This window comes from Catellatospora tritici (assembly GCF_019083965.1).
In the GTDB taxonomy this organism is placed as follows: Bacteria; Actinomycetota; Actinomycetes; order Mycobacteriales; family Micromonosporaceae; genus Catellatospora; species Catellatospora tritici.
Genome location: NZ_JAHRCY010000005.1, coordinates 338,594 through 395,032, shown reverse-complemented (window position 1 = coordinate 395,032; position 56,439 = coordinate 338,594). Strand labels below are relative to the sequence as shown.

The window sequence follows — 56,439 nt, the reverse complement described above, 5'->3', positions numbered from 1 at the left end:
CGCACTGGAACGCGTCGTGGCTGAGGAACGCCTTCTGCATCGGGTGCAGGTGCCCGTTCTCGGCCAGGCCCTCGATGGTGGTGATCTCGCGGCCCTCGCAGGCGATGGCGAGGGTGAGGCAGGAGACGACCCGGCGCTTGTCGACCCATACCGTGCAGGCGCCGCAGGCTCCCTGGTTGCAGCCCTTCTTGGTGCCGGTGAGGTCGACGACGTCGCGTAGACAGTCCAGCAGGCTCACCCTGGGCTCGATGCGTACGACGTGGGTGCGTCCGTTGATGTTGAGCACCACGTCGACCGGGCCGGGGCCCGCTTCGGCGTCGGGCAGGTTGGAAGCCGACATCGCTCCTCCTAGTGGCAGGCCTTCCCGTCACGCTATAGCGCCGGGTCGGCGTACTCGGGCAAATTCGCATTGTTCGGGCGTTACCGGAAAGGCGCTGCCCACGGCCTGGATCTCAGACCGACGAAGCGGACATTTTCCCTGCGAGCCGCGGTCTAAACCGGCGAAGATCGGTTATATGACCCTGCACTCGCACGGCACCGACACCACCGCGGGCGTGGTCCACCTCAGCCACGAGGACCTGACCCGCATCGACACCTGGTGGCGGGCGGCCAACTACCTCACGGTCGGTCAGATCTACCTGATGGACAACCCGCTGCTGCGCGAGCCGCTGCGCCCGGAGCACATCAAGCCGCGCCTGCTGGGACACTGGGGGACCAGCCCTGGGCTCAGCCTGATCTGGGCACACCTGAACCGGGCGATCATCGCCCGTGACCTCGACGCCATCTACATCACCGGCCCCGGCCACGGCGGCCCCGCGATCGTGGCCAACACCTGGCTGGAGGGCACCTACAGCGAGCTCTACCCCAGCGTCGACCGGTCCGAGGCGGGCATGGCCCGGCTGTTCCGGCAGTTCTCCTTCCCCGGCGGCATCCCCAGCCACGTCGCGCCCGAGGTGCCCGGTTCGATCCACGAGGGCGGCGAGCTCGGCTACTCGTTGATGCACGCCTATGGCGCGGTGCTGGACAACCCGGACCTGCTGGCCGTGTGCGTGGTCGGCGATGGCGAGGCCGAGACCGGGCCGCTGGCGGCCAGCTGGCTGTGCAACACCTTCTGCAACCCGGTCGGCGACGGCGCCGTGCTGCCGATCCTGCACCTCAACGGCTACAAGATCGCCAACCCCACGATCCTGGCCCGGATCCCGGAGGAGGACCTGCTCTCGCTCCTGCGCGGATACGGCTACCAGCCGATCCTCGTCTCCGGCGACGAGCCCGAACGCGTGCACCACGAGTTCGCCTACGCGCTCGACCGGGCCCTGGACGAGATCAAGGCGATCCAGAGCCGGGCTCGACGCGGTGACGTCGTCGCCCGTCCCCGCTGGCCGATGATCATCCTGCGTACGCCGAAGGGCTGGACCGGGCCGAAGGAGGTCGACGGCGTCCGACTGGAGGGCACGTTCCGGGCGCACCAGGTGCCGCTGGCACAGGTGCGCGACAACCCGGCGCACCTGGTCGAGCTGGAGCGCTGGCTGCGGTCGTACCGGCCGGAGGAGCTGTTCGACGCCACCGGGCGCCCGGTGGCGCTGCTCGAACCGCTCGCCCCCGGCGAGCACCGGCGCATGTCGGCCAACGCCCACGCCAACGGCGGCCTGCTGCTGCGCGACCTGGTCCTGCCCGACATCGCCGACTACGCCGTGCCGGTCGAGCACCCCGGTGGGAGCACCGCCGAGGCCACCCGGGTGCTCGGCACCTGGCTGCGCGACATCATGCGCGCCAACCCGGACCGGTTCCGGCTGTTCGCCCCGGACGAGGCGAACTCCAACCGGCTCGGCGCGGTGTTCGACGTGACCGACCGGGTGTTCGAGGCCGACATCATCGGCGGCGACGACCACCTGGCCCGCTCCGGCCGGGTCATCGAGGTGCTGTCGGAGCACCTGTGCCAGGGCATGCTGGAGGGCTACCTGCTCACCGGCCGCCACGGCCTGCTGACCAGCTACGAGGCGTTCACCCACGTGGTCGACTCGATGGTCAACCAGCACGCCAAGTGGCTCAAGACGACCCGGGCCATCCCGTGGCGGCGCCCGGTGGCGTCGCTGACGTACCTGCTGTCCAGCCATGTGTGGCGCCAGGACCACAACGGCTTCTCCCACCAGGACCCCGGCTTCATCGACCACGTGGTCAACAAGAAGGCCGAGGTCATCCGGGTGTACCTGCCACCCGACGCGAACACGCTGCTGTCCACCATGGACCACTGCCTGCGCAGCCGCCACTACATCAACGTCGTGGTGGCGGGCAAGCAGCCGCAGCCGTCGTGGCTGTCCATGGCCGACGCGGCGCTGCACTGCCGCCGAGGGCTGGGCATCTGGGACTGGGCGGGCAACGATTCGGGCACGGTGCCCGACGTGGTCATGGCGTGCGCCGGGGACGTGCCGACGCTGGAGACCATGGCCGCGGTCGACCTGCTGCAGCGCTACCTGCCCAAGCTGAAGGTGCGCGTGGTGAACATCGTGGACCTGATGCGGCTGCAGCCGGAGTCCGAGCATCCACACGGCCTGCCCGACTCCCAGTTCGACGCCATCTTCACCACCGACCAGCCGGTCGTCTTCGCCTACCACGGGTACCCGTCGCTGATCCACCGGCTCACCTACCGGCGCCGCAACCACGACAACATCCACGTGCGCGGATACCGGGAGGAGGGCACCACCACCACGCCGTTCGACATGGTGATGCTCAACGACCTGGACCGCTACCGGCTCGTCATCGACGTCGTGGACCGGGTGCCGGGCCTGGCGGTCAGCGCCGCCGGGCTGCGCCAGCAGATGACCGACGCCCGCCAGCGTGCCCGCGACTACACCAGGGCGTACGGCACCGACGCACCTGAGATCACCGACTGGATGTGGCAGGGCCGACGATGAACACCGTTGACGACCCGCGTGGCCCGGTCGTCGTCGGCGTCGACGGCTCGGACTCGTCGCTGCTGGCCGTACGGCTCGGCGCGCAGGAGGCCGCGTTGCGGCACCGGCCGCTGCACCTTGTGCACGCGTTCATCTGGCCGTTGCTGAACGTCAACACCGGCCCGTCGGAGTCCGGTCCGGCCACCGGCGGCCTGCGGCACGACGCCGAGCGTGTGCTCGCCGACGCCGCGGCCGCGGCCACCTCGGTCGCCCCGTCGGTGCCGGTCACCGCCGAACTACTCACCGGAGCGCCCGCGCCCGTGCTCATGCACGCCGCCAAGGACGCCAGCCTGCTGGTCATCGGCGACCGGGGCCTGGGCGGGTTCACCGGCCTGCTCGTGGGGTCGGTCGCGGTGCACTGCACCCAGCACGGCCATACGCCGGTGCTTGTGGCCAGGGGCACCGAGCACCCCGGCGGCCCGGTCGTGGTGGGCGTCGACGCCGCACTGCACAGCGCCAACGCCATCGACGCCGCGTTCGCCGAGGCCGAACTGCGCCGGGCCGAGCTGCTGGCCGTGCACACCTGGACTCGCCACTCCGGCCACGGACACGAACCGGTGCCCGGCGCGGTGCACCGGGGCGAGGCGCACCACGGGGCCGTCCAGGGCGGTGAACCACACCACGGCGCCGTCGTGCACGACGAGCCCCCGCACATGGGCGCCGTGCAGGTGGGATCGATCCGGCCGGGAGCGCCACCGGCGGAGCCGGTCGGTGCCGCGCTGCTGCGCCAGGACCACGCGACCGCGGCCGTCGCCGAGCAGGAGGGGCGCAGCCTCGCCGACGCGCTGGTGAGCGTACGTGAGCGGCACCCGGACGTCACCGTACGCGAGCATCTGGTCCGGGGTCGTCCGGCCCGGGTCCTGGTGGACCTGTCGGAGCAGGCCCAACTCGTCGTCGTGGGCGGGCGCGGCTGTGGGGGGTTCACCGGCCTGGTCATGGGCTCGGTCAGCCACCAGGTGCTGCACCACGCCCGTTGCCCGGTCCTGATCGTGCCGCGACCGGCGGCCTGATCACGAGGTTCGGGGCCCGGCTGCGGATCTCCGCGCGTCGCGGTGGTCGCGGCCGCGGCGGGCATGGCGATGGCGCCGGTGCGCGGGCGGCGTGCCCGCGCACCGGCGTTTCCTCAGCGGTGAGAGCGTGTCTGTGCCGGGGTCAGCGACGCACGAGCTGCCACTGCTGGTTGTTGCCGCCCCAGTCGTCGTACTGGACGATGTTGGCCCCGTCGGCGGTGGAGGCGCCCTGGACTTCGAGGGCCTTGCCGCTGTTGCGGTTGATCAGCCGCAGGTAGCCGCCGGACCAGACGACGCGCCACTGCTGGTTGGTACCGTTGAGGTCGGTCCACTGCACGACGGAGCCGCCGTTGGCGGTGGAGAAGTTGTAGACGTCCAGGACCTTGCCGGAGTGGCGGGACTTGAGGCGGTAGTAGCCGCCGCCGGAGTCGACGAACTGCCACTGCTGGTTGTTGGCGGTGCCGGTCGTCCACTGGGTGATGCGCCCGCCGTCGGCGGTGGAGAAGTTGTACACGTCCAGCGCCTTGCCGCTGTTGCGATTGACCAGCGTGTACCACGCACTGGTGTCGATCGACGTCGGCGAGGACGGCGCCGGGCTGGACGGGGCCGGGCTGGCCGGGGGCGTGCTGTTGAGGGCGTTGAGCACCGAGGTGTACGCGGCCTTCTTGTTGCCGGAGCTGTCGAACAGCAGCGGGTTCTGGCCGGTGCGCCAGGAGTCGCTGTCGCGGATGCCCCAGACGGTGATGCCGGTGCAGCGGCTGACCGCCAGGCAGGCCCGGGTGACCGTGTCGTACGCGGCGGCCTGGGTGGACCCCGCGATGTCCAGCTCGGTGATCTGCACATCCACGCCGAGGTTGGCGAAGCGCTGCAGGTTGGCCTGGTAGTCCGAGGGCGCGGAGTTGGTCAGGTGCGACTGGAAGCCGACGCAGTCGATCGGCACGCCTCGGGCCTTGAAGTCCTGCACCATGTTGTAGATGCCGGTGGACTTCGCGTTGATGCCGTCGGTGTTGTAGTCGTTGTAGCAGAGCTTGGCGTTCGGGTCGGCCGCGCGCGCCGTCCGGAACGCGACCTCGATCCAGTCGTTTCCGGTGCGCTGCAGGTTGGAGTCCCGCCGGCCGCCGGAGCCGCCGTCGGCGTACGCCTCGTTCACCACGTCCCAGGCGTAGATCTTGCCCCGGTAGTGGGACGCCACCTGCGTCACGTGGTTGACCATCGCCGAGCGCAGCGCGCTGCCGGACATGTTCTGCGCCCAGCCCGGCTGCTGGGAGTGCCAGAGCAGGGCATGACCGCGGATGCGCGCACCCATGGACTGGGCCTGGCTCACGATGCGGTCGGCGCCGCTCCAGCTGAAGCTGCCCTGGGACGGCTCGGTGGCGTCCCACTTCATCTCGTTCTCGGGGGTCACCGCGTTGAACTCGCGGTTGAGGATTCCGACATAGGTGGAATCGCCCAGCTTGGACGCCGCGATCGCGGCGCCGAAGTAGCGGCCGCGTTCGGCTGCCGAGGCGCCCAGCGTCGTGCCCGCGTCGGCGGACGGGGCCATGACGGCGCTGGTCAGTGCGGTGACCGCCACGAGCAGGGCGCCGGCGAACACCGCCCGGAACGTGCGGCTGGTGGGTGTCGGTTTCATACGCTGTCTCCTGGGAGCGGTGGACGGAAGACGGGTCGGACCTGGTTCACGGCGTCAGCGCTGCAGGGTCAGCAGGCCTGGCCGGTAGGGCAGTAGGCCGTAGTCGCCGCCGGAGTTGGTGGCGCGTCCCTGGTAGAGCAGTTGGAGGTTGCAGGGGTCGATGGTCATGGTCTGGTCGGCGTTGGCGCGGATCAGTTCGCCGTGGCTGATGTCGTTGGTCCAGGTGGCGCCGCTGTTGGCCTTGCCCGCGAAGGGGTTGGCTTCGGTGGCGGCCTGTGGGGTCCAGGTGCCGCTGAGGCTGGTGGTGGTGAAGGAGCGGAAGTAGCGGCCGTTGGCGCCGATGGCTTCGACGATCATGAGGTATTGGTTCTGTCCGGCGACCTTGTAGACCTGGGGTGCTTCGAACAGGTTGTTGGTGGAGTCGCTCATGATGGTGGTGTAGCTGGTGCCGAAGTTGCCGGGGAAGTTGGCGATGGGCATGCTGGCGCGGTAGATCTTGCCGTTGTCGCCGGCGAAGAACAGGTACATGGTGCTGCTGTCGCCGATGAGGGTCTGGTCGATGGGTCCGGTGCCGGAGCCGCTGATGGTGCCGGAGAACAGGGGTTGTGCGGCGGACCAGCCGTTGGCGTTGGTCGGGTCGCTGGAGGTGCGGTAGGAGAACGCGGTGGCGCCCCACTGGTAGGTGAGGACCCAGATGTTCTTGGGGGCGAAGTAGAACAGGGTGGGTGCGACGGTGCCGGAAGACATGCCGTTCTGGCTTGCCGAGGCCATGTCGGACCAGTTGGTGAACAGGCCGAAGTTCATCGAGCCCCAGGTGGAGCCGTTGTCGTGCGTCGTCGCGTAGACCAGGTGCTTGCCGTTGTACGGGACATAGGTGAAGTCCTTGAGTGACACCCACCCCGACTTCGGCGTCGCCAGCGAGCCGGTCGAGGTCCAGCGGTAGCTCGACGGAAGGGTGCACGAGCCGGTCGGCGGCGGGCTGGACGGGGGCGCGCTGGACGGCGGCGTGCTGCCGACGGGGACGAGTTGCCACTGCTGGTTGGTGCCGCCCCAGTCGTCGTACTGGACGATGTTGGCGCCGTCGGCGGTCGAGGCGCCCTGGACCTCCAGGGCCTTGCTGCTGTGCCGGTTGATCAGGCGCACGTAGCCGCCCGCAGAGTCGGCCAGGCGCCACTGCTGGTTCGTGCCGTTGAGGTCGGCCCACTGCACGATGGAGCCGCCGTTGGCGGTGGAGAAGTTGTAGTCGTCGAGGACTTTGCCGGAGTGGCGGCTCTTGAGGCGGTAGTAGCCGCCGCCGGAGTCGACGAACTGCCATTGCTGGTTGTTGGCGTTGCTGGTGGTCCACTGGGTGATGCGGCCGCCGTCGGCGGTGGAGAAGTTGTACACGTCCAGGGCTTTGCCGCTGTTGCGGTTGACCAGGACGTACCAGGCGCCGGTGTCGACGGTGGCGGCCTGCGCGCCGCTGGTGCTCACGGCGACCATGCCGACGGTGGCCAGGGCGGTGACCACCGCCGTGGCCACCGCGGCGCGCCACTTTCGGCGGCCGGTGGCGGAAGGTGTGCGGGTGCTGATGCCGGTCACGGCATCCTCCTTCGGGACGAGTCAGGGCAAGACGGGCGGGTCCAGGGCGCGACGTATCGCCGTGCTCGGCCGTGCGGTACGTCAGGACGGCCGTCCACGGTGGTGCTGGCTACCCGGTGATGACGAGCAGGGTTGACGGTCACAGGTGCACCGTGGAGCGCGTCATGGAAGACGCCGCCCGCTCCAGACGGTGACTATGGCGCTGCGTGGTGCCCGCGCCCGGACTGTCCCGTCCGTCGAATGTGACCGATAACATGACCCGCGTCAAGCGTGGCGAAAATGTTTCAGGAGTGTGCCCGCCTCATGTCGGCGGGGCCGACGGGGCCTATCCGGCCAGCGGTGGCCGGATCCGAAACGAGCCTGCGGCCCGGAACGCGGTTGAGCCGTCGCTGTTGTCCACCCACATCTGGGCGCCGCGCCGGTGCATGAACCAGCCGGGGTAGTTCGACGCCTCGAGCAGCACGGTGCCGGTGAAAGCTCCCGGGCGTACGCAGAACGTGGCATCGCCGCGGAACAGCGCGGTGTCGATGCTGGGGTCCAGCCGCAACCGCCATGACAAATGGCGCAGGTAACGGCCGTCAGTGGCGCGCAACGAGAAGCACTTGGGGTCGGCCAGACCCGCCACCACCTCGAACGTGGCCTGAAGACGAGCCGACGAGTCGCTGGCGGCCGACAGCGGAGCCAGCACGCCGAGCCCGTCGACTGTCGTGACGTACAGGCCGGACTCGCCGCCGGCCTCCAGCGAGACCGGCCCGGCCGCCAGCAGACCCGCCGGGCTCGGCGGCTGCCGACTCGGCGGGGCGCTCGGACTGAGCCGCCCGGAGGAACGGCTCGGCGTGGCGGGCGTCGGCAGCGTCGCCGCCGCCGTCGGCTGGGGTGCGGCGCCCGCCGGGGGTGGCGCGGGCACGGGGGCGGGCCATGCGATCACCGCGACGGCGGCCGCCACCACCACGGACCCGGTCACCGCCGCGGCGACCGGCGCGACCGCGAAGGCCTTCGCCACCTGGGCGACCAGTCCGGTCTTGGCGGCGGCAAACGTCACGGACGAGGCCGCGGCGGCCGTGGTGCCCTTGCCGATCACCGCGGCGGTGAGCGCGATCGGGACCGGCAGCAGCGCGAACCCCACGAGCAGCTGCTCGGACGCGACCAGCTCGTCGGCGGCGTGACCGCAGGACTCGCAGCCGCGCACGTGCCGGGTCAGGCGCTTGCGCCAGGACGAGCTCGGCGTGCCGTCCCAGTCGGCCACCAGACCGTCCAGCGTGCCGCACCGGGGCCGACTGTCGAGGGCCGCGAGCAGGGCGCGGCACTGCTCCAGCTGCTGGCGCAGGCGCTGCACGCGAACCCCAGCGTGGGCGATGCTGACCCCGGCGGCCGCGGCCAGCTCGGTGCGGTTCAACCGGCCCGCGACCTCCAGCCACCACAGCGACAGCAGCAGCCGGTCGTCGCCGTCCAGCCAACGTGCCGCCCGTGCCGCCTGGCGCCGCTGCGCGCCGAGGTCCAGGCGCAACATCGTCAGCTCCTCGAAGGGCGCGTCGGCGTCGGGAGCGTCGACCAGGTCGTCGAGAGTCCCGACGACTGGCTCAGACCTGCGCCGCCGCTGCAGATGTGTGCCGACCTGCCGGGCGGCGATGGTGCCCAGCCAGGCCCGGAAGGTGCGCGGGTCGCGCAGTCCCCGCAGCTCACGTACGGCACGGATCATGGTGTCCTGCACCACGTCGTCGACGTCGGCGTCGGAGTCGAGCGCTCGTCGCGCGATCGTGTAGACGAACGGCAGGTACACCCGGAGCAGGGTCTCGAGCGCGCGTCGGTCGCCGGCCTGGGCCGCGCTGACGAGGGCGGCGTCGTCTGGGCTGGTGGGTGGCATGGTCCATATCGCTGTCGGCAGTGGATCGCGGGGGTTGACTGTCGCCCAGGATCGTCTCGGCGTCAAGACGGTCGTACGGGCACGTCGTGACCAGTGCGTCGGCGGGTCCGTGCGACTCGGCGACCTGCCCACACATAACGGTTTCCGGGGACAAGAATTTCGCCCCCACGCGTCGTGATCCGTGTTGGCAATAGTGTTATGGCGGTCTCGCGAAGATGGTCGCCGCATTGCTTTCGCGTTCCGGGATCAGCCCTGTCGGGAGTGCACTGTCGTGGCTGCTGCCTGCGGAGATGGGTGAAAGTCGGCGGCGCGGGAGCGGCCCGGAGAAAAGCCATCGGACAGTCGATCGCCGAATCACCTCTTGAACGTCGAGTGAGACTCTGGCAATCTCCTCGAATACCGAATGGGTGCGCCCGGTGCCCGCTTCGGTGTACATGCCGCCTCACGGCCCCTGACCATGCCCGTGGCAGGCCCAGAAATGTGAGCGCTAACATAGACATACAAGAACATCTGACGGGTTGAGGCGCGTCGCCCCGCGCCCCGGCACGTCACATCCGGTACCACCACTGCTCCTGGTGTGTCGGCGGCATCGTCAGGCGTCGAACGCACCGGGCACGTCCCGCGGGAGGCTCCACGCACAAGCACGGTCCTGCCACTGCCGGGCCTCGGTCTGGCCGCGCTGCCCCGTCGTCGCCCGGCCACCGCGCCCGGCCCTGCGGTCGGCCGACCGCCGTCACCCGCTGGCCCGCAAGCCACGAACTCCAGGTCCTGCGCCGTCAGGTGGACCTACACCCAGGTGGTATGGCGGATCGGGCGCCCGGTCGCCCGCTCAACCGCCGGACCGCAGCCGGTCGAACCACCGGCCCAGGCCCGCTCGCTGCCCTGCGGCCGGGCCGAACGCCAACTCCCAGTCCAGGTCCCACATCGACAAGCTCTCCCGGGTGATCGCCACCGCGAGCCACCCTTCGTCGTCGAGGCCCACCCCGGCCACGGGGCCGTCGTGCCCGTCGAGCACCCGGACACACGCGCCGTCGCCCAACCGCCACACCCGCACCGCGTGATCCCGCCCCGCGCCGACCGCGAACGCGCCGTCGCCGGTGAACCCGACCGCGTCGACCGGCTGGGTGTGGCCCGACAGCACCCGCACGCAGCGGCCGCGCTCCAGATCCCAGTACCGGACCGTCCGGTCCCAGGCGCCCGACAGCGCGAAGCGCCCGTCCGGGCTGATCGCGACGCACTCGGCGCGCTGATCGTGGCCCCGCAGCCGACCCAACGGCTGTCCGGTGACCGCATTCCAGCGCAGGACGTCGCCGTCCTGCGCCGCCGCCAGCGCCAGCTGCCCGTCGCCACTGAGGCAGACGCCGTGCAGCGTCTCCGGCTCCATCCGCGACGACCCACCGGAGCTGCTGGTGATCAGCCGCTCGCGGCCGTGGAACGCGGCCAGCTCGCGGCCGGTCGCCAGGTCCCAGCGGCGCAGCACGGTCAGGGCACCCGTCGCGGTCAGCGCGTACCTGCCCGAGCGGTCCAGGCATACCCGCGAGCCGGTTGACGGCAGCTTGCCCAGCAGCCGTGGCTCGTCGTCGCCGTGCAGGTCCCATACCAACAGGCGGCGGTAGCCGTCGACCGCGACCGCCAGCCGCGCGTCCGCGCTCAGCGCGAGGGTCTCGACCGAGATCCGGTGCTCCGGCGTGTCGAAGCGGCGCTCCACCCGCCCGGTCGCCAGGTCCCACAGCACCATCGCGTCGTCGGGGGAACTCGTCAGCGCCCTGCGCCCGTCGGCGCTGACGCTCACCCGCGGCGTCCAGTACCGCTGGGAACCAGGCTCGACCAGGGTGATCCGGTGGACCAGCCGCGCTCCGCGCAGCCCGGTGCGCACACACGACCGCGCCAGCCGCTGCCAGGCCGCCACCACCCGCGGCGCGTTCTCATGACCCGGCACCGCCCGCGCCTGCCGCATCACCTCCAGCGCGGCAGGCACCCGTCCCTCGCCGAGGGCCTGCTCGGCGTCGCCCAGCAGCCGCTGGAAGCGGGCGTCGAACTCGTGCAGCCGCGACACCGGCCGGGGGCGGCACACCTGCAGCGCGGCGGTGTATCCGGTCGGCAGTCCCCACGACCGCAGCAGCGCGTCGTTGCCCGTCGAGTGCGCGAGCCGTCCGTCGACGCTGACGCAGACCGCGACGTGTACCGTGCGGCTGCTGGTCAGTGCCCGGAACATCGCCTCACGATGCGCTTCGATGGTGCGCAGACAGCGTCCGCCGGCCGCGTCCCACAGGCGCAGGATCCCGTCCTCGCCGCCGGTCAGGAATCGCCCGGCACCGGCCGCCGCCGCGGCGACGACCCGGTTTCGGTGGCCCTGCGACTCGTGGCGGCACACTCCGCCGCCGTCCGGATCCAGCTCCCAGATCCGCACCACGCCGCGGTAGTCACCGGTGACGGCCAGGCGCCCGTCTGGGCTCAGCTCCAACGCCGACACCCGATCCGGATGCGGCAGCACAGCCGTGCACCGACCGGTCCGCGGGTCCCACAGCCGAAGCGTCCGGTCGCTGCTGACCGAGGCCAGCCGGGAGCCGTCGGCCGACCAGGCCAGTCCGTGCACCTCCCGCTCGTGGCCGGTCAGCGTCAGCAGACGCTGGCCGCCGACCGGATCCCACAGCCGGATGGAGCCGCCGCTCGACCCGGACGCCAGCACCCGGCCGTCGGCGTTGAACCGCAGCGCCGTCAGGAACAGGCCGTGACCGGGCAACCGGTGCAGCACCACGCCGCGATCCAGATCCCAGAGCACCGCGTCGTCTCCGCTGCCTCCGATCGCGGCCAGGCGATCATCGGGGTGCACCGCGAAATGGTGGGCGAACGCACCCTGCGGCAACGTCAGTGGGGCCCGACCGCCATCGGTGAAGTGCACCCCGACACTGCTCGCGGTCGGGCGCCGAGGCTCGCCGCCGAACAGGGCGACCCGCAAGCCCCGCTGCCGCGGGGGCACGTCCACGAGCGCGGTCAGCACCACGCGACCGTCCTGGCCGATATGCGCGCCGGTCATCCCGCCGCGCTCGTCGGGCGCACCGCCCGTGATGGGCCGCTCGGTGCTGCCCGCCGCCAACTCGCCCGTGTGGGCCAGGCTCAGCAGCTCCGCGAACTGCGGATCGTCGGGCGACTGCCGCGCCGCCTCGGCCAGCAACGGCAGCGCCGCGTCCAGGTCGCCGCGCTCCAGATGCACCTGGGCCAGCAGGTAGGCGCCGAGCCAGTGCTCGGGCCGGGTGGCGCGGGCCGCCGCGACCGCGGCCACGACCTCGTCGTCGGTGAGCTCGCCGCGCCGCCAGCCGAGCATCGAGGCGTTGAAGACGGCCTCGAGGTGGTGCGGGTCGGCTTCCAGCGCTGACCGCAGCGCGTCGTCGGCCGCGGCGGCGTCGTCGAGGTCGAGCAGCGACAGCCCCCGGTTGTTGAGCTCGTCGCCGCGCAGGTCCGCCTCGGCCGGGACGGTCCGCGGGTACGCCCGGCCCAGCTCCGTGGCGTACACGGCCGCGAGCGTGTCGGCGACCTCGGCCAGGTCGCCGGGCCGGGCGGCAGGATCGTCGAGCAGACACGAGCGCAGCAACTCGGCCAGCGCCGCGGGCATCCGTGGCGCGGCCGGATCGTCGGGTCCGTAGTGGAGGTACTCGGCCAGCGCCACGTCGGCCGACGGGCCGCTGGACCAGGCGACGCCGCCGGTGAACAGCTCGAACACCGACACCGCGTAGCTCCACACGTCGGTGCGGCGGCTCAGCGGCAAACCGGCCGCCTGCTCGGGTGAGGCGTAGTCCGGGGTGAGGCCGCCCGCGCTGACCCGCGTGCCCACGCCGGGATCGGCCCGGACACCCGGCCGGGCCGGGTCGGTCCGCCCGGCGGACGCGCCCACCCGCGACAGTCCGAAGTCGGTGACCTTCGCCGTGCCCGACTCGTCGAGCAGCACGTTGGCCGGTTTGACGTCCTGGTGCACCAGGCCCCGGCGGTGCGCGTGGGCCAGCCCCCAGGCGATCTGCACGGCGAGGTCCAGCAGCCGCGCGAGCACCTCGTCCGGGCCGCCCTCGTACAGCCGCCCGTCGTCGATGGCCTCGCGCAGGCTGCCGCCGGGGACGTACTCGGCGAACACGCGCGGGACCCCGTCGATCGCGCGGACGTAGTGGGCCGCGCACACGTGCGGGTGCAACCCCAGCGAGATCCACGCCTGGGCCTCGTCGACGAACCGCTGCTGGTCCTCGGCGGTGCGCAACCATTGCGGACGCGGGCTCTTCAGCGCCAGGTCGACGTTCCAACCCAGGTGGTGTACCCGGTAGACCAGCCCCATGCCGCCGTGCTCATGCACCTTCGTCACCCGGTACAGCTCGGCGATCACGTCGCCGACCTGCCAGGTCCCGGCGGCTGCCGGGTGCGTGTCGGGGCTCATCGGCCTAGAAGTCCACCATCTCGACGTACAGCGGGCTGCCCAGCAGGTAGGCCGGGCGCGGTGAGCCGTCGGGCAGCGGCCCGCGGCTGATGCACCGGGCGAGGAACTGCACCGGTTGCGGGGTCTGGAACACCGCCCGAGCGGTGCTCGCGATCCCGTCGGCCAGCGACCGCACCGTGTCCGTCTCGGACTGCTCGTCCAGGCCGCTCGCCTCGGACGTCACCGGCTGCAGGGACCGGCGGATCGCGTACGGCTGCGACCCGGGCGTGGCTGTCGGCTCCACCGGGGTCCCGAGCAGGTGCGCCGTCGACCCGCCCAGCACCACCAGCAGATCCTCGGTGTACCCGCAGAAGAACGTGATCTTCTCGGCGTCGGGTCGCCCGTGCTGGATGTCCGACAGCGGCGCCCAGTCCATGTTTAGCCGCGCCTTGACATATCCCTGCGACGCGCTCAGGTCACCGATCTGCTGGTGGCGGCTGAGGTAGTCCTCGACCAGCGCCACCTTCTCCATCCGGCTCTGCTGGCGCAGCGGGTTGTCGGCGCTGAGCGTGAGGCCGATCAGCTTCAGGTCGAGCTTCAGCTCCGTGGCGATGCTGCGCCGCAGCGGCTCGTGGATCTGGCTGATCAGCATGTCGATCTTCGTGTCGGACACGTACGCCATGTACCGCAGCGCGCGCGCCTGCTCGGTCCTGCGCCGGAAGAACATCGTCAACCTCTGGTGGCCCCGTAAGACTGGCCGACAGGATACCTCGCGTATGGACACACCTCGCATCCACACCGGTTCCCTCGGCCCGCCCGCGACGACACCACGTGCCCAGCCAGGTGATCCGCGAATCACGAGGTTGAACCAGTCGGCGAAGACGTCCTGCACCACGTCCTCGGCGGCGGCGAGAGCGGGCGGATCGGTTCCGCGCGGTCTCGAGAAACGACGCGGCCAGTCCGGTACGCCGGCGGCACCGGGTGCGGTGGCGGTTCCAATGTGCTGCGATGAGGTATGGACGAAGCCACCCCCACGACGACCGCATCGCCCCCGCCGCGCAGCACCGTCCTCGACGGCCAGGCGCACCTGGCCGTCGCCGCGGGCGCGGGTCTGGCCCTGGCCGGTTACCTGCTCCCGTGGTTCAAGAAGCAGGACGGTTATCTGTGGTGGTACTCCGGCTGGGAGTACGCCGACCTCTCCAACGGGGGCGGTTGGACCCTGGTCGCCATCGGGCTGCTCTGCGTGTCGCTGCTGACCGGCTTCTGGACCGGGCGCTCCCGGGCAGCCACCGTGGGCTGCCTGGTGAGCGGCATCGCCGGGGCGTTCTGGTCGGCGGCGGTGATCGCCGCGAGTTTCAGCACCATGGGGGAGCGGTCCTCGCTCAACGGCCTGACCGAGCTGCCCTTCGGCATTGGGATGCCCCTGCTGGCAGCGGGCCTCGGACTGTCGATCACCATGGCCGGATACCAGCTCATCAGGCACCTGATCAGCGAACACGTCGACTTCTGAAGCCGTCTGAGGCGACGTCGGGTGATCCGGCCGACCGCTATCATCGCGGCGATGGAGCCCGTCGTCCGCCGCCTGTACCGGCTCGTCGAGCCGATCCACCTGGTCCCCTACTTCGCCCACGAGCCGACCGAGGCGCTCAAGGCGCTCGGCCTTCGCAACTTGCCGCAGTCGTCGACGGGATGCGTGCCTGTGGCCTCATCGACTCCTCCGGTTGGCTCAGCGACGTCGGCAGCGAGAAGAAGAGGAGGATCGAGTCGCTCACCGACGACCTCGCGGCACCGACCTACGACAGCCTCGGTCCGGGTGAACTCGACCAGCTCATCGCCGACCCGGAGCCCATCACCGCAGCGCTCGACGCGGCCGGCTTGCGGTAGTCGGCGCACCTTGCGGAGCCCGGCCTGCGCCGCCCCGGCCCCGCCAGAAGCCGCGCAGCACCCGCAGCACCGTCCCCGGGGCGAGCAGCGCCGTCGGCGGGTCGACCAGGTTCAGCACACGCAGGAACGCCGCGCCCAGCACCGCGTCGCCCGCCGCCGCGACGTGCAGCCGGTGCACGTAGGCGTTGACGAACCGCACCCGCGCCGAGCGAGGCCCCTCCACCTCGGGAAACCGCAGGTCGGTGCCGACGGCGATCGTCCAGGGCGCGTCGATGAGTCGGGCGCAGCCCCGGAAGAACCGTCGGCTCAGTTGCCCGTCCCCGGCCGTGAGCAGCCGCCGCAGCAGCAGGGCCTCCAATGCGGCGACCGTCATCCCCTGCCCGTAGATCGGGTTGAAGCTGCACAGCGCGTCCGCGACGACCAGGTAGCCCGCCGGGAAGTGGCGCAGCCGCTCGTACCGCCTGCGCTGGCTGGCCGGGAACCGCATGCTGGCCGGCTCGGTCAGCGGCTGCGCCGACCTGACGATCTCGGCGATCTGCGGCGCCGTCAGCGACTCGGCGAACGACAGCAGGCCGTCGTCGTCGACCGGTGGCTGCTCGCCGAGCATGCCGTTGAACGCGACAGCGATCCGGCCGTCCTGCTGCAGCGCGACGATGCCGGACCGGGGCGCGCCCGGCACCGCGTTGGTCAGGCAGCCCAGCAGCCCGTCGAGATGGTGTGGCTCGTGCCGGTAGACCCGGGTGACGTAGGTGACGTCGACGCGCACCCGCTCCTCGACGGGCGTCTCGTAGCCCAGCTCGGCCAGCCACGTCGGCGTACGCGAGGCCCGGCCGCAGGCGTCCACGACCAGGTCCGCGGTGACCGTGCGCTCGGCGCCATCGCGGTGGCGCAGCCGCACTCCGGTCACGCGCCGCCGGTCGGCGGTCGTGGTCAGCCCGAGCGCCTCGGCGGCCGGGACGAACTCGACCCCGGGCAGCGCCGCGACCCGGCCGCGGACGACCTGCTCCAGCAGGGGGCGGCTCATCCCGGCCGCGACGAGCGGGGACTCGGCGCGGGCCATCAGGTGGCCGTCGTTGTACCAGTGGACCTGGCCGTGCAGGTCGACCATCGGGACGGTGAGCGCCTGCAGCTCCCGGGACAGGCCCGGGAACAGCTCCTCCATCGCCTCGCGTCCGCGCGACAGCAGCACGTGCAGCTGCCTGCCCTGCGGCACGCCGCGGCGGTCGGTAGCCCGGTCGGGCAGGTCATCGCGGTCCACCACCACGACCCTGGTGTGCGAGTCGCTGAGGGCGCGGGCGGCGAGCAGACCGCCCATGCTGGCGCCGATCACCACGGCCGTACGGTCGGAGGCCATGCCACACCCTAGGCACGCCATGGCACCTACCGCTTCTTTCCCGTTGCGCAAGGATTGGCAACCACTCGCCGGTCAACTTCGTCGTCGTTCTGCGGGGCGGTCCACCTCACCCCGTGCAAGGGATGCGCAGCGAGTCGCCCGAGCTCAATAGGCGTGGTAGCCCGCAGCAGCAAGCCGTCTGCCAACGAACTTGACGGTGGCCGCACGGCACGCGACGATCACTGCCACCCGACGACTGGATATGCCCGATGACCTCACCGAATCCGTCCGAGCTGAGCCCCGAGGACGTGCGCCGTGCCGCGGCGTACCCACGCATGCTGACCGCCGCGCGGGTCTACGGCGCCGCGATGGCCGGTCTTCTGATGACCGCCTGCCTGATCGCCGCTACCAGCGTGCAGGTGTGGACCTACGTCCTGATCGTGGCGATCACGCTGACGTGGATCGCCGGAGCCCTGCTGGCCCGCAGCGCGTTCCGTGCGCTGGAGTCCGAGCTCGGCACCAATCCGCGCTCGGCCGCTGTCATCGCCTCAGCGCAGGATCTCTTCCGTCACCGCCGGTCCGAAGGCTGACGCCGCACCCGTTCCGGCGCGGCCGGGCTCGCCTGCCCGTCGGCATCGCCGCGCCACTTCAATGGTTCTAGTCATTGAAGACACGACCTGGCTAGGCCGGGTCTGGTGGAGCAAGAAGGGGCGATTCGGTCCAGGAGGGCCGCTTCTCGGGCGGGATCGAGGCCGCCGGCGGTCGGGACGTCCGGCGTTGAGCGCAGCCAGGCCCAGGTGTCGGTGACGGTCTGCGCGACCGGGCGGCAGCGTAGCCCCGCCGCGTGCGCCCGGTCGGCGTTCGTCTCATGCAGTCCCCGAACCGGTGACCCGTCCGGAATCCAGATCGGCAGCTCCGACCACGGCTGCACGCCCGCGGCCAGCATCGTCTCCGGCTCGGCCCGGCACAGCCGCGCGCCCGAACCGGTGGCCTCGCGGCATGCCTCCAGTAGCTCCGCCATGGTGGTGTGCCCCGGTCGGCTCACCGCGTTGAACGTGCCGCTGACCTCGTCACGGGCGGCGTCCAGCAGCCACCCGGAGAGGTCGCGTACGTCGATGTATTGCTGTGGCAGGTACGGCGGCCCTGGGGCGATCGCTCGGCCTACGAACCGCGTACCCCCGAGCACCAGCACCCGCACTGGCTCACCCCCGTCCGCGCCGAGCCCAGGGCGCGCCTCGTGGATCTGCGAGCCGTGCGCGGGTATCACGTTGTCGTGTTTGGATGTTTCGGGCTCACCGATGCCGAGTGAGAGTCATTGAAACCGTTGCCGCCTGCGAATCCGATACGCGGCGGTGCCGGTTTCGTGATCACCGCATGAGGATCTCGTGGATCATGAACGCGCTAGTATTGCCGACATGGCAACGCGGCTTGTGCAGATCAACATGAAGGCTCATGACGACTCCGCGCTGGGCGGATTCTGGGCGGAGGTGCTCGGCTGGCACGTCTCCAGCGAGGAACCCGGCGTGACCAACCTTGAACCCGAGGGCTTCGTCTATCCCGACCCCGTCGCCGTCTGCATCGACCTCGTCACCTCCGCGGAACCCAAAACGGTGAAGAACCGCGTGCATGTCGACCTCGCCACGACCTCGGCGGCCCATCAGGCGGAGCTGGTCGCGCGCCTGAAGGATCTGGGCGCGACACTCGCCGACATAGGCCAGGGCGACGTCCCCTGGACCGTCATGGCCGACCCGGAGGGCAACGAGTTCTGCGTGCTGGACTCGCTGTACGGAGAGACCGGACCAATCGCCTCAGTGGTCGTCGACTGCACGGACCCCCAAGCCATGGCCCGTTTCTGGGGTCAGGCCATGGACTGGACCGTGCACAAGGTGACCGAGCACAGCGCGGTGCTGCGCTCCGCCAAGGGCGTCGGCCCATATCTGCAGTTCCTCCGTACACCTGACGTGAAGACCGGGTGGAACCGCGTCCATCTCGATATCCGCCCATACCCAGGTGACGACCGCGTGGCCGAGGCGGCCAGATTGCGGGCTCTTGGCGCCACCGCCGTCGACCTTGGCGACAGCGAGGTCTCGTGGACGGTCCTCGCCGATCCGGAAGGCAACGAGTTCTGCCTCCTCGCCCCAAGCTGATCCGGCGAGGGCCGACGGCGCCGCGGATCGGGCGCCTCGTGGCGGACCCGGTCAAGCCGCGCCGGTCGATCGTGGTGCTGATGTCGGTCCAGGGCCCGCCGTCCGCCGACCGGGCGCACCTGACGTGGGGACGTCCTCGAAATGCTGGATCACGCCCTGGCTGACTTCGTGTGGCGCCACGCGCAACTGCGACGCCACTGACTGGAGCAGCAGGTCGACGTCGCCGTGGCGCACCGCGTCGAGCAGATACGGGGCGACGGTCCGGTAGGCCCGCACCCGGGCCTCCGGCCAGTCGGCGTGGAAACCGTCGGGAAATGCTTTGGCCAGCGCCCGCTCCACAGCCAGTAGCGCCAGCGGCCGTTCAGCGGCGAGCAGGTCGAGCAGGGTTGAGTCGGGGCCGCGGGCTGCCAGCAGCTCGGCGATGTCCTTGAACCCTTTCGGTCCGGTGCCCAGGACCCTGCCGTGCGGCCAGCTCATCGCCAGTGGGTAGGCCCGTTCCAGCGCCTTGACGCCCGCCTGGTCGACGTCGAATGACATGACCAGCGACGTGTCCCGGTCGGCCGCGGCGGCCAGCAGCGCGAACTGCGCCGATGTGAACGCGGTGCCGCCCGGAGCCACCACGACGGTGCGCACGCCCGCGGCGGCAGAGGCGCTGTAGGCGAGGTGCGCGGCGATGGTGTCGGTAGGCCCTTCGACCACGAGGAACCGCGTCGGGGTGCCCTTCTCACGCAGCTGTGGAGCGAGCCCGTAGAGCAGCTCGCCTTTGTGGAAGATCGTCGTCTCGGGCGTGTTGTAGAACTTGGCTCTGCTGCGTTCCGACAGGTCCCGGCCGGTGAAGCCCGCGATCTGGCCGTCGGGGGCGTGGATGGGGAACACCAGGCGGTCTCGGAACACATCGTAAATGCCGCGCCCGTGCATGTGACCGGCGGTGACAAGACCGGCGGCGAGCATGACCTGGTCGACGAAGCCGAGTGAACGAAGGTGCTGAAGAAGGACGTCGCCTCCGGCTGGGGCGACCCCGAGCTGCCAGCTGGAGTCGGGATCGGCGGCGGCGGAGATGCCCCGCGACCGCAGATAGGCCGCTGCGGTACGGCTGGTCGGCAGCTTGGTGGCGTAGAACGCCGCCGCGGCGGCGTTGACCGCGTACAGCGCGGCCCGGTTGCCCTGGTCGAGCGCGGGCCCCGAGTCGGTTGTCGGGGCAGGCTGCCGTCGCGTCGGGGTGTGCGCCGCGCTGCGCCGCTGTGCCGGAATCACGCCGGGGGCTGCCGATCGCGCAAGCGCCCGCTCCAGCCTGGCCGTCACGGCGTCGGCGGTGCGAATGACCACCGCGGTGGTGTCGACCAACAGGTCCGACGCTGTCCGATCCGGCGGCGCCGCCCAATGCCGCGGCTGCGGAACCGGGGCGTCGACCGGCTGCAGACCGAATCGCCTGGCGACGACGCGGGCGACACCCGAGGCCTGCACACTGCGGGCCGGGCCGGTGGGCAACATCGGCAGGGCCATCTGGCCGACGAGAAGTCCTGCGGCTGCCGAGAGCGGCAGATCGGCGGCCAGGTCGAGACGGTCGCCATCGGCGCGCACCGCGGTGTTGAGCCCTTGCCTCAGTCGGACGGTCAACCCGGCCTCACCCGCCAGCCCGGCAAGCGCCGCCACGACCCGTACCAGGTCATACGAGGGCCGTTGAGGTGAGGGCACCGCGTCGGTCTGGGCGATGTCGAAGACCCGGACGACGTCGAAAGCGTCGCCGGTGTCGTCCAGCGGCCGAAGCAGCAGCAGGCCCCGCTCGCCGCGGCGCACATGTGCGCCGCGGGCCCGCCACTGGTCATGGGTGGCCAGCTCGGTGGCGTCGGATCGCTGGCGTGCGATCAGCAGAACATCGTTGGCACCGCGGCCCCGGTGGCGGGCAGCGACGTCGAGTAGGCGATGCCAGGCCTGAGCACTGGTGAGGTCAGCTACCGCCAGCTGCAGCGTGAGCATGGCGGTGTGCAGCAACGCGTGGCTGGGCGGGTGCATCCGCGCGGTCGCTCTTTCATCGCCGTTCGCCACTCTCCCAACTTTATCGAGCTGACCGACAAGACGCTCGGTTCGCTGGCATCGCGCACTGGACGCTGCTGCGAAGCTCCGGCGACGCCCACGGCGAAGACGGCGAAGGCTGAGCGGCTTACCAGGTGATGTCCGAGGCAGTGGGGGAGACCAGGTTGAACAGGGCGAAGCGTCGTTGCGGGCTACCGTTCACCGCCGTGTACGCGCCGGCGGCGACCAACTGGCCCAGCTCCTTGCTGGATCGCAGTGCCCGCACTCCGACCGAGCCATTGCCGTCGGCGATCCAACCGAGCAGCGCTCCGCTGCCCGGGTCGACGGCGGCGAGTTTGACCCGCCGGGTCGCTCCGTCCAGGCATACGCCCAGGTGTCCGGTGTTGGCGCTGCCGCACACGTTGTCGAAGTGCCCACCGAGATAGAGCACACCATCCAGCACCGTGACCGCCTGCACGGCCCCGTCGGTGGCCACGGTCCACCGCACCTGTCCGGTCAGGTCCATCGAGCTGACTCGCCCGCCGCCGCCGTCGATGCCGACGTAGATGCTGCCGTCGACGATGGCGATGTCGTTGACCATCGCGCTGACGTGGGACCAGAAGCCGGGATCGACCGCACCTGTCACCGGGTCGAGGGCGGCGATCTTCTTCGTGCCCCGCGCGCCGTCGACCGAGTCGAACCTGCCCCCCAGATACACTCGGCCGGCTGTGTACCGCACCACGTTCACCACGTCGTTGAGGTACGGGTGCCACTGCGGGTCCAGCTCGCCGGTGACCAGATCGAAGGCGGCCACTCCGGTGCGAGCTTGGCCGTCGACGGCGGTGATCGAGCCGCCGAGGTAGAGGCGCCCACCGCCGACGGACATGGAGTCCGGATGTCCGTCGATGCGGTGCTTGAGGGTGGGTTGCAGAACACCGGCGTGGTCGACCTTTGCGAGGTTGTCGCGGCCCGCACCGTTGACCAGGTGGAAGTTCCCGGCCAGGTAGACCCCGTCGCTGTCGGCGTCGATGGTTCTCACCGTGGCGTCGACCTGCGGGCTCCAGGGCAGTAGTGCTCCGGTCCGCGCGTTTACAGCCGCGGTGTGGAGCCGGGCGACGTTGTGGCCGCCCCAGGTCGCGGTGGTGAAATCGCCACCGACGTAGATGGTGTCGCCCCAGTACGCGGCGGTGTGCACGGGCCCGTTGAAGGTGACCGACCCCGCCGGCCTCGGATCAACCGGCGCACTCCGCGACACGCCGTCGGCCAACACTACGACCAGTACGGTGACCAGGGCTGCCGCGGCATTCAGCACACTCAGACGTTCGCGCACGTCATGCCCAACGATGCATCAACGGGGAGGACGCAGTCGCCGCGGGGAACGTGACATGGTGGGTACAGCGCGATGAACCAGTTGGCGACTCACGCTCCGCCGGCCGCGCCGTGTGCGCCATCACTGGTCACCGTTGACCACGCCCACCTCGGTCATCTTCTGCGGTCACGCACCGTGTTGACCGCTGCCCTGAGCTGCAACCACGTCGGATCGGTTTTGTCGGCGGCGGTCACCGACTCCAGGTCGTCGCGCTCCCAAACCCGGTCGCCATCGGTGAGGACGAAGCCCTCGTCCTCGTCATCAGGGTCTCCGCTGTCGGGCAGCTCGACCGTGGCCGCCGTGAAAGCCGCGACAGCGGCGCGCGCGGCGTCGGTGTCGGTCACCACGGCCTCATCGCGCACGGCCAGAAGCATCAGCTCGCCGTCGCCGGTCGCGGCCACGAAGGCGCCGGTCGCTGTCGCGGCCAGCGCCGTGATCGCGATGCCAGGCGACACCTCGTGCACGGCCACGGCGTCGGCCGCCACGTCGACCTCGACGAGCGTCCCGGCGGGAGTGCCGACCCACAGCGCACCGGGCCTGGCCCCGAACGCGACGTTGTGCCGCGACCAGGTGCCACCCTCGGACTCCTCGTCGCCCCCCGGCCTCGCGAGAAGCTCCGACATCACGCAGGTCAGCGACGGGAACTCAAACATCTGCAGCGTATGGCCGTAGGAGTTGCCCCGGATCGCGAAATGGCGCCCGTCCGCACTGAAGACCGGCGCCTCGTAGCCGTCGACGTCGAGGATCAGCGCCCGACGCAGCGCACGCATCGCACCCGGCCTGACCTGCTCGTCGACCAGCGCGAACACGCCCAGCGTGGCGCCCTGGTCGCTGCGGTACGTCAGCACGAGCCCGCCGCCGGGATGTTCGACGACGCCGGTGTCCCAGCGCGGACCGACCTGGACGGTCCCGGCACTGAGATCGAGGCTGTCGGAAAACTCCCACGCGTCCTCGCCGCCGCTCGAGGACGGCGACGCCCACAAGGTGCGGCCGTCCGGGCTGAACGCCAGATTCCGGTACACCGCTTCGGCCGGGACACCTGCCAGTGGGTTGACGTCGTCCGGGGTCCACGAGATCACGCCCCGCTGATCGGTGACCAGCAGCCACGGCTCATACGGATGCCATGCCACGTGCGGGACCAGGTCGAACCGCTCCCACGGGTGTTTGGGGTAGGCGGCCGCGTCGGCGTGGACGCTCCGAAGTTCGCGTAGGCCGTCCTCGGCGCATTCCCAGACGTGGACCGCGGGGCGCGCGGAGTCCAGGCCCGCCACCAGCGGTAACCGGGGATGGCACACCAGCCGCTCGATCGGAACTCCGGCACCGGCGCGAAGCCGCGCCAACATCTCGATGACAGCCACCGCGACACCGTACGGGAGGGGGCCGACAGCCCCGTTCGGTCGCCGGATGGCACGCGTGCTGCTGACCGGTCGTCCAAAGAACCCAGAGGTCGACATCGGCCTCAGGTTGCGAACTCCGTTCGAGATCACGATGCTGATCTGGACCATGATCGTAACCTTCGGGTCTCTCCACGGAAGGACATCTGTGAAGCGCCAACTCCTCCACGTCGGCACGGCCGTGATGGTCGTCCTCGCCGGCGCGACGGCGGCTGCCGCACCCGCCGCGGCCAGTGACGCTCCCGGCTTCGTGTGCAACCTCAACCAGAACACGTGGCTGCGTACCGATCCCCATGGCTTCGTGCTGCGGACGCTGTCCGCGGGACGCGGATTCCGCTGGCACGGTCAGGCCGTCGACGACGGCTACGGCGTATGGATCTACGGGCACGGCGCCGAGGCACCCCAGCAGGACGGCTGGATCCCGGCTGTCAACGCCAACTGCTGACGCGTCCGGGGTGGCCGCAGTCGTCTGCTGCCACCCCTCCGGCTGACGCAGGCCACGGCGGCCCTGCCGTCAGCGCAGGTGGGCCGAGACCTGGAAGTCCGGCACGCCCAGGTCCTCACGCGCGGCGATATAGAACCTGTCACGTGCCAGGTCCACCTCCCGCTCTGCCGCCTGCCATCGAGTGGCGTCGGCCGGCTCCCCACGCACGTACGACACCGGCCCCCGCAGCACCCGATGCCACTGCCGTGCCGCCTCCAGCGCACCGCTGCCGCCCAGTAGCAGCAGCGCCTCCCAGCTCACCGCGCGGTCGGCGACCGCCGCCGACAGCAGTGGCAGCCCCTCCTCCGGCGGCAGCGGATCGCCGCGGTCGTGCAATCCCTGGTGGGCCGCGACCCGGGAGGCGACACTGAAGATGCGCTTGCTCGCCTCACCGAAGGCGATGTACGCCGTCAGCCTCCGGTCGTCCCATCGCACGTCCTGCGAACGCCGCCACCGGCTGCGTTCTGCGGCGGTGGTGACGAGGTAGGTGGCCACGGCGCCGATCACGACACCGACCAGAGGCAAGACCGCCTTCAATGTCTCCACGCGGCGCAGCGTAGCGGCGCCGGTCAACAACCGACGGTCGCCGCATGTCTTGTCGCTACCTGGACCGTTTCACCGCAGGCCGGCTGCCGCGGCGTCGCTCACCGGAAGGCCGCCCCGTGGAACAGGCACAGCGCCACCCCCGCCACCGCGAACACGGCCGCCAGGACCAGCTGCCACCGCCGGCGCGAGCGCATCCACAGGTACAGTGACGTGCCGCTGCTGAGCAACAGCGTCGCCGACAGCGCCAGCGAGCCCAACAGCGCCGCGGAGAACGCGGCTGTGCCCTCGATCGCGTCCGGTCCTGAGGTGGCGACGTACGCCACGGCGAAGCACAGCGAGCCCAGCCAGCCGAACGCGGTCACCACCATCAGCAGCCCGCCCAACACGCCGACGTCCGCGCCGGCGATGTCGACGGCGTCGTCGCCGTCGGTGTGGTCGTCGGCCGGTTCGGCCGCTGCGGCGTCGCCGTCCGCAGGGTCGCCGGCGGCGAACGCCACCAGCGCCGGTACTCCCACTGCGGCGTCGTCGGCCGCGTCGGCGGGATCGTCGGACGTGTTCGCCACCAGTGCGGGCTCACCGTCGTAGGACGCGGCGGTGTGATCGCCGTCAGACTCCGTCATCGGCACAGGGTAGGGGTGGCGGTCAATGTCCCCGAGCGACTCGGCTGCCACGTGACCTGGGCGTCGGCGCGGCTCAGCCGGTGACCGGCCGGCCAAGGCGGGAACGTTCCCACCCGCCTTGGCCAACCCCGGCGAACGTCGCCGGGTACCCCGCTGACCCTGGTTTGACTGGTGGTCAGACCGCCGCTCGCGCGGCGTTGGCCACTCCCTCGGCAGCCCGCTTCAGCTCGTGCGGGTCGCCACCGGCCGCGGCGAGGGCCGCCGCGGCGCGGTAGCAGCCCGCGGCGCGGCCGCGCAGGTGCAGGCGCTGGTAGACCGACCCGAGCGCGTTGAGGATCCGAGTCTCGAACCCGCCCATGCTGTGCTCCCGAGCCAGCGCCAAGGCCTGCCGCAGCTGCCTGACCGCGCCGAACAGGCGCCCCGACCCGCCGAGCAGGACGCCGATGCGGTATCGCGCGACCACTACGCCGACATCGTCCTTCTGCTCCCGCTGCCGGTCCAGTGCGCCACGCAGCATCGCCATCCCCTCCCGGCGATTCCCGCGGCGGGCCAGCGTGTACCCGAGGGCACTGAGCGCCACCGCCTCACTGGTCGGGTCGTCGACCTGCCCGAACATCGCGACCGACGCACGCAACAGCCGTTCGGCTTCGACGAGGTCGCCGAAGTGCAGGCAGGTCTCGCCGAAGTTCGTCAGCGCGATTGCCGTCCACGCGTGGTCGGCCTGCGCGGCCAGAACCGCCAGCGCCTGCCGGGCGTAGGAGGTGGCGGCGGCTTGGTCGCCCAGCCAGCGGTACGCCACGCCGAGGTTGTCGAGCACCATGCCGTAATCGACCTGGTCGCCCTTGGGATCGGCTGACTCGTGCGCCGCCGTGAAGCACTCCAGCGCCTCCCGGTAGCGGCCCATGCCCTCCAGCACGGCGCCCAGGTTGCTGCGCGCGCGGGACTGCAGGGCGAAGTGCTGGCTGTCGCCGTACGCGGCGACAGCCTCCGTGAGCGTCTCGACCGCCTCCGGGTGCCTGCCCTGCTGCAACAGCGCCAGACCGAGGTCCATGAGCGCGTTGGCTTGGCCGAGCCGGTCGTCGTCCTGACGGGCGATGGCCAGCATCTGCCGGTTGAGCTGCTCGCCTTCGGAGAAGCCCGCGCTGGTCGGGGAGCCCGCTGCCGCGGCGGGAAAGACGAAGTACCGCCACAGCGTGGACGCGAAGGCGCCGGCCTGCGGGTGCTTGCCCTTGGCGGCCATGACGACGATCGCGAACCGGTTGGCGCGCTGGTCTTCGAGCCAGCGCCTGGCGGCGTCGGCGTTGGCGATCGGCGGCAGCGCACGCTGCCCGGCCGTCGCCCCGGCGGCGTGCGGCTCGGCCGGGTAGAGCCAGTCCATGCAGGCGGCGGTGGTCGCCAGGTAGAGATCGATGAGGCGTGATTCGGCGGCGCGCCGCTGCTGCGGGGTCTCGGCGGCGGCCTGCAGTCCGTCGGCGTAGTCACGCAACAGGCTGTAGAGCCGAAACGAATCACCGCGGGCGTACTCGACCAGGTGCGCCCCGGACAGGACGGACAACGCCTTGCGTGCCTGGGTGACGTCCGTGTCGAGCAGCGCGGCGGCCGTGTACTCGTCGAAGTCGGCGCCGGGATGCAGCGACAGGCGCCGGAACAGGGTCGCCGCCGTCTCCGGCAGTTCGGCGTACGACCAGTGGAACGCGGCCGCGACGCTGCGCTCGGTGGCCACGGTCCCCGCCGTGTCCGGGCGCAGCAGCTCATCGCGGAGCCTGCCCGCCAGTTCGGCCAGTGACGCGTGCGGGCGCGCGGCCGCGACCTCGGCCGCGATCCGCAGCGCCATCGGCAGCCAGTCGCATTCGGCGGCCAGCGCTCGCGCCTGGTCGGGGTGCCGGACCGCGCGCTCACCGATGATCCTCCGCAGCAGCTTCCCGGCGGATTCCTCGTTGAGCCCCTTCAGCGGCACAGCCTCGGCATCGCTGTTGAAGACAAGCCCCTGCAGTGCGTTGCGGCTGGTCAGAATGATCGCGCTCGCGGCATTGGTGGGCAGCAGCGGGCGGACCTGCGCCTCGTCACGGACGTTGTCGAGCAGCAGGAACAGGCGGCGGTCGGCGATGGCGGTCCGGTACTCGTTGAGCAACTCGGTCTCGTCATCGGGGGCGGGCACCCTCAGACTGTGCAGCAACAGCACCGCCGCCTGTGCCGTGGCCAGTGGCGGCTTGTCTCCGAAGCCCTGCATGTCCAGGTAGAGCTGGCCGTCAGGAAACCTGTTGGCCAGCCGGTGCCCGCAGCGTACGGCCAGTGCCGTCTTGCCCACCCCCGCGGCGCCGGTGACGACCGCGACGGCGGGACCGCCGGACTGCCCACGCCGCCGCCGCAGCAGGATTCGGGTCAGCTGCTTCAGCTCGCCGTCGCGGCCCACCAGCATCTTGATATCGGCCAGCAACTGGCGCGGCACCGGACGCCCGGCCTGGGCCAACTTGACGTTCACCGTGGATGTCACGAATCCGGCCAGGCCCAGGAACAGGCCGACCCAGTCGAGCAGGGTATCGGCGGGCCCGTAGTCGTGCAGGAACACGAAGAGGCCGACGGTGGCCAGCGCCATGGCCAGCAGCCACAGCAGCATGCTCCGGTTGTGCTTCATCCACGTCACGCTTGGGATCATGTCTAAAAAGGACCAAGGTCGCCATGGCCTGATGCGCCGGTCGATCCGCAGCCGGGCTCCGAACAGATGACGGCGGCCGTCGCTGGCGGCTCTGTCACGGTCGCGGTGGGTAGGGGCCCGCCTGCCCTGGGTTTCGACGCGATGGACGAAGCTTAGTGCCCCTCATGCCTTGTCGGGGCCGCTGAGCAGTTCGAGCACACCATCGAGATCGGGAACATCCGCGACCAGGGCGACGACCGCGCCGACGATCTCCGCCCGGCGCGGATACGGCACCCACAACTCGGGCGACTTCCGCAGCAGTGTGGTCGCCGGTCTGGCCCAGTTCGTGACGCTGAACCACCCTTCCGCAGCCCGGTACGCCGCCTCCCCGCCCAGCAGCGGCACCAGTCGCGCGACCGCGCCCTGCAGGTGGTCGTCCGCGGCTTCCGGATCCGGAAGCTTCTGCCCGGCGCCGGCCCCGCTCCAGGCGTCGCGGAACCGTCGAGCCTGCTCAAGCGAGCGAAGCAGGCCATCGGCGACCGGACCGACCAGCGCATCGGGCTGTGCCCCGAGCTCGACCAAAGCCCCGCACAGGATCGAGAATCGGCCGCCCGAGCCCACGCTCAACCCGCTCAACAGCCACGCGCACCGTTCGAGCGCGGCGGTGAGGTCGCGCGGCGCGGCCTTCTGCGCGGCAGTCCACAGGCCCAGGGCGGCCTGCTCGAAGGCCGCCGGGTCCTCGGCCGCCTCGAGCTGATCGCAGTACTTGTCGACCTTGTTCCTGGCGCCGAAAAACACTCGCGGAGACTACCTCGTGGCCGCACGTCACGCACCTGGCCATCCACCTACTCTCGCCCTGGATCCCGCCGCCAGCGCGGCGAGCCACGGCCGAATGCGCGTAGCAGCGTGCCGATGCTCGCAAGCCCGTCTCGGTCGCCGCATCACACTGCGTCATGGTCAGCACCCCGACCTGGTCACCCAACGCGTCATCGACGCCGATCGAGGCACCCGCCGACCTGCCGTCGCGGGCTCCGGTGGGGCCGGTCAATCCGGCCGGCCCCACCTGTGTGGTCACAGTCCGATGATGTCGATGTAGCTGATCTTGTTGTTGGTGGCGCCCGCACCGTTGCCGATGGTCAGCTTGCCGTCGGTGACGGTGACGGTCACCGAGTTCTCGGCAGGGATGCCGCCATGATGGCGGCCACGATGGTGGGACGGATCAGCCGAAGCACGGTGTCCTCTTTCGGGGAGGGTCTTCCCGCCGCTGCGCGCGGGCGGGAGCGGGTTGTGCTGAGAGCGCTCTCTGAAGGACGAGCCTAGCCAGGCCGCGAGTGATGTCAATGCGCGTATCGGCGCTCGTCGCCGCTGTTCAACCCCGGATCCTGTCCAGCTGCGCCAGAGCCTGCAGGCGCACCACCTCCGGTAGCGGCGCGAAGCCCACATCGTCGGCGCTGCCCTGGCCCTCGTTGAGGAGGTAGGTGAGGAACCCCTTGACGAGCCGGGCTTTGGCGAAGTCGCCGTATCCCGTGCGGACCAGCAGGTACGTCGGCGCGGTGAGCGGATACGCGCCCGCACCGGGGGCGTCGAGGGTGTCGTAGGTCAGGTCGGCGTGAACCTGCGCGGCGGCCAGCGCCGCCGTCGCGGCCTCGAGCGTCGGTCCGACGAACCGGCCGTCTCGGTTGCGCAACGCTGCCGTGGCCAGGCCCGCTTCGGCCGCGTCGCGTAGATCGACGTAGCCGATCGCTCCGGGATGTTGGCGGATGAGTTGTGCGACGCCGGTGTTGCGTTCGCCTGCCAGTGTGTCGGTGGGCCAGTCGATGGTTTGGCCGCTGCCCAGCCGCCACGAGGGTGCGGCAGCGACGAGGTATCGGGTGACGTCGTCGGTGGTTCCGGAGCCGTCGGCGCGGTGGACGACTGTGATGGCCTGGCCCGGTAGGGCTGCTGCGGGATTGTCGGCGGCGATCGCCGGGTCGTTCCAGTTCGTGATGTCACGCTGGAAGATCGCGGCCAGGGTGCCCGGACGCAGTCGCAGGTCGGGCACGCCGGTGAGGTTGTACGCGATCGTGATCGGCGCGGCAACCGTGGGGACGTACACGAAACTGCCTGGCGTGATGGAGTCAGCGGGCGTCACGGCGCTGTCGGTTCCCGCGAAGTCGGTCAGGTACCGGGCGAATTCGGTCTTGCCGGTGGCCGAACCGACCGCCTGGTAACTGATGGTGGCGCCAGGCGCGATGCGCTCGAAATCGCCGATCATGCGGTGGTAGTACGCGTCCGGGAGGCTCGCTCCGGAGCCTTTGAGCTGACCGGACAGGTCTTCGGCGCCGGATACCGACGGGCTTGGTACGGCACCGTCGCCACAGCCTGTCAGCAGTACCGGCGCCAGTGCGCTCGCGGCCAGCAGGCGTAGCAGTTGCCGTCGCCTCATGGCGGCCCCTCGCCGCTGAACCGGAAGAAAGCGACTTGCCCCACCTTCCCGATCATAGGCCGGTCGGACCGGGCACCAACCCGGTGCTGTGTTCGCGTCGCGGCGACAGGTCTCTCGACATCAGGTTCGAGTTGGGACCGCGCAGGTTCGCGGGGAGGCGGTCAGTGCTGGTCGGGGTGGCGGCCAAGGTCGCCGAGCAGGCGAGGCAGGTCCATCTCGGCGTCCCGCGTCTGGAATGCGCGTTCGAACGCGGCCTTGGTGCGGGCCGAACCCTCAGGACTGCTCAGCCCATGGGCGAACAGGTCGGAGTCGCGGCGGAACTCGTCGGCAAGGGCGAGTGTGTTCGCGTTGACGCGCTCCTTGAGCATGGTGTGGGCGGCGGACGGGAACCCGGCGATCCGATGTGCGAGCGACCTGACGAATTGGCCCAGTTCGGCGGCGGGCAGTGCCCGGTTGATCCAGCCGTGTCGTTCCGCCTGCTCGGCGTCGTAGTCGTCGGCGCTGAGGATGACCTCCAACGTCCGAGCGCGACCGATCAGACGCGTCAGATGCTGGATGCCGCCTGCGCCGGGCACCGTGGCGAATGCCTGCTCAAGCTGGCAGAACAGGGCCGACTCCCGCGCCGCGAAGCGCATGTCGCAGGCCAGCACGAACCCGTTGCCCGCGCCGCGGACGCGGCCTTCGATCTGCGCACAAGGCTACGTGACTTACGTCGGACCCGTCCGTGAATCAGCGCGAGAGCGCAGGGGGCCGTCCGTGCCGTCGGTCGCCCCATATGCGCCTGATTTGGGCCAAATCTCGGCACCTCCCAGCGCATGGGGATTACCGTCAGTAACGTTCGTGGTATGGGTGTGCTGTCGCTCAAGGAGATCGTCGACCGGGCGATGCGTGAGCGATACGGCGTCGCCGCGATCAACATCGTCAATGACCTGACCCTGGAGAGCGTGCTTGCCGCCGCGGTGCAGCGGCGCTCGCCGATCATCGTCCAGACCTCGGTGAAGACCGTGCGATCGATCGGTTCGGACGTCCTCATCGCGATGTGGCGCGCGATGACGGCCGGCATCGAGGTGCCGGTCAGCCTCCACCTCGACCACTGCCCCGACCGCGCGGTGATCACCGAATGCCTGGCCAAGGGCTGGAACTCGGTGCTGTTCGACGCCTCGACTCTGCCGGTCGAGGAGAACCTGCGCCAGACCATCGAGGTGGTCGCCGAGGCCCGCGCGTACGGCGCCCACGTGGAGGGCGAGATCGAAGCGATCAAAGGCGTCGAGGACGATGTCGGCAGCGACGAGGAGTCCCGGCGGCAGTCGCTGGAGACCTCGGTGCGGTTCGTCGAGACGTCCGGCGTCGATGTGTTCGCCCCGTCGATCGGCAACGCTCACGGCGTCTACTCGGCCACGCCGCACCTGGACGGGCAGCGGGTCAGCGACATCGTGGCGGCGACCGGCGTGCCGATCGCCCTGCATGGCGGCACCGGTCTGACCGATGCCCAGTTCAGCGAACTGATCGCCCGGGGCTGCGCCAAGGTCAACGTGTCCACCGCGCTGAAGGTCACCTACATGACCTCGAACCTGGAGTTCCTGCGCCAGGCTGAGCAGCAGAACAAATGGGATCCGCCATCGCTGTTCAAACACGTCGGGGCGGAGGTGACCGCGATGGCCGCCGGGTACATCGACCGCTTCGACAGCGCTGGGCGCGCATGGTGACCGCGCTGATCTTCGACTGCGACGGCGTCCTGGCCGACACCGAACGCCACGGGCACCTGCCCGCGTTCAACCAGACGTTCGCCGAGTTCGGCCTCCCCGTGCGCTGGGACGAGCAGGAGTACGGCCGCAAGCTCGCCATCGGCGGCGGCAAGGAGCGCATGAGCAGCCTGCTGACCCCGGAGTTCGTGGCCGCCGCCGGCCTGCCGCAGGATCCGGCCGGTCAGGCCGAGGCCGTCGCCGCGTGGCACCGCCGCAAGACCGAGATCTACACCGCCATGGTCGGCGCCGGCGACCTGCCGGCCCGCCCCGGTATCGCCCGGATCGTCGAGGAGGCACACGCGGCGGGGTGGCTGCTGGCAGTCGCCTCCACGTCGGCTGAGGCCTCCGTGCGGGCGGTGCTGGAGCACGCCGTCGGCCCGGACCGGGCCCGCGACTTCACGGTCCTTGCCGGTGACGTCGTGTCCCGCAAGAAACCCGCCCCCGACATCTACCAGCTCACCCTGGACCGGCTCGGGCTCGCGCCGAACGAGGCCGTCGTCATCGAGGACTCCCACAACGGCCTGGCCGCGGCCCTGGCGGCGGGCATCGCCTGTGTCGTCACGGTCAACGGCTACACCGCCGACGAGGACTTCACCGGCGCCGCGTTCGTGGTCGACTCCCTCGGCGAACCCGACACCGACCCCGTCACGGTCTTGGCCAACAACGGCCCGGCATTGCCCGGGGCGTACGTGACGCTGTCCGACCTCGCGGCAGTCCTGGGCGAAAGGGACCCGAGATGACCGACAACCCGCTGCCGCCGGTCGAATTCACGGTGCGCACCATCGCCCAGACCGCCGTCGCCAACGAGAAGTACTTCGGTGATCTCGACGCCGTCGTCGGTGATGGCGACTTCGGCTACTCCCTGGCCCGAGGCTTCGAAACCGTCATCGCCGACTGGGACACCTTCGACCGTACCGATGCCGCCACCTTCCTGCGCAAGGTCGCCGTTGTCATCACCAGCCGCATCGGCGGGACCTCCGGCCCGCTGTGGGGCACCGCGTTCCTGCGTGCCGCCACTGCCGCGACCGGCAAGACCGAACTCACCGGCGAAGACGCCGTCGCCATGCTGCGTGCCGCGATCGAAGGCATCCAGACCCGCGGCAACGCCGCCCTCGGCGACAAGACACTGCTCGACGCGCTCGTACCCGCCACCGACGAGCTGGCCCGCCGGCTCGGCCAAGGCGGCGACGCCGCGACCACACTGCGAGCCGCGGCGACCGTGGCTCGGGCCTGCGCCGACCAGACGGCCGAACTTCAGGCCCGTCGCGGCCGGGCGAGCTATACCGGCGAGCGCAGCATCGGCAGCGTCGACCCGGGTGCCGTCGCGGTCGCCGTCATCTTCGAAGCGCTCGCCGACACCTGGCCCGCCACATTCTGAAGGGGAGTCCTGCCATGAAGAAGTTCGTCAACGACCCCCGCCAGTTCGTGCCCGAGATGCTCAAAGGCGTTGCCCTGGCCAACCCGGACACCCTGCGCTACGTGCCCGAGTACAACCTCATCATGCGGGTCGACGCCCCACGTCCGGACAAGGTCTCGGTCATGCAGGGCTCCGGCTCGGGGCACGAACCCGCGCACGTGATGATCGTCGGCAAGGGCATGCTCGACGCCGCGTGCCCCGGCGACGTGTTCGCCGCCCCGCCCATGGATTACGTACTGGAGACCAGCAAACTGCTCGCCTCGCCGAAGGGCGTGCTGCACATCGTCAACAACTACACCGGCGACCGGTTGGCCTTCGACATGGGCAAAGAGCTGGCCGAAGCCGAAGGCCTGCGGATCCAGACCCTGATGGTCGACGACGACGTCGCGGTCGCCGACTCCACCTACACGATCGGCCGGCGCGGCGTCGCCGGGAACTTCTTCGTCATCAAGGTCGTCGGCGCGGCCGCGGAGGCCGGTGCCGACATCGACGAGCTGATGCGTCTCGGCAACAAGGTCAACTCCGTCACCCGGACCATGGGCATGGCGCTGACGTCCTGCACGCCACCGGCCAAAGGCACGCCCCTGTTCGAACTCGGTGCCGACGAGATGGAGATCGGCGTCGGGATCCACGGCGAGCCCGGACGGCGCCGCGAGAAGCTCGCCGACGCCAACACCATCATCGACGAGCTGCTGGAAGCCGTCGTGTCGGACCTGCCGTACGAGCGCGGCGACGACGTCGCCCTGATGATCAACGGCCTGGGCGGGACACCGATCGGTGAGCTGTACCTGATCTATGGGCGCGCGCACGAGCAGCTGGAGGCCCGGGGCATACACGTACGGCGCAACTACGTCGGGGAGTACTGCACCTCCCTGGACATGGCCGGTGCCTCGCTCACCCTCGTCAAACTCGACGATGAGATCGTGCGCGGCCTCACCGCACCGGCCGAGATCGCCATCCGCACGTTCTAGTTCGGCCGCACGGGTGTTCGCGCCGCCGCCCGACCGGGAAACCCGGCCGGGCGGCGGTACTGGTCAGGTGCTACTGACGGGGGTTGCCATCGAGTGTCGGCGGAATCGCGCCGACGTAAACCTGCGCGGCCTTCTCGCCGAGCACCGCGACGTCCAGGGTGCAGTTGTTGAGCAACGCCTGGTGGATCTCGGCCCGGACACAGACGGCCTGGGCCTGTTCGCGGAGGTCCGGCGGCAGGTCGTTCACGAAGAACGGCTTGCTCGGGTTGCCGGTCTGGATCTGGCCACTGCAGGGGGCGAGCAGAGTGGCGGTCGGCGGCACCCGCCAGCTCTGACCGTAGACGTTGTACAGGTCGTTGAACGAGAGCGGAACGTTGAACACGGTGCCGTCGGCCGCCTCGAGCTTCGTGACGTCGTTGTTGGGGTTGCCGAGCAGGCCGCGTACCGTCGTCGGCCAGGTGCCAAGGCCCACCGACAGGTCGATGTAATTGGGGTTCACCGCGGCCTTCATACTGTCGCCGGCCCCGTTGACAACGGTGTAGGTATTGCCGCTGCGGTTGATGACGACCCCGGTCGGCAGCGCGAGCTGGCCTGAGGTGAGGGTGGTAAGACGCCCGTCCACGTAGAGCTTCGGGCCCAGTGCCACCACTACGCTGGTGCTGCCCGTCCGCGTGGCGACGCACGAGTTGACCGATGCGTTCGGCCAGTTCGGCGCGCCGGACACCTTCCGCGCCTCCACCTCGAAGCCCGTGCCTGTACGCGCCTCGACGAAGTCCCCGCTGGCCTGGAAGTCGTAGGCCAGCCCGGAGAAGGTGTGCTCATGGGTGTCGCCCACGGCGGTGGCGAACGCGCAGTTCGCCGTCGACGAGTTGGTCGTGTTCTCCGTTACCAGGATGGCGGGGCCCGGCGGTGAGGCGGGCGGCGGGGGAGACCCGAAGCTGAGGTTGTTGGTCTCACCGGTGAAGCCCTGGGCCACGCAGATGGGTGCGGCCGTGCCGCCGTAGTTGATTCTGGTCCGGACGGTCAGCGAGGCGCCCGGGTTGAAGTTGGCCGAGTACCCGCCGCCATCGCCGAACACGTTGAACTCGGCGATCTTCCAGCCGGCGGCCGCGTTGACGTAGTTGCCGCCGGGCGTCGTGTAGGCGCTGAGACCGACGAACGTGGTGACGCTGTCGCTACCCGGGTTCGCCGTACCGGACACCCGGAGGTTGGCCAGGTTCGTGATCGGCTGGTTGGGTACCACCGCGCCGGTGGGGCTGTTGCGGTAGCAGTGGATCCCGTAGGTGAACCACCCGCCGGGGCACGGGGCGCTGTAGAAGATCAGCCAGTACTGGATGAACGACAGTCCGGATGTGCCGTCGTTGGCGAAGATGAACTGCTCCCAACCCCGGCAGTTCGGGTCGGGCGAGAGGTTACAGGCGGTGCTGACGAAGAAGTCGGTGTTCAGTTGCAGCGAGTACGCGTTCGCCACCGGCGCACCCATCCCGTTGGGGGGACTACTAACGCTGGTAACACCCGACACGTTGTCGAACGAGCCGATCGCGTTGAAGATGAATCCGCTGGGGGCCTTGGCCGAGATGTCATCGCCGTTGCCCACCACCATGGGCCGAGGCCCGGTGCGGGGGTTCATCGGAACTGCCGGGCGGGGGGTCATCGGCGCCATCGACGGCGTCGCACACGCCGACTCGTGCCATTCGACGTCCGGATAGGTGGCCTTGAAGCAGCCTCGTGCCGGCTTGGCGAGCTGTGAGATCTTCGTCTGCCAAACCTGCTGGGCCGCCGAGGTGGGGTGCGCATCGCTCGCCGCGCTGGCCCGCGTGGCCGCCGTGGATACCAGGAGCACGGCCGTCAATGTGACCGCACTCAGCACCCGGTGCCTCGTAGCTCCGGTGGGGCTGGGTAGCCTCATGTTCTCCTCCCGAGTCTCGTCTGTGGGGCGTCAGACAGGACATCAGGAAGCGGCTGTGACTCGACTGTGAAACGGTTGCGGCCCTGCGTGAGGCGTATCGATGTGTGTCGTCCCCGTCCGGCGTGACCAAGTGTTGATCCGGTCACCGTTGCGGGTCGCCGGCCAGCCGGGTCCAGTGGTGCGAGCCTCAGCAGGTCAACGACTTGCCATCAGGTATCCGACCAGTGCCACCATGGCGACGCAGAGCCCGACGACTCCCACGATCCTCGGCAGGACCATCGCAAAGTCCTCACTGGCGTAGCCGCTCGATGTGGCCATGCGCTCGGGGGAATTCCGATCGTAGAACACGACGACTTCATCGCCCTTCGCGACTTCTGGCGCACCGAACGCGAGTGCCATGGCCTTCACTTCGATCGTGTGGTCACCCACCGGGTATCGAATGGTCAGCCGGGACTCTCGCGTCGACCTGCTCGCACGGAAGTCGTTGCGGTCCACCACGGTGCCCGTGACCCGTACTCCGTTGTCAATGCGATCCGAGATCACACCGTGCAGGTATAGGTATGAGCCCAGCGCAAACAGGAGAAGCAGTCCACCGATGATCGACAGCTTCCGCCAGGTCGCGGTACCGGAAGGCCGGTTCACGGGGCGATCCTTTCGCCAATTGCTGGTCTACCGGCGGCCCGAGGCTTCGGGGCGGAACGGGCGGGTCATCGCGGCGAGCAGCGTGTGCTCGTCGTCGTCGCCGGCCAGATGCCAGGTGAACGCGCCCCGCAGGCCGTGACGTGCCGCGTAGGCGGCCCGCTCCTGGATGGAGTCGGCGTCTTCGTAGCTCACGAAAGTCCGGGTCCCGGGGTGGTAGAGCCACGGCGAGTGGGCCACCGGATGACGGTGGGTCTGCCAGGCTGCATCGGGCAGCAGGTCACGCCGGATATCACGCCAGTCGCCGACGTGAACGGTGCCGACCTGGGGTTGGTACAGCCCGGCCTGCTCACCGGGGGAGGCGACGCGGAAACCGCGGCCATAGAAGGGCACGCCGAGCACCAGCTTCTCTCGCGCAACACCGTGGTTCTCGTAATACCCCACGGCACCGGTGACGTTGTTCCACCGCCGCAGTTCGGGTGCGAGCGGGTCCTGCGCCACTTCGGTCAGCGGTGCGTTGAACGTGGCGACCGGCGAGAAGCCGGTGCCGAAGTCGTAGGTCATGAGGTTGACGAAGTCCAGCACCTCGACGAGCGCGGCAAGATCATAACTGTCCGCCGGGTCGTACGGGCCCGCTGTCTGCATCCGGCCTGCCGGGAGGGCGGCGGTCAGCAGCCGGTCAGGTCCGAGCCCGTGGCGCAGTTCCCGTGCCAGCAGGGTGGCGTTGGCCCGGTCCTCAGGCCGATGGACCAGCTCGCTCGGGCCACCCGAGACAGGGAACTCCCAGTCCAGGTCCAAGCCATCGAAGCCAACAGCCAGGTCCAGGCATCGCTCGACGAACGCGGCCCGCGATCCGGGCGTGAGCGCCGCGTCGGAGAACCCGTCGGCGCCCCAGCCGCCGATCGAGAGCACGGTGCGCAGACGGGGGTTGGCCCGCTTGAGCGCGGCCAGGGTCGCCAGGTGCTCGGGCGCCTGCGGCGGTAGTGTCGGATGCCCGTGCTCGATCGTGGCGAACGCGTAGAAGACGTGGGTCAGCAGACGGGCGGCCGTCGCGTCGACCGGGTAGGTCTTATCCGTGCCGTGGAAGTAGGCGCCCAGCACCACGTCGTTGACCTCGACCGCGCCAAGGTCGGTGATCGAGTCGTCGACACCGTGCGACAGCCCCGGCACGTCGCCTTGGCGTGCCCCGACTTGATCGGCCTGCGAGAAGTGCCGGATGGTCGATTCCATGACCGCCAGACTGCCAGAGCGTGCGACGACACTCCCAGGGCCATGCCGATCACCCATGCCTGCCCGCAGGGAGGTCACCAGCCTGCGAACTTCGTCTGTGCGATGCGCGTCCGAGGCCCCGGGCCAGACCGGCACGGGCGGCAGCGCGTACACAGCGCAGGATCAGGGCTAGGCTGGTGCGCCTGACCTGCCAGGTCGTTCACGAGCTGCGGTAGTCCGGCAGGACGAATCTGTCGGCGGGTGGTGACAGCACTCGCCGGGCGAGGCGCTGCACGGCAGGCTTCGCGGCTGTGGCCAGCAGGGCGTTGAGGACCCCGAAGCGGCTGCGCGGGTGGGCGATTCGCGGCGTGAATGGCGGCAGGTGCTGGGCTCGGGCCACATAAGGGCGCATGACCCGCTCGTATGCCCGCAGCGCGTCGCGGTGCGCGGTGTGCGCGGCCAGCTCGCCGGCCAGCACGTACGCTCCGACCAGAGCCAGGCTGGTGCCCATGCCGCTGATGGGCGAGGCGCAGTAGCCGGCGTCGCCGAGCAGGGCGACCCGGCCCCTGCCCCACGCGGCGCGCGTACCTGCCCGACGAGTTCACAATAGAACTCGTCGGCGCCGTCGAGTTCGTGCAGCACCCGCGGTGCTTCCCAGCCGACGTCGGCGAAGACGCGGCGGAGCAGCTCCTTCTGCTCGCCGGCCGGGAGCCGCTCGTAGCCGCGCGGCGGGCACAGGAACGACATCAGGGCCTGGGTGGTGCCGAGGTTGTCCGGGCGCAGCGCGACGACCCGGCCGCCGCGCGCGTTGTGCCAGCGCGCCCACGAGCCGTCGGAGGCGGCACGGGGGATGGTCAGGTAGGACGTGTAGAGGCCGAGCGGCACCACCCGCGCTTCGGTGCCGAATACCAGTCCGCGTGTCGTGGAGCCAATGCCGTCGGCCGCGACGACGAGGTCGAAAGACTGGTCGGCGCCGTGCGCGAACGACACCCTGACCTCGTCCTCGCCGTCGACGACGGCGAGGATGCGGTCGCCGAAGACGTACTCGGTGTGCTCGCGGGTGCGGTCGTACAGCAGCCCGGCCAGCTCGCCGCGCAGGATCTCCAGCTCGGCGACGAAACCCTCCCCGCCGAACGCCTCCGCGGCGATGGCCGCCTTGACGCGGTCTCGTGCGTCGACGAAAGCCACCCCGGCCTCGCCGGTGGAGGCGGCCCGGACGGCGTCCTCGATGCCCATCCGGCGGGCAACGATGCGTCCTGCTCCGCGCAGGTCGACGGTTTGACCGCCGGGGCGGATGCCGTCGTGGCGTTCGACGACGACTGCCGTCATCCGATACTCGTGCAGCCAGTGGGCCAGCGCGGGACCGGCGATGCTTGCGCCGGAGATCAGGACCCGGCGGCCGCTCATCGGTGTCCTCCTCCGTTGCTCGTGTCCCTGCAGTTTTTCGAACCAGGTGCCGATGATCCAGTGACGTGGCCGTCTCACTCGGTAGTCGACGCTGGCGGAAAGCGATGACGAACGGTGCCGCGCGGAAGCGTGCATGTGAACGCGGGCGGCACGGACCCGGGGACTACCGTTACCGGGTGAACCCAGATCAGCGCGCTCTGAAGGACGGCGACCTCGACACGCGCGAGGAGCACCTGTACCGGCTCCTCGACCGCGCGAGGGCGGGCGGCGACGAATCCGCGCTGGCGGCACTGCGGCTGCTCACCCGCGACTACCCGAACTACCACCGCTCGCTCTATAGCCGGGCGATGAACCAGGCCGACGTCTTCGTCGACGCGTCGTTGGCCGAGCCGCTGCTCGCCGCGCTGGCCGACACCCGCTACAACTGCCAGGCCTGGGCGGCGATGGGCTGCGCCGCACTACGGCTGCCCGCCGCGGTGCCCGGCCTGCTGGCGCTGCTGGAGCGCGGTGACTGGATGGGCCAGGAGCAAGCCGTACGGGCGCTGGGCCGGATCGGCGACAAGTCGGCGGTGCCCGCCCTGGTGCCGTTGCTCTGGTCCGAGCCCGAGTGGTTGCGCGAGCACGCGGCCGACGCGCTGGCCTCGATCGGCGGCGAGGAAGCGCTCGCGGCCCTGTGGGATGCGTTCGAGCACCGGGGGTTCACCCGGATCGGCTATCTCGCCAGCGCACTGGCGAAGTTCACGCCTGAGATCATTCCGAGGCTGCTCGCGGTGGCCGACGACGATGACCCGGACCTGCGGTACTGGGCGGCCATCGCGCTCGGCTCGACCGGTGACGAGCAGGTCGTGCCGACGTTGGAGCGCCTGATGGCACAGGACAAGGGCCGCACGGTGTTCGACGGCTGGGTCAGTGTCGCGGCGAAGAAGGCCCTGCGTACGCAGCGCCGCATCCAGGCCGCGATCGTCGGCCGGGCCGAATCGGGCCGTGCGTCACGGGCGGTCGAAGAACCGCTGACGGAACAGTAGAGCGGCGTGCGGCGCTGTGCCGTGGCTACGCGGCCGGTGCGGCGCCGCGGTCCTGTGCGGGTGGTACGCGGAACAGGCCGAACAGGCGACGCAGCGCCTCGGCTTTGCCAGTCGCTGTGGCGGTGTGGTCGTCGAGTGCTCGGGCGAGGTTCGTGCGGCCGGCGGCGATGTCCCGGAAGAGCTCTCCGGTGGTGCTGATGACGACGTCGGGATGTTGGGCCGGGCCTTGCACGGTCTCGATCGTGCCGTCGTCGACGCGGGTGTAGAAGACCTCGTCGTCGATGCGGAACTCATAGATCGCGTGCAGGCGTTGGGCCGCTTGCGGCTCGAAGCACGCCTTGAGGCCGAGCATGGCCCAACCGGGTTGGAAGGTCTCGTCCTCGCGCCGTTGGCCCATGGCCCATTTCAGTCCCCAACCGGCGAGGGCCATGACGACCGGCTCCAGGTCCCGGCCTGCGGCGGTGAGTCTGTAGGCGGGGGTGCGGGCCGGGGCGGGCAGGGTGGTCTTCTCGGCGAGTCCTTCGCGTTCGAGGTGCTTGAGCCGGGCGGCGAGCAGGCCCGTGCCCAGCCCACGCAGGCTGTTTTGCAGATCGCCAAAGCGTTTGGGACCGGTCAGCAGTTCGCGGACGAGCAGCAGCGTCCAGCGCTCGCCCACGAGGTCGAGGGTGCGCGCGGTGGCGCAGAACTGGTTGTAGCTTCGCTGATCCACTTCAACATCCTAATGTGCGCCTTTCTGGCTCTCGAAGTTCACAGCGCTCTCGAGGTTCACAGCGCTCTTGATGAGACAGCCAACCTCGATGAGAAGGTCGGCGACGGTCTGGGGCGCGGTGAGCAGGATGTCGTGCGGTCCGTCCAAAAGGCGGGTGTCGTAGCCCAGCTCCGCGGCGAACCGCTGGAACGGATAGGCCGACGGTCGGCAGCAGATCGCCGTTCCCGGGACTCGCTCCACGGCGCCGGTGAGCGCGGTCGGCTCGGTGAAGCTCGCCAGTGGGTGCGCGCGTAGGCGTGGGGCGAGCCAAGCGGCGTCGGCCGGTTCGGTGATGCCGAACGCCGCGGGCGCCGGTGCCGGGATCGAGCCGTCCTGGGCGGCGGTGCGGATCGCGTGGACGAAGCCGTGGGGGGCGAGGTCGAACAGGCTGACGCCGTTGCCGCCCGCCCATCCGTCGATGAGCACGATGTGGCGTACGCGATCGGGGCGCCGGTCGGCGGCCTGCCGCACGACCAGGCCGGCATAGCTGTGCCCGACCAGGACCACGTCCTCGTCCACGGCGTCGACGGCGTCGACGACCTGCCGGGCGTGCTCGTGCAGTCCGACGCCGGGTTCGGCCCGTAACTCGGGCGTCAGCGACCGCATCCCGCTGCGCGCCAGCAGCGCAGTCACGCGGTCCCAGGCCGAAGCGCCATGCCAGGCGCCGTGTACGAGAACGAAAGTGGTCATGGACTGTCTCCTTCGGAACGAGCCTTGACTACTTCAGAAGCTTATCCATTGACTTCCTATTTTTGAAGTATATGGTTCCGGTCGAGTACATTCCTCACGGAGGTCTTCATGTCAACAGCCCTGTACACAGCCCATGGGATCGTCACCGGCGGGCGTGCGGACGGCCACGGTCGTACCGCCGACGGCGCACTGGAGGTGGACCTGCGTCAGCCCAAGGAACTCGGCGGCGACGGCGACGGCGTCAACCCCGAGCAGCTGTTCGCCATCGGCTACGCCGCCTGTTTCGCCACGTCCGTGGCGCTGGTCGGCAGGCGCAAGCGGCTGCCCGCCGACGACGTGGCCATCGCGTCGCACGTGTCGTTGCTGCCCACCGACGGGGGCGCGTTCCGGCTGGCCGTGGCGCTCGACGTCACCCTGCCTTCGATGGACGACCCGCGGCAGGCGGCGGAGCTGGTGGCCATCGCGCACCAGGTATGCCCGTACTCCAACGCCACCCGCGGCAACATCGCTGTCGACCTCACGGTCAACGGCACACGGTTGTAGCTGCGGCCGCTCCGGCCGCACGGCGCCTTGCCGCGCGGCCGGTACTGGCGGTTTGACCAGGTCGTTCTGTGGTAAGACGGCTGGCATGGATGACATCACCGCGCTGATCCTCGATGATCATGCCGCTTTCCGTCGCGGTTTCGCACGCCTGGACGATGCCAGGAACCCCGAACAGATGCGTGCCGTCTGGGAACCGCTGGCCCTGCACCTGGAGATCCATGCCGAGGCCGAGGAGCGCATCCTCTACCCCCATCTGCTCCGACGCGGGGGCGAGGACGCTGAGGCGGAGAGCCTCGACGCGATCCGTGACCATAACAAGATCCGGGACGCGATCGACGAGTCCCGGCGGCACGACATCGGGTCCGACGAGTGGTGGTCGGCGGTCTGGGAGGCCCGCCGGGAGAACACCGAACACCTCGGTGAGGAAGAGGACGAGGGCCTGCCCGACTTCCGGAAGCATGCGTCCATCGAGTTGCGGGCAGAGCTGGGCGCGCAGTGGCTTGCCTTCTATCGCGAGCACCCGGCCGGGAAGGGGCTCATGTTCCGCGACAAGGATCCGGAGCGTTACGTGGAGGCGTACACGGAGTAGCTCGGTGTCGTCGGCGGATGCCGTGTCGCCCGGCAGGTGGACGGGGACTGCACCGATCTGCCAGGTTCTGCGTGGACGGAGCGGTGCGATGATGGTTGGCGGGTTCGTTCGTCGTCGTCAGATAGGTGCTGCTCCGGTATGGCATTGTTTTCGGTCCGCACCGTGGACTCAGCGGACCTCCGGACCGTGAAGGTCGCCGGTGAGTGCGACATGAGCGCCAGCGACGAGTTGACCGCGGTCCTGGTCGACGCCGTGGCCTCTTTCCGACGGGTGGAGGTTGATCTGGCGGCGGTCGAGTTCCTGGACTCCACCGGCATCAACGCCCTGGTGACGGCCTACCATCGGGCGTGCGCGAACGGCAGCACCATATACGTGACGCAAGCGGTGGGAATGGTGGCCACGGTGCTGGACCTGACCGGTGTCGCTCAACTCCTGTCCGCGCCGGTGCCAGAGGCCGAGCAACTGTGACGGATGCTGGCAGCGCGGATGTCGCGGCGCGAGGCGAGATGACTTTCGCCGTGGCCGGTGACCTGGCTGGGGTGCGCCGTTTCGTACGTGATCGGGCGCTCGCGGCGGGCTTGGCCACGCCGCGGGTGGAGATGCTGACGCTGGCGGTCAGCGAACTGGTCTCCAACACCGTGGAGCACAGCGGGGGCGGTGGCCTGGTCCGGGTGTGGGCCGAAGCGGGAGCGGTGGTGTGCGAGGTGCTGGACCAGCGGCCGCCCGGGTCCCGACCGACGGCTTTCGGAGGGACGGCGATGCCTGCCGCGGATGCGATCCGAGGCCGGGGCCTCGCGATCGTGGAGCGGGTCTGCGACGCGGTGAGCCTCGAGGTTGAAGGGACGTCCACGCTGGTGCGGCTGCGGATGGCCTGCTGAATTCTCAGGGTCGAAGGTGGATCGCGAGCAGGCAGGTGTCGTCGTCGGGGCTGGCGTGCGTGAGCAGGGTTGTCAGGTGCGCCAACGGTTGTCCGTCGGGCTGCTTGGCGGCGGCGGCCATCACCTCGGCGACGTCGCCGAGCGTGTCGGTCGTGTCCTGGCCGCGGCGCTCGATGAGCCCGTCGGTGTAGAACAGCAGCAGGTCGCCCGGGTGCAGTTGGCAGACGGTCTCACGGTAGGTGGCGGCGGCGGTGGCGCCCAGGAGCAGGCCGTCGACCCGGGCCAGCGGTGTGGTGCGGCCCGCGCGGTGGTGCAAGGGCAGTGGGTGTCCGGCCCGCGCCCACCGCAGCGTCCGGTCGGTGGGCTGGTACACGGCGATAGCCGCCGTGGCTGTGGTCTCCAGGCGTAGGCACAGCTGGTTGAGGTGCGACAGTAGTCGGCCGGGGTCGCCCACCTCGACCGCGCTCCACCCGACCAGGGCGTAGCGCAAGTTCGCCATCGCGGTCGCCGCGGCCAGACCGTGCCCGACGACATCACCGATGGCCAGGATTATCCGCCCGTCGGGCAGCGGCAGGGCGTGGTACCAGTCGCCGCCGACGCGAACACTGTTCTCTGCCGGCAGGTAGTTCACCCACACGTCGAGGTCGGCGAGGGTGAACGGCGCTTCGGGCAGGGGCTGGATGATCTGCTGCAACTGCCCGGCGAGTCGGTGTTCGGCGACCATCGTCAGTTCGCGCACGCGCAGTTCTGCGCGAAGTTTCTCCACATCGGTGCGCGAGTTCTCGCGGGCGGTGACGTCCTGGACGACGCCGTAGAGCTTCACCGGCTTGCCGGCCGTGTCGCGGGCGGTGTCGGCGAGCAGGCGCATGTGTTTGATCTTGTCACCGACGCGGATACGGAAGGTCAGGTCCGACACCGCGCCGCTGTCGAGCATCTGCCAGGCGGTCTCCCGCAGCGGCTGGTCGTCGGCGACGATGTGCGCGGTCTGCTCGGCGGTGCTCATCGGCCCCAGGGCCGGGTCCCGTTCGAAGATGCGGTACATGCCAGGCGACCAGGTGATGGCCCCGGTGGTCAGATCTGTCTCGCCCCAGCCGAGGTTGCCGAGCAGTTCGGTCTGTTCGCGGCGGCGTTCCTGCTCGTCGAGGCGCTGCCACCACACCAGCAGCCCGCCGCATACGCGGTGGACGGACACGTCGAACAACGACGTCGCGGCAACCCCGTCGGTGTCGGCGTGATACGTGAAATCGGGCAGCTTCCCGGGCGCACCGTCGGCGTACACCCGCTGGTACAGGTTCCACAGTGGGCCGCCGACCATTCTCGGATACAGGACCCCGACCCGGTGACCGACGCGTTCGTCGCCACCCCGGCCTGCCACGTCACGAGCGTGCGCACTGACTGCCGCGATCTCGAAGTCGACCACCGCCCCCTGCGGGTCGAGCACCGGCAGCAGCCAGGTGCACCCCGCCGGGATACCGGACAGCAGTTCCCGCACCACCGGCAGCATCGCCTGCCCGGTAGCCAGCAGCGTAGCCGCCGTCGCGGCGGTCGCGGTGCCGTCCGGCGATGTCCGGCGATCACGGGATTCGGTCGCGCCATCCACGGCCAAAGCGTAGACCGACACCTACGGTCTTGTCGTACGTAGGGCGTCAGCGGGCCGGGCGGTCGGCCGCACCTGATTCCACCGCTGACCCATACGCCTGCGCCTGGCAGGCGGCCTCGGCATCGGACTCAGTGGGGACGGATGCCGCCCAGCGTCATGGTCGCCAGTTGCCGCAGTTCGGTGAGCTGCAGGAGCCGTCCGGCGACGAAGTAGCCGACCGCGCCCGCAGGTCCGGCCACGACGATGACGGCGACGGATCCGACCCAGTCCGAGGCGACCACCGGGGCCAGCGTCCGCACGGCGAGCACGGCACAGGCCGCGCCCACGGCCGCGGCGCCGAGTGCCCGCAGGTGCGTACGCAGCAGCCGGCGACCGTCGATGCGGCCCAGCCGACGGCGTAGCACGGCAGCGGTGACGAGCAGGCCGACGGTGTACGCCAGGGCGTAGACGAGGGGGATGCCGATCACGATGTCAGCGGGCGGGAGCAGCCACATCGCGGCCGCGCATCCGGTGACCCCGATCGCGGCTACGCTCGCGGTGATCAGCGCGGGCGTCCTGGTGTCCTGCAGCGCGTAGAACCCTCGTTGCAGGATCATGTAGCCGGTGAACGGGACCAGGGCGAACCCGAACGCCGTCACGACGACGCCGAGCATGCTCACCGTCGAGGCCACACTACGGCTGTTAGCGAACAGCAGCGTGGCGAGCTGCTGCCCGAGGACCACCATCGCCACCGCGATCGGCGCCATGGCCACGGAGGCGACCCGCACGGCACGCGACAGGTCGCCGATCACCAGGTCATGGTCGAGGCGGGCGGCGTTGCGGCTCAGCCGCGGCAGCATCGCGGTCATCACCGACACCGCGATGACCGCGAACGGCACCTGGAACACCGCGTACGCGCTCTGATAGGCGGTGATCCCGCCCGGACCGCTCAGCGACGCCGCCCGCGTGGCCATGACGAGCAGCGCCTGACCGGCCACGACCGACAACAGGACCCAGCCGCCAAGGCGGCCGATGCGACGGATCGCGATACCGCGCGGATCCCAGCGCGGCCGCAGCGGAAAGCCGCTGCGGGCCAGAGCCCAGACCACCAGCGACATCTGGACGAAGACCCCGGCGGTGGTGCCTATCGCCAGCAGCAGCATCTGCCCGTCCGTCATGGCGCCGGAGTCGACGGCGAGGTAGATCAACCCGACCGCGATCACCACGACGCTGTTGCCGAACGGCGCCCACATCGGGACGGCGAACCTGCCCCGGATGTTGAGCACCGCGGCGGCCGTGGCGCTGACGCCGTAGAACAGGATCTGCGGTAGGAAGTACCTACTGAACACGACCGCCTGGTCGCGCTGCCCGGCCGTGAAACCGGGCGTGTACAGCTCGACCAGCAACGGTGCCGCGACCAGCGCGGCGAGGGTGATCGCAGCCAACCCGTAGACCATCAACGTCAGCAGCCGCTGCGCGTACTCGACCCCGTCGTCAGGCTCGGTCAGCGCCGCCCGCGCCAGCAGCGGGACCACCACGCTGGCCATGGCCCCGCCGACCACGAGCTCATACACCGCGTTGGGCAACGTGTTCGCGACGTTGTAGCTGTCGAGCAGCCTGGTTCCCATGCCCAACGCCGCTGCCAGCACCACGATCCGAAGGAATCCGGCCAGCCGGGACACCAGGGTCGCCACGGCCATACCCCGGCCCGCCCGCCCCAGCGAAGGTCCGTCCACCACGCGCCATTCCTAACGCACCATGGCCCGCGCCGCCATCCCGGTCACGATCCGTCACCGACCGATCGCGGGTTCGTCCGGCCGTGTCCGGGACATCAGCACGCCAGGGCAGCGGACCGGTGGCGGGCGGAGGCGAAGCCGAGCCAGGTGTGACGGTTGCCCGCCCAGCACCAGCCGACCTTCGGCGCGTCGCGTCGCGTCGCGCCATCGCGGCCGGTGCCGTTGCTGAGCCACAGCGCCGGGGTCCGGGCATCGAGTCGGCCGCCGGGGCGGCGCAGCCGCGAACCCATCGTCATGAAGCACAGATTGCGGCCAGGGCCTCGGGCTGCTGCAGCACCCAGTGGATGCCCTCGGTCAGCGTCAACGGCGAGCAATGGGCTTGCGCGAGAGCGGGCAGGGCTTCATCAGGACTCCACCCGGCCAGGTCGTCGCCCCGGTCGACATCGTGCAGCAGGTACAGCAGCGCGTCCCGCGGCCCGTACTGCGCGACCGCCCGCACCTGCGCCTCGGTCACCCCGGCCGCCCGGTGCAGCCCCAGCGCGATCAGCCGGTCGGCCTGCGCGGCGAGCGCGGGCAGCGGTGCGAGAACGTTCGCCATGGGTGGTCTCCCAAGCTCGGTAGGCTGAGCGACGACGGTGTCGAGCCGCCGTCGAGGATGCCGACGTCGTCCACCGGCCGGATCGTCATACGCCCGAGCATGGGCGGCGGCGCGCGGCCGACCCGGGCCGTCCGCGCGGACGACCGGTTCGCCGGATCCCGGCACGGCCCCGGGTGCGGTAGAAGTGTCGGATGGACCGTCCACGATCGACACCGTTGCTGCCGGGGCTGACCGCCCTGCGTGAGTATGACCGGACCTGGCTGCGCGGCGACCTGCTGGCCGGGGCGACCGTCGCGGCCTACCTGGTTCCGCAGGTCATGGCATACGCGGGCCTGGCCGGGCTGCCGCCGGTAGCGGGACTGTGGGCCGCCGTTCCGGCGCTGGCGCTGTACGCGCTGTTCGGCTCCTCGCGCCAGCTGTCGGTCGGTCCGGAGTCGACGACCGCGCTGATGACCGCCACCGTCATCGCCCCGCTGGCCGCGGGCGACCCGAGCCGCTACGCCGCGCTCGCCGCCGGACTGGCCGTGTTGGTGGGGCTGCTATGCCTGGTCTGCCGGGCGATCCGGCTCGGCTTCGTCGCCGACCTGCTGTCCAAGCCGATCCTGGTCGGCTACCTCGCGGGTGTCGCCATCATCATGATCATCGGCCAGTTGGAGCGGCTGACCGGCGTACCCGTGCACGGCCAGTCGCTGCTGGGCGAGGTGGGTGCCTTCCTGGGCGGTCTCGGGAACATCCATCCGGCCACCGTCGCCCTCGCCGCGGCGGTGCTGGCGTTCCTGTTCCTGGCACAGCGCTACCTGCGGGTGGTGCCCGGTCCGCTGCTGGCGGTGCTGCTGGCCACCGCCGCGACGGCAGTGTTCGACCTGCAGCGCTACGGCATCGCCGTGGTCGGCCCGATCGCCTCCGGCCTGCCGAGTTTCGCCTGGCCTGACGTCACGGACCTGTCGGACCTGCTGCTGCCCGCCGTCGGGGTGATGCTCGTCGGGTACACCGACAACATGCTGACCGCCCGCGCGTTCGCCGCCCGGCACCGCCGCGAGGTCGACGCCAACGCCGAACTGCTGGCCCTGGGCGCGGCGAACCTCGGCGCCGGGCTGCTGCGCGGCTTCCCGGTCAGCAGCAGCGGCAGCCGCACCGCGCTGGCCGACGCGGCCGGCGCCCGCAGCCAGCTCTACTCGCTGACCACGCTGGTCCTGATCCTGGCCACGCTGCTGTTCGCGGGGCCGCTGCTGGCCGGGTTCCCGACCGCCGCCCTGGGCGCCATCATCGTGTACGCCGCCCTGCGCCTGATCGACCTGCCCGGTTTCCGCCGCCTGGCCCGGTTCCGCCGCAGCGAGTTCCTGCTGGCCCTGGCCGCGTTCGTCGGCGTGCTCGCCTTCGACATCCTGTACGGCGTGCTCGCGGCCGTGGCGCTGTCGGTGGCCGAGATGCTGTCGCGGGTCGCCCGGCCGCACGACGCCGTCCAGGGCAACGTGCCGGGCCTGGCCGGGATGCACGACGTCGACGACTACCCCGACGCCACCACGGTCCCCGGGCTGCTGGTCTACCGGTACGACTCGCCGCTGTTCTTCGCCAACGCCGAGGATTTCCGCCGCCGCGCTCTGCACGCGCTGGACACCAGCCCGCAGCCGGTCACCTGGTTCGTGCTCAACACCGAGGCGATCGTCGAAGTCGACATCACCGCCCTGGAGGCGCTCGACGCCCTACGCCAGGAACTCGAACGCCGTGGCGTCACGCTCGCCTTGGCCCGGGTGAAACAGGACCTGATGGATGATCTGGTGGCATTCGGTATAGCCGATAGCATAGGCCGCGATCGCCTCTATCCGACCCTGCCCACCGCGGTCGCCGCCTTCCATGTCGCCGGGAACCCTCCCACCACGCCTGAAACTTCCTGACCTGCAACGACCGGGGTGGTGCACGAGCACTACGGTGTCGGCATGCCGATCACCCCCACGGAACTCACCGTCATCCGGAGCAGACCCTCCTACGTCGCGGCGCTGTACCTGTCGCGCCTGGGCGTGGTGCCGCTGATCCTGTTCTGCCGTGCTGCCTCCGGCGGGACGCCGGACCGGGCGCTGCTGTTCGGTACGTGGATGACCGGGATGGTGATGATGGCCGGAGGGCTGCTGCTGCTTCGCCACGCCGGTGTTCCGTTCCTGCCCGGCGGCCTGTCGCGGCGCGGGCGGGACCGGGACGGGGACCAGGCCATGGTCCGAGCGATATACGTGGACTTGCTGGTGCTCTGGTGGCCGCGCCGGGCGCGGCCCGCGACGCAGGACTGAGTGCCGCTGGCCGGAGCGTCCCGGCCGGGCCACCATGGGGGTGGGGGGTGGCATTCGTCATGACTTTCGCGCACCGTACCGAGGCCGGGCACCGGCTGGCCCAGCGGCTCACGTTCCTGCACGACGCCGAACCGGTGGTGCTCGGCCTGCCGCGCGGCGGCGTCGTGGTCGCCGTCGAGGTCGCCCGCGCGCTCGGGGCGCCGCTGGACGTCCTGGTCGTTCGCAAGCTCGGCGTCCCGGGCCAGTCCGAGGTCGCCATGGGCGCGATCGGGGAGGAGGGCGTGCGCGTGCTCAACGACGACGTGCTGGCGATGACCGGGCTCGGTGAGCACGACGTCGCCGTCGTGGAGGACCACGAGCGGATCGAGTTGGAGCGCCGTGTGCGGCGGTACCGGGGCGGCAGGCCGCCGGAACCGATCACCGACCGGACCGTGGTGATAGTCGACGACGGCATCGCCACCGGTGCCACCGCCCGAGCCGCCTGTGAGATCGCCAGAGCGCGGGGCGCGGCGCGGGTGGTGCTCGCGGTGCCGGTCGCCTCGCCGGACTCGGTCGTCGAGCTGCGGCGGGTCGCCGACGAGGTGATCAGCCTGGAGACCCCGTCGTCCTTCTTCGCCGTGGGAGAGTTCTACGCCGACTTCCGGCAGACCTCCGACGAGGAGGTCGTCGCCCTGCTCGAAGGCTCGGGCCACATCCTGGAGGCGGCCCATCCGGAACGGCCCACCGGCTAGCGGCCGGCCCGGAGCACGACACCCCGGGCCGGCACCGGATCAGGCCTGGCTGATGTTGACCATCCACGGGATGCCGAACTGGTCGACCAGCGAGCCGAACTCGTCGCCCCACATCTGCTTCTCCAGCGGCACGTGCACGGTGCCCGCGGCGGCCAGCTTCTGCCAGTAGCCGCGCAGCTCGTCGCCGTCGTCGCCGCTGAGGCTGACGGTGATGTTGGTGCCGGGGTTGTACTCCATCCCAGGCGGGGTGTCGGAGGCCATCAGGGTGAAGCCGCTGGAGGTCTCCAGCATCGCGTGCATGATCTGGTCGGCGAATGGCTGGTCGGCCGAGCCGAACTCGCCGAACGTGTTCATCCGCAGGTCGCCACCCAGGACGCTCTGGTAGAACTCCATCGCCTGGCGGGCCTTGCCGTTGAAGCTCAGGTACGGGTTGAGGCGGGATGCCACCGGTGATCCTCCTTGATCGTGGGTGATGGCGCCGGAGCGTGCCAACCAGCATCATTACAGCGCGGACCGACATCTTCTGGCAGACGCGTCGGACGTGCGGATGTCGGGTGGAGGCGTGTGGCGTGGTGAGCGACGACGAGACGGCCACGCATGCCTGGCACATAGAGCCGCGCGAGTACGCCAGGCAGGAGCAGCGTCGCGGTCGCCGCCACGCGTACGAGCGCCTCGATCCGGCCCGCACCGCCCTGGTCGTCGTCGACATGGTGCCGTTCTTCGTGGCCGAGAGCCGGTACTGCCGGGGCATCGTGGCCAACATCGAGACCCTCGCGCACGCCCTGCGCGCCGCGGGCGGCACCGTGGCGTGGGTAGTCCCGACGAGCACCGCGCCCACCGCCTGGGCACGGGACTTCTACGGCGACGAGGTCGCGCGGTCCTTCGCGGCCAGCGGCGGCACCGGCAGCCCGCGAGAGCGGCTGTGGCCCGCTTTCACCGTCGACTCGACGGACCTGACCGTGGAGAAGTCGCTGCCCAGCGCGTTCCATCCGGACTCGTCGGCGCTGCCGGAGCTGCTGGCCGAGCGCGGCGTGGACACCGTGCTGGTAACGGGAACGGTCACCAACGTGTGCTGCGAGGCGACGGCGCGCGACGCGGCCGCCCGGCAGTTGCGGGTGGTCATGGTCGCCGACGCCAACGCTGCCCGGCGCGACGCCGACCACAACGCCACCCTGCACACCGTCTACCGGTCGTTCGGCGACGTGCGCCCCACCGCCGAGGTGCTCGACCTGATCAGATCGGGTTCGCCGGGCGCACGGTGAGCACCCCGGCCAGGTCGATGTCGCTGGAGCGGCCACCGAAGCCGGACTCGGAGATCAGCCGGGCGCCGAGCACCGTGCTCCAGAACGTGCGCGCCTCGACCTCGACCGGTCGGTCCACGGCCCAGCCGCGCCGGTCCAGGATCGCCTCCAGGTAGCGCTGCGCCTGATGAAACAGCAGACCCAGGTCGTGCTCGGCGACCGCGTGCAGCTCCGGTCGTCGCCGCGTGATCGACATCGCCTGCACCGCGAGCGGGACCGCGGGCACGCCGAGAGAAAGGCAACGGTCCTGTCGACGCAGTTTGGAGAACTGTCACAGCGACGCGGTCGCGACCAGGGCGTCACCGAGCGGGGTGCGACGGTAGAGAACCGAACGGCCGGACCTGGCCCGGTCGAGCAGCCCCGCCCGCAGCAGCACCGCCAGGTGGTCACCGACCGCGCCGGGCGCCGCCTGCAGCGAGCGAGCCAGTTGGGTCGTGCTGGCGGGCTCCTCGAGCGCCTCCAGCAGCCGCGCCCTCGCTTTGCCGACCAGCGCGGCCAGCGCCTCGGCCGGTGGCGGCGCCGGTTCCCACAGCGCGCCGACGCCGCGGGCGGCATAGATGATCGCGGCGGGCCAGGGCGGCTCCGAGTACGCCGCGACGCCCGGCCAGACGAACACCGACGGCACCAGCAGCAGCCCGGCGCCATGGACTGGCACGGTGCCCAGCCGCAGCCGGGGGATCTCGATGCCGCCGTCGCGCCAACGCACGTGCGGCAGCCCGTCGAACGCCGCCGCCCACCCGCCCCGGCCGAGCCCGGCGGTGCGGTGCAGCACGTCGCGTTCGCAGATGACGCGCAGCCGGGGCCAGTCGGCGGCCAGCAGCGCGTGCCACGCTCGCTCCATCGCCGCGGCCAGCAGCGTGCAGACGTCGGGGTCGTGCAGGACCGCCAGCGCGTCGGGGTCGGTGCAGGGGCGCCGGGCCAGGCAGGCGCGGATCTCGCGACGGGCCAGCGCCAACGGGGTGGTGCGGACGGCGGCGAGGTCGTCGGCGATGGTCTGGGTCAGGCCCGCCGGGGGCGGAGCGAGGAAGTCGGGCCCGTGGTGCCGGGAGTGCAGCGCGAGCGCCGCCCGGATCGCCGGGTCGGTCGAGAGCCGCTGGTACGCCGGGCGCAGCCGCCCGGCCCACGCCTCGGGCAGATGTTTCTCGCGCGACTGACCGGCCAGGATCCGCACCAGGCTGTCGAGCTCGAACAGCGGCGACAGGGCGAACCGGCTGTACAGCAGGTCGTCGGCGTTGACCTCGAACCTCAGCATCCGCCGACCTTACGTCCTCACCCGAAAGGTTCGACACCCGCACTTCGGGCGGCCAGGCTCGGCGCATGATCGAGACCACGCGGGCGACCTACCGCGACGTACTGCGCGAACCGGTGTTCCGCACCCTGTTCCTGACCCGGACCCTGGGCACCGCGGCGAGTTCACTGCGGATCCTGGCCCTGTCCGTGCTCGTCTTCGACCGCACCGGCTCGCCGATCCTCACCGCGCTGACCTTCGCCATCGGGTTCGTCCCGCAGGTCGTCGGCGGCACCCTGCTCGGCGCCGTCGCCGACCGGGTCCGACCCCGGCCGCTTATCGCCACCGGGTTCGTGCTCGACGCCACCGCCGCCGCCACTCTCGCGCTGTTCGCCCTGAAGTTGCCGGTCGGCGCCAGCCTCACCCTGCTCGCGGCCGTCGCAGTGTTCGCGCCGATCTTCAACGGCGCCTCGGCCCGCCTCATCGCCGAGGCGCTGACCGGCGACGCGTACGTGCTGGGCCGCTCGCTGTCCAGCGTCGCCTCCGGCGGCGCCCAGTTGCTCGGGCTCGCCTTCGGTGGCGCCGTCGTCGCCGCGGCCGGACCTCGGTGGGCGCTGCTCGCCGCGGCGGGCGCCGCCGTGGTCGCCGCGGCCTGGGTGCGGCTGTCCCTGCCGATACTGGCCGCCCTGCCGGCCACGCCCGGTTCTGCCGTACGACAGAGCGGGCGGATGACCTGGCAGCTGCTGCGCGACCGTCCGGTCCGGCGACTGCTGCTCGTGCAGTGGCTCCCGCCGGCGTTCATCGCGGGCGCCGAGGCATTGATCGTGCCGTACGCCGCCGACCGCGGGCACGGCTCGGCGGTGGCCGGGGTCATCCTGGCCTGCGCCCCGGTGGGGATGGTGGCGGGCAACCTCGTCTACGGTCGCCTGATCCGGCCGCGGGCCCGCGAACGACTGGTCGCCGCCGTGATCATCGGTCTGGGTGCGCCGCTGGCACTGTTGGCCGCCCCCGTGTCCGCGGCCGCCGCGATGGTCGTCATGTTCCTCGCCGGGGCGGCGTTCTGCTACTCGCTCGGTGTCCAACGGTCCTTCCTGGACGCCCTGACCCCCGCCGTACGCGGGCAGGGGTTCGCACTGCAGTTCACCGGGCTCATGACCCTGCAGGGAGTCGGTCCGCTGCTGCTGGGCGCGCTCGCCGAGCAGACCTCGGTCGGCACGGCGATGGCCGCGGCGGGCGCGGGCACCGCGGCCGTGGGCCTGTGGTGGTGGGTCACCGGCGGCGCGTCGACGGTGCCCGCGGTGCCGCCCGTCCCATGCCTACCCGAGCAGTTGTCCGCAGCGGCGATCGGGCAGTGAGTTCTCCAACTCCGGGACCTGTCCTGTTTGTCCGGCGTTCAGGTGGCGGCTGCGGCGGCGGTGAACGATACCGGCGAGCCTCGGTCGGGGCTCGCCGCAACTGCGAAAGGAAGCACCTGTGCGTATCCGTCCACGGGCAGGCATTCAACTCATCATGGCGACACTGCTCGGGATCGCCGCGGCAGGGCTGGTCGGCCCAGCGGCGCACGCGGACACCACGGGCGTCCGCATCAACGAGGTCGAGTCCAGCGGCGGCAGCCCCGGCGACTGGGTCGAGCTGACCAACACCGGCACCACCGCGGTCGACCTCACCGGCTGGGTGGTCAAGGACAACGACTCCAGCCACGCGTTCACCATCGCCTCCGGCGTGACCCTGGCGCCGGGCGCGTTCGTCGCCCTGGACGTGGACCCGGTGTACGGGCTGGGCAGCGCCGACTCGGCCCGCCTGTACCAACCCGGCGGCAGCACCCTGGTCGACTCCTACACCTGGAGCAGCCACGCGAGCACCACCTATGGCAGGTGCGCGGACGGCACCGGGGCGTTCACGACCACCACCGCGGCCACCAAGGCGTCGGCCAACGCCTGCCCGCCGCCCCCGCCCGCCGCCTGGCCGGGTGGCTCGGCGGTCGCCAACGCCGACAACTCCGGGTTCTTCGGCACCAACCTCAGCGGGGTGGCCTACGAGAACGCGTCGGTGGTCTGGGCGGTGAAGAACGGCCCCGGCAAGCTGTACCGCCTGGTCCCCAACGGTTCACTGTGGCAGGCCGACACCACCGACGGCTGGTCGGCGGGCAAGACGCTGCGGTACGCCAACGGATCCGGTGACCCGGACGCCGAGGCGGTCGTGTCGACCCCGGACGGCGTCGTCGTGGCGACCGAACGCAACAACGACAGCAGCGGCACGAGCCTGCTCAAGGTCCTGCGCTACGCCGCCACCGGCACCGCGACCACTCTGAACGCGACCGCCGAGTGGAACCTCACCGCCGACCTGCCCAGCGCCGCCGCCAACAGCGGCCTGGAGGCCATCACCTGGGTGCCGGACTCGTCGCTGACCGCGGCCGGTTTCCGCGACGAACACACCGGTGCGCTCTACGACCCGAGCGGCTACGCGGGCCACGGCAGCGGGCTCTACTTCGTCGGCCTGGAGTCGAACGGGGTCGTCTACGCGTACGCGCTCAACCAGGCCGGTGGCGCCTTCACCCGGGTCGCCACCATCGCCAGTGGTCAGGCCGCCGTCATGGACCTGGAGTGGGACCCCGCCACCGGGCGGCTCTGGGCCGTGTGTGACGACACCTGCTCGGGGCGCGCCACGACCCTGACCGTCAACGCACAGGGCCGGTTCGCCGTCACCAACACCTACAACCGGCCGACCGGCATGTCGAACTACAACAACGAAGGCTTCGCCATCGCCCCGGTCTGCGTGAGCGGCGCCAAGCAGGTGCTGTGGTCCGACGACAGCAACGATAGCAGCCATGCGCTGCGGTCGGGCACGCTGTCCTGCTGAGAGCGAGGCCGTCCGAGCGTCGCATCCGCTCGGACGGCCTCCTAGTCCGATCACGATCTCGGCGTAGCCG

Annotated in this window: 51 protein-coding genes and 1 pseudogene (2 of these 52 only partly in view); 22 read left to right on the top strand and 30 right to left on the bottom strand. The window is 70.6% G+C overall.

Going from position 1 to position 56,439, the window contains the following annotated elements; genetic code table 11:
• Positions 1–340, bottom strand: the 5' portion of a protein-coding gene (locus KUA19_RS14120) for a (2Fe-2S)-binding protein (protein ID WP_217396460.1). It extends 179 nt beyond the left edge of the window; only the first 340 of its 519 coding nucleotides appear in the window; it begins with the start codon at positions 338–340; the stop codon falls past the left edge of the window.
• Between the two features lie 175 nt (positions 341–515).
• Here KUA19_RS14120 and KUA19_RS14115 point away from each other — a divergent pair, with 175 nt between their 5' ends.
• Both KUA19_RS14115 and KUA19_RS14110 read left to right on the top strand, forming a co-directional pair.
• Positions 516–2,912 (top strand): phosphoketolase family protein, encoded by a 2,397-nt coding sequence (locus KUA19_RS14115; RefSeq protein WP_217396458.1) that lies wholly within the window; start codon positions 516–518, stop codon positions 2,910–2,912.
• Positions 2,909–3,961: a universal stress protein gene (locus tag KUA19_RS14110; RefSeq protein ID WP_217396457.1), complete on the top strand. Its 1,053-nt coding sequence runs from the start codon at positions 2,909–2,911 to the stop codon at positions 3,959–3,961. Before KUA19_RS14115 ends, KUA19_RS14110 begins: the two co-directional genes overlap by 4 nt.
• A gap of 142 nt (positions 3,962–4,103) precedes the next feature.
• On the opposite strand, the gene KUA19_RS14105 is transcribed toward KUA19_RS14110, so the two are convergent.
• The 5 genes from KUA19_RS14105 to KUA19_RS14085 all read right to left on the bottom strand — a co-directional run bounded on the left by KUA19_RS14105 (position 4,104) and on the right by KUA19_RS14085 (position 14,162).
• Entirely contained in the window at positions 4,104–5,591 is a 1,488-nt protein-coding gene (locus tag KUA19_RS14105) for a glycoside hydrolase family 10 protein (protein ID WP_217396456.1), read from the bottom strand.
• A 54-nt stretch (positions 5,592–5,645) separates the two neighbouring features.
• Positions 5,646–7,163 carry a non-reducing end alpha-L-arabinofuranosidase family hydrolase gene (locus tag KUA19_RS14100; protein ID WP_443623175.1) on the bottom strand — a complete coding sequence of 506 codons (1,518 nt, stop codon included), beginning with the start codon at positions 7,161–7,163 and terminating at the stop codon, positions 5,646–5,648.
• Between the two features lie 334 nt (positions 7,164–7,497).
• Complete coding sequence (locus KUA19_RS14095; protein ID WP_217396455.1) at positions 7,498–9,036, bottom strand: sigma-70 family RNA polymerase sigma factor; 1,539 nt, start codon at positions 9,034–9,036, stop codon at positions 7,498–7,500.
• A gap of 829 nt (positions 9,037–9,865) precedes the next feature.
• Positions 9,866–13,456, bottom strand: coding sequence for a WD40 repeat domain-containing serine/threonine protein kinase (locus tag KUA19_RS14090; RefSeq protein WP_217396454.1), 3,591 nt, complete (start codon positions 13,454–13,456; stop codon positions 9,866–9,868).
• Between the two features lie 4 nt (positions 13,457–13,460).
• Positions 13,461–14,162, bottom strand: a complete 702-nt coding sequence (locus KUA19_RS14085) for a DUF7019 family protein (RefSeq protein ID WP_217396453.1) — start codon at positions 14,160–14,162, stop codon at positions 13,461–13,463.
• A 288-nt stretch (positions 14,163–14,450) separates the two neighbouring features.
• Here KUA19_RS14085 and KUA19_RS14080 point away from each other — a divergent pair, with 288 nt between their 5' ends.
• Both KUA19_RS14080 and KUA19_RS44985 read left to right on the top strand, forming a co-directional pair.
• Entirely contained in the window at positions 14,451–14,945 is a 495-nt protein-coding gene (locus tag KUA19_RS14080; protein ID WP_217396452.1) for a hypothetical protein, read from the top strand.
• On the top strand, positions 14,900–15,319 hold the full coding sequence (locus tag KUA19_RS44985; RefSeq protein ID WP_372451798.1) for a helix-turn-helix domain-containing protein: 420 nt from the start codon (positions 14,900–14,902) through the stop codon (positions 15,317–15,319). Before KUA19_RS14080 ends, KUA19_RS44985 begins: the two co-directional genes overlap by 46 nt.
• Here the strand turns inward: KUA19_RS44985 and KUA19_RS14070 are convergent.
• Positions 15,285–16,673: an FAD-dependent monooxygenase gene (locus KUA19_RS14070; RefSeq protein WP_217396450.1), complete on the bottom strand. Its 1,389-nt coding sequence runs from the start codon at positions 16,671–16,673 to the stop codon at positions 15,285–15,287. The genes KUA19_RS44985 and KUA19_RS14070 overlap by 35 nt on opposite strands.
• 248 nt (positions 16,674–16,921) lie before the next feature.
• On the opposite strand from KUA19_RS14070, the gene KUA19_RS14065 reads away from it, so the two are divergent.
• Positions 16,922–17,242: a hypothetical protein gene (locus KUA19_RS14065; RefSeq protein WP_217396449.1), complete on the top strand. Its 321-nt coding sequence runs from the start codon at positions 16,922–16,924 to the stop codon at positions 17,240–17,242.
• 71 nt (positions 17,243–17,313) lie between these two features.
• On the opposite strand, the gene KUA19_RS14060 is transcribed toward KUA19_RS14065, so the two are convergent.
• On the bottom strand, positions 17,314–17,850 hold the full coding sequence (locus KUA19_RS14060; protein ID WP_217396448.1) for a Rossmann-fold NAD(P)-binding domain-containing protein: 537 nt from the start codon (positions 17,848–17,850) through the stop codon (positions 17,314–17,316).
• 217 nt (positions 17,851–18,067) lie between these two features.
• Here KUA19_RS14060 and KUA19_RS14055 point away from each other — a divergent pair, with 217 nt between their 5' ends.
• Entirely contained in the window at positions 18,068–18,799 is a 732-nt protein-coding gene (locus KUA19_RS14055) for a VOC family protein (RefSeq protein ID WP_217396447.1), read from the top strand.
• 51 nt (positions 18,800–18,850) lie between these two features.
• On the opposite strand, the gene KUA19_RS14050 is transcribed toward KUA19_RS14055, so the two are convergent.
• The 3 genes from KUA19_RS14050 to KUA19_RS14040 form a co-directional block, all read right to left on the bottom strand.
• Positions 18,851–20,452, bottom strand: a complete 1,602-nt coding sequence (locus tag KUA19_RS14050; RefSeq protein WP_217396446.1) for a toprim domain-containing protein — start codon at positions 20,450–20,452, stop codon at positions 18,851–18,853.
• Between the two features lie 508 nt (positions 20,453–20,960).
• On the bottom strand, positions 20,961–22,142 hold the full coding sequence (locus KUA19_RS14045; RefSeq protein WP_217396445.1) for a hypothetical protein: 1,182 nt from the start codon (positions 22,140–22,142) through the stop codon (positions 20,961–20,963).
• 152 nt (positions 22,143–22,294) lie between these two features.
• On the bottom strand, positions 22,295–23,539 hold the full coding sequence (locus KUA19_RS14040; RefSeq protein ID WP_217396444.1) for a TolB-like translocation protein: 1,245 nt from the start codon (positions 23,537–23,539) through the stop codon (positions 22,295–22,297).
• A gap of 46 nt (positions 23,540–23,585) precedes the next feature.
• On the opposite strand from KUA19_RS14040, the gene KUA19_RS14035 reads away from it, so the two are divergent.
• On the top strand, positions 23,586–24,020 hold the full coding sequence (locus tag KUA19_RS14035; protein WP_217396443.1) for a hypothetical protein: 435 nt from the start codon (positions 23,586–23,588) through the stop codon (positions 24,018–24,020).
• A gap of 69 nt (positions 24,021–24,089) precedes the next feature.
• Here KUA19_RS14035 and KUA19_RS14030 read toward each other — a convergent pair whose 3' ends face one another.
• From KUA19_RS14030 to KUA19_RS14005, 6 genes are all read right to left on the bottom strand, one after another.
• On the bottom strand, positions 24,090–24,605 hold the full coding sequence (locus KUA19_RS14030) for a hypothetical protein (protein WP_217396442.1): 516 nt from the start codon (positions 24,603–24,605) through the stop codon (positions 24,090–24,092).
• A 98-nt stretch (positions 24,606–24,703) separates the two neighbouring features.
• The gene (locus KUA19_RS14025; protein ID WP_217396441.1) at positions 24,704–25,225 is read right to left on the bottom strand and encodes a hypothetical protein; all 522 of its coding nucleotides are present in this window, start codon (positions 25,223–25,225) and stop codon (positions 24,704–24,706) included.
• A 175-nt stretch (positions 25,226–25,400) separates the two neighbouring features.
• Positions 25,401–27,860 (bottom strand): tetratricopeptide repeat protein, encoded by a 2,460-nt coding sequence (locus KUA19_RS43935; RefSeq protein ID WP_302499054.1) that lies wholly within the window; start codon positions 27,858–27,860, stop codon positions 25,401–25,403.
• Between the two features lie 183 nt (positions 27,861–28,043).
• Positions 28,044–28,658, bottom strand: a complete 615-nt coding sequence (locus tag KUA19_RS14015) for a hypothetical protein (RefSeq protein WP_217396439.1) — start codon at positions 28,656–28,658, stop codon at positions 28,044–28,046.
• 571 nt (positions 28,659–29,229) lie between these two features.
• Entirely contained in the window at positions 29,230–30,285 is a 1,056-nt protein-coding gene (pstS, locus tag KUA19_RS14010; RefSeq protein WP_217396438.1) for a phosphate ABC transporter substrate-binding protein PstS, read from the bottom strand.
• 161 nt (positions 30,286–30,446) lie between these two features.
• Positions 30,447–30,971: an enoyl-CoA hydratase/isomerase family protein gene (locus tag KUA19_RS14005; RefSeq protein ID WP_217396613.1), complete on the bottom strand. Its 525-nt coding sequence runs from the start codon at positions 30,969–30,971 to the stop codon at positions 30,447–30,449.
• Positions 30,972–31,130: 159 nt separating this feature from the next.
• Between KUA19_RS14005 and KUA19_RS14000 the strand changes: the two genes are divergently transcribed.
• From KUA19_RS14000 to dhaK, 4 genes are read left to right on the top strand one after another with little or no spacing between them, the layout of a single operon-like run.
• Entirely contained in the window at positions 31,131–31,991 is an 861-nt protein-coding gene (locus tag KUA19_RS14000) for a class II fructose-bisphosphate aldolase (RefSeq protein ID WP_217396437.1), read from the top strand.
• Complete coding sequence (locus tag KUA19_RS13995; protein WP_217396436.1) at positions 31,985–32,770, top strand: HAD-IA family hydrolase; 786 nt, start codon at positions 31,985–31,987, stop codon at positions 32,768–32,770. Before KUA19_RS14000 ends, KUA19_RS13995 begins: the two co-directional genes overlap by 7 nt.
• A complete protein-coding gene (dhaL, locus tag KUA19_RS13990; protein ID WP_217396435.1) occupies positions 32,767–33,408 on the top strand; it encodes a dihydroxyacetone kinase subunit DhaL in 642 nt (213 codons plus the stop codon). The genes KUA19_RS13995 and dhaL overlap by 4 nt, the downstream gene beginning before the upstream one ends.
• Before the next feature lie 14 nt (positions 33,409–33,422).
• Positions 33,423–34,418, top strand: a complete 996-nt coding sequence (gene dhaK / locus KUA19_RS13985) for a dihydroxyacetone kinase subunit DhaK (protein ID WP_217396434.1) — start codon at positions 33,423–33,425, stop codon at positions 34,416–34,418.
• 70 nt (positions 34,419–34,488) lie between these two features.
• Here the strand turns inward: dhaK and KUA19_RS13980 are convergent, their stop codons facing one another.
• The 4 genes from KUA19_RS13980 to KUA19_RS45225 form a co-directional block, all read right to left on the bottom strand.
• Positions 34,489–36,261: a hypothetical protein gene (locus tag KUA19_RS13980; RefSeq protein WP_217396433.1), complete on the bottom strand. Its 1,773-nt coding sequence runs from the start codon at positions 36,259–36,261 to the stop codon at positions 34,489–34,491.
• Positions 36,262–36,522: 261 nt separating this feature from the next.
• Positions 36,523–36,969, bottom strand: a complete 447-nt coding sequence (locus KUA19_RS13975; protein ID WP_217396432.1) for a DUF3592 domain-containing protein — start codon at positions 36,967–36,969, stop codon at positions 36,523–36,525.
• A 27-nt stretch (positions 36,970–36,996) separates the two neighbouring features.
• Positions 36,997–38,196 carry a glycoside hydrolase family 18 protein gene (locus KUA19_RS13970; RefSeq protein ID WP_217396431.1) on the bottom strand — a complete coding sequence of 400 codons (1,200 nt, stop codon included), beginning with the start codon at positions 38,194–38,196 and terminating at the stop codon, positions 36,997–36,999.
• Positions 38,197–38,364: 168 nt separating this feature from the next.
• Complete coding sequence (locus KUA19_RS45225; protein WP_217396430.1) at positions 38,365–39,582, bottom strand: FAD-dependent monooxygenase; 1,218 nt, start codon at positions 39,580–39,582, stop codon at positions 38,365–38,367.
• 176 nt (positions 39,583–39,758) lie between these two features.
• Between KUA19_RS45225 and KUA19_RS42765 the strand changes: the two genes are divergently transcribed.
• Positions 39,759–40,607, top strand: a complete 849-nt coding sequence (locus tag KUA19_RS42765) for a HEAT repeat domain-containing protein (protein WP_217396429.1) — start codon at positions 39,759–39,761, stop codon at positions 40,605–40,607.
• 25 nt (positions 40,608–40,632) lie between these two features.
• On the opposite strand, the gene KUA19_RS44540 is transcribed toward KUA19_RS42765, so the two are convergent.
• Together KUA19_RS44540 and KUA19_RS13950 are read right to left on the bottom strand one after the other, a co-directional pair.
• Positions 40,633–41,316, bottom strand: a complete 684-nt coding sequence (locus KUA19_RS44540) for a winged helix-turn-helix transcriptional regulator (RefSeq protein ID WP_217396428.1) — start codon at positions 41,314–41,316, stop codon at positions 40,633–40,635.
• 9 nt (positions 41,317–41,325) lie between these two features.
• Entirely contained in the window at positions 41,326–42,045 is a 720-nt protein-coding gene (locus KUA19_RS13950) for an alpha/beta fold hydrolase (protein WP_217396427.1), read from the bottom strand.
• A 108-nt stretch (positions 42,046–42,153) separates the two neighbouring features.
• On the opposite strand from KUA19_RS13950, the gene KUA19_RS13945 reads away from it, so the two are divergent.
• From KUA19_RS13945 to KUA19_RS13930, 4 genes are all read left to right on the top strand, one after another.
• Positions 42,154–42,588, top strand: coding sequence for an organic hydroperoxide resistance protein (locus KUA19_RS13945; protein WP_217396426.1), 435 nt, complete (start codon positions 42,154–42,156; stop codon positions 42,586–42,588).
• A gap of 85 nt (positions 42,589–42,673) precedes the next feature.
• A complete protein-coding gene (locus KUA19_RS13940; RefSeq protein ID WP_217396425.1) occupies positions 42,674–43,177 on the top strand; it encodes a hemerythrin domain-containing protein in 504 nt (167 codons plus the stop codon).
• A 138-nt stretch (positions 43,178–43,315) separates the two neighbouring features.
• Positions 43,316–43,645 (top strand): STAS domain-containing protein, encoded by a 330-nt coding sequence (locus tag KUA19_RS13935; protein WP_217396424.1) that lies wholly within the window; start codon positions 43,316–43,318, stop codon positions 43,643–43,645.
• 38 nt (positions 43,646–43,683) lie between these two features.
• Positions 43,684–44,055 carry an ATP-binding protein gene (locus KUA19_RS13930; RefSeq protein WP_217396423.1) on the top strand — a complete coding sequence of 124 codons (372 nt, stop codon included), beginning with the start codon at positions 43,684–43,686 and terminating at the stop codon, positions 44,053–44,055.
• A 4-nt stretch (positions 44,056–44,059) separates the two neighbouring features.
• Here KUA19_RS13930 and KUA19_RS13925 read toward each other — a convergent pair whose 3' ends face one another.
• The 3 genes and pseudogenes from KUA19_RS13925 to KUA19_RS42760 all read right to left on the bottom strand — a co-directional run bounded on the left by KUA19_RS13925 (position 44,060) and on the right by KUA19_RS42760 (position 47,968).
• Positions 44,060–45,655, bottom strand: coding sequence for a PP2C family protein-serine/threonine phosphatase (locus KUA19_RS13925; RefSeq protein WP_308167443.1), 1,596 nt, complete (start codon positions 45,653–45,655; stop codon positions 44,060–44,062).
• A 128-nt stretch (positions 45,656–45,783) separates the two neighbouring features.
• On the bottom strand, positions 45,784–47,334 hold the full coding sequence (murJ, locus tag KUA19_RS13920) for a murein biosynthesis integral membrane protein MurJ (RefSeq protein ID WP_217396611.1): 1,551 nt from the start codon (positions 47,332–47,334) through the stop codon (positions 45,784–45,786).
• A gap of 131 nt (positions 47,335–47,465) precedes the next feature.
• Positions 47,466–47,968: pseudogene (locus tag KUA19_RS42760) on the bottom strand (DUF5701 family protein).
• A gap of 191 nt (positions 47,969–48,159) precedes the next feature.
• On the opposite strand from KUA19_RS42760, the gene KUA19_RS13905 reads away from it, so the two are divergent.
• The 3 genes from KUA19_RS13905 to KUA19_RS13895 are packed head-to-tail and all read left to right on the top strand — an operon-like array spanning position 48,160 to position 50,981.
• Positions 48,160–49,863: a SulP family inorganic anion transporter gene (locus tag KUA19_RS13905; RefSeq protein WP_217396420.1), complete on the top strand. Its 1,704-nt coding sequence runs from the start codon at positions 48,160–48,162 to the stop codon at positions 49,861–49,863.
• 42 nt (positions 49,864–49,905) lie between these two features.
• Positions 49,906–50,250: a hypothetical protein gene (locus KUA19_RS13900; RefSeq protein WP_217396419.1), complete on the top strand. Its 345-nt coding sequence runs from the start codon at positions 49,906–49,908 to the stop codon at positions 50,248–50,250.
• A 59-nt stretch (positions 50,251–50,309) separates the two neighbouring features.
• Positions 50,310–50,981 (top strand): phosphoribosyltransferase, encoded by a 672-nt coding sequence (locus KUA19_RS13895; RefSeq protein ID WP_217396418.1) that lies wholly within the window; start codon positions 50,310–50,312, stop codon positions 50,979–50,981.
• 39 nt (positions 50,982–51,020) lie between these two features.
• Here KUA19_RS13895 and KUA19_RS13890 read toward each other — a convergent pair whose 3' ends face one another.
• Complete coding sequence (locus tag KUA19_RS13890) at positions 51,021–51,428, bottom strand: VOC family protein (RefSeq protein ID WP_217396417.1); 408 nt, start codon at positions 51,426–51,428, stop codon at positions 51,021–51,023.
• 125 nt (positions 51,429–51,553) lie between these two features.
• Here KUA19_RS13890 and KUA19_RS13885 point away from each other — a divergent pair, with 125 nt between their 5' ends.
• A complete protein-coding gene (locus tag KUA19_RS13885) occupies positions 51,554–52,243 on the top strand; it encodes a cysteine hydrolase family protein (protein ID WP_217396416.1) in 690 nt (229 codons plus the stop codon).
• Here the strand turns inward: KUA19_RS13885 and KUA19_RS13880 are convergent.
• On the bottom strand, positions 52,215–52,478 hold the full coding sequence (locus tag KUA19_RS13880; RefSeq protein WP_217396415.1) for a TetR/AcrR family transcriptional regulator C-terminal domain-containing protein: 264 nt from the start codon (positions 52,476–52,478) through the stop codon (positions 52,215–52,217). The genes KUA19_RS13885 and KUA19_RS13880 overlap by 29 nt on opposite strands.
• A gap of 75 nt (positions 52,479–52,553) precedes the next feature.
• The gene (locus KUA19_RS13875) at positions 52,554–53,534 is read right to left on the bottom strand and encodes a DUF5937 family protein (protein ID WP_217396414.1); all 981 of its coding nucleotides are present in this window, start codon (positions 53,532–53,534) and stop codon (positions 52,554–52,556) included.
• Positions 53,535–53,599: 65 nt separating this feature from the next.
• On the opposite strand from KUA19_RS13875, the gene KUA19_RS13870 reads away from it, so the two are divergent.
• Positions 53,600–54,865 (top strand): MFS transporter, encoded by a 1,266-nt coding sequence (locus KUA19_RS13870; protein WP_217396413.1) that lies wholly within the window; start codon positions 53,600–53,602, stop codon positions 54,863–54,865.
• Positions 54,866–55,019: 154 nt separating this feature from the next.
• Entirely contained in the window at positions 55,020–56,369 is a 1,350-nt protein-coding gene (locus tag KUA19_RS13865; protein ID WP_217396412.1) for a lamin tail domain-containing protein, read from the top strand.
• 50 nt (positions 56,370–56,419) lie between these two features.
• On the opposite strand, the gene KUA19_RS13860 is transcribed toward KUA19_RS13865, so the two are convergent.
• Positions 56,420–56,439 carry the final stretch of a nitrilase-related carbon-nitrogen hydrolase gene (locus KUA19_RS13860; protein ID WP_217396411.1) on the bottom strand. 1,378 nt of this gene lie beyond the right edge of the window, so only the last 20 of its 1,398 coding nucleotides appear in the window; its start codon lies off the right edge, out of view; the stop codon is at positions 56,420–56,422.

Excerpts from the sequence above, each read along its gene's own strand:
- KUA19_RS14055 (WP_217396447.1), top strand. The coding sequence starts at position 18,068 with ATGGCAACGCGGCTTGTGCAGATCAACATGAAGGCTCATGACGACTCC.
- pstS (WP_217396438.1), bottom strand. The coding sequence starts at position 30,285 with ATGAGGCGACGGCAACTGCTACGCCTGCTGGCCGCGAGCGCACTGGCG.
- KUA19_RS13865 (WP_217396412.1), top strand. The coding sequence starts at position 55,020 with ATGGCGACACTGCTCGGGATCGCCGCGGCAGGGCTGGTCGGCCCAGCG.
- KUA19_RS14035 (WP_217396443.1), top strand. The coding sequence starts at position 23,586 with ATGGCACGCGTGCTGCTGACCGGTCGTCCAAAGAACCCAGAGGTCGAC.
- KUA19_RS13940 (WP_217396425.1), top strand. The coding sequence starts at position 42,674 with ATGGATGACATCACCGCGCTGATCCTCGATGATCATGCCGCTTTCCGT.
- KUA19_RS14090 (WP_217396454.1), bottom strand. The coding sequence starts at position 13,456 with ATGAGCCCCGACACGCACCCGGCAGCCGCCGGGACCTGGCAGGTCGGC.
- KUA19_RS14000 (WP_217396437.1), top strand. The coding sequence starts at position 31,131 with ATGGGTGTGCTGTCGCTCAAGGAGATCGTCGACCGGGCGATGCGTGAG.
- KUA19_RS13935 (WP_217396424.1), top strand. The coding sequence starts at position 43,316 with ATGGCATTGTTTTCGGTCCGCACCGTGGACTCAGCGGACCTCCGGACC.
- KUA19_RS13945 (WP_217396426.1), top strand. The coding sequence starts at position 42,154 with ATGTCAACAGCCCTGTACACAGCCCATGGGATCGTCACCGGCGGGCGT.
- KUA19_RS43935 (WP_302499054.1), bottom strand. The coding sequence starts at position 27,860 with ATGAAGCACAACCGGAGCATGCTGCTGTGGCTGCTGGCCATGGCGCTG.
- KUA19_RS13950 (WP_217396427.1), bottom strand. The coding sequence starts at position 42,045 with ATGACCACTTTCGTTCTCGTACACGGCGCCTGGCATGGCGCTTCGGCC.
- KUA19_RS14105 (WP_217396456.1), bottom strand. The coding sequence starts at position 5,591 with ATGAAACCGACACCCACCAGCCGCACGTTCCGGGCGGTGTTCGCCGGC.
- dhaL (WP_217396435.1), top strand. The coding sequence starts at position 32,767 with ATGACCGACAACCCGCTGCCGCCGGTCGAATTCACGGTGCGCACCATC.
- KUA19_RS14025 (WP_217396441.1), bottom strand. The coding sequence starts at position 25,225 with ATGACGGAGTCTGACGGCGATCACACCGCCGCGTCCTACGACGGTGAG.
- KUA19_RS45225 (WP_217396430.1), bottom strand. The coding sequence starts at position 39,582 with ATGAGCGGCCGCCGGGTCCTGATCTCCGGCGCAAGCATCGCCGGTCCC.
- KUA19_RS13995 (WP_217396436.1), top strand. The coding sequence starts at position 31,985 with ATGGTGACCGCGCTGATCTTCGACTGCGACGGCGTCCTGGCCGACACC.
- KUA19_RS13895 (WP_217396418.1), top strand. The coding sequence starts at position 50,310 with ATGACTTTCGCGCACCGTACCGAGGCCGGGCACCGGCTGGCCCAGCGG.
- KUA19_RS13970 (WP_217396431.1), bottom strand. The coding sequence starts at position 38,196 with ATGGAATCGACCATCCGGCACTTCTCGCAGGCCGATCAAGTCGGGGCA.
- KUA19_RS14065 (WP_217396449.1), top strand. The coding sequence starts at position 16,922 with ATGACCTCACCGAATCCGTCCGAGCTGAGCCCCGAGGACGTGCGCCGT.
- KUA19_RS13900 (WP_217396419.1), top strand. The coding sequence starts at position 49,906 with ATGCCGATCACCCCCACGGAACTCACCGTCATCCGGAGCAGACCCTCC.
- KUA19_RS14070 (WP_217396450.1), bottom strand. The coding sequence starts at position 16,673 with ATGGCCTCCGACCGTACGGCCGTGGTGATCGGCGCCAGCATGGGCGGT.
- KUA19_RS13880 (WP_217396415.1), bottom strand. The coding sequence starts at position 52,478 with ATGTCGATCACGCGGCGACGACCGGAGCTGCACGCGGTCGCCGAGCAC.
- KUA19_RS13870 (WP_217396413.1), top strand. The coding sequence starts at position 53,600 with ATGATCGAGACCACGCGGGCGACCTACCGCGACGTACTGCGCGAACCG.
- KUA19_RS13875 (WP_217396414.1), bottom strand. The coding sequence starts at position 53,534 with ATGCTGAGGTTCGAGGTCAACGCCGACGACCTGCTGTACAGCCGGTTC.
- dhaK (WP_217396434.1), top strand. The coding sequence starts at position 33,423 with ATGAAGAAGTTCGTCAACGACCCCCGCCAGTTCGTGCCCGAGATGCTC.
- KUA19_RS14115 (WP_217396458.1), top strand. The coding sequence starts at position 516 with ATGACCCTGCACTCGCACGGCACCGACACCACCGCGGGCGTGGTCCAC.
- KUA19_RS14085 (WP_217396453.1), bottom strand. The coding sequence starts at position 14,162 with ATGTTCTTCCGGCGCAGGACCGAGCAGGCGCGCGCGCTGCGGTACATG.
- murJ (WP_217396611.1), bottom strand. The coding sequence starts at position 47,334 with ATGGCCGTGGCGACCCTGGTGTCCCGGCTGGCCGGATTCCTTCGGATC.
- KUA19_RS14080 (WP_217396452.1), top strand. The coding sequence starts at position 14,451 with ATGGACGAAGCCACCCCCACGACGACCGCATCGCCCCCGCCGCGCAGC.
- KUA19_RS14110 (WP_217396457.1), top strand. The coding sequence starts at position 2,909 with ATGAACACCGTTGACGACCCGCGTGGCCCGGTCGTCGTCGGCGTCGAC.
- KUA19_RS13905 (WP_217396420.1), top strand. The coding sequence starts at position 48,160 with ATGGACCGTCCACGATCGACACCGTTGCTGCCGGGGCTGACCGCCCTG.
- KUA19_RS14095 (WP_217396455.1), bottom strand. The coding sequence starts at position 9,036 with ATGCCACCCACCAGCCCAGACGACGCCGCCCTCGTCAGCGCGGCCCAG.
- KUA19_RS13930 (WP_217396423.1), top strand. The coding sequence starts at position 43,684 with ATGACTTTCGCCGTGGCCGGTGACCTGGCTGGGGTGCGCCGTTTCGTA.